Source organism: Streptosporangium amethystogenes, assembly GCF_000721075.1.
Taxonomy (GTDB): Bacteria; Actinomycetota; Actinomycetes; order Streptosporangiales; family Streptosporangiaceae; genus Streptosporangium; species Streptosporangium amethystogenes.
Genome location: NZ_JOEQ01000023.1, coordinates 1 through 57,671, shown reverse-complemented (window position 1 = coordinate 57,671; position 57,671 = coordinate 1). Strand labels below are relative to the sequence as shown.

The following is a 57,671-nucleotide window of genomic DNA, read 5'->3' as shown; positions in this document are numbered from 1 at the left end:
TCGTGCATGACCTCGCGGATGAAGTCCGGGCCGAGCCCCACGTGGTCGATCCCGCCGACACTCACCACGTGCTCGATGTGGTCGACCAGCCGGTCCACCGTGTACTCGGTGACGTCCTCCGTCAGGAAGGCGGGCAGGAAGTTGACGCAGACCACGCCGCCGCCGGCGGCGACGGCGCGGATCTGCTCGTCGGTCAGGTTGCGGTGGTGGTCGCGCAGCGCACGGGCCGAGGAGTGGGTCGCCAGCACCGGCCTCCTCGCCAGCTCCAGCACGTGCTCCACCCCCGAGGCGCCCAGGTGGGAGATGTCGAAGATCATGCCGAGCCGTTCCATCTCACCGACCGTCTCCACCCCCGCCGCGGTGAGCCTGCTGCCGGTGGCGTCCTCGCCGCTGCCGTCGGCCAGCGCGGTACGGCCCCAGTGCGCGATCGAGGCGACCCGCACGCCCAGCCGGTGCAGCGTGGGCACCAGCTCGACGGCCGAGTCCAGCCCTGGCATGCTCTCCAGCGCCAGGACCAGGGCGATCCTGCCCTGGGCGAGCGCCTCGTCGATCTGCGTGCCGTCCAGGCAGAGCCGTACGGCGTCGGCGTTGCCCTCGGCCAGCACGTGGGCGCACTCGATCATGCGCAGCGTCTGCCGGAGCGCGCCCTCGGGGCGGTACTGGTCGTCAACGAAGACCGGCAGCACCTGGAGGTTCACCCCGCCCTCGCGCAGCTGCGGCAGCCAGCGCTCGCGGAAGAACGACGCCCACCGCCGAGGGGGTCTGGCGGTGACGGCCATCAGCAGGTCGTTGTGGGTATCGGCGACCACGGAGTCGCGGTGGAGGTCGGCGGACACGGCGGGCCCTTCTACGCGTACGGCTCTCATTCGCCACGACGGTATCGGCACTTCGCCCTCCGCGCCTCGTGGGAGACCGCGGGTCAGTGCGAGAACTGGAAGGCATCCGGGCGTGGGGCCCTGGTGATGCGGCGGTAGGCGGTCGTCGTGCCCGGCCAGTTGTTGGTCACCCGGCCGGCCGCGTTCTTGTACCAGCTCGTGCAGCCCGCCTGCCAGACCATGCGTCCCATGGCCGCCTCCAGGTTCCGCCGCCAGGTGGCCATCGTCTCCGGCCTGACCTCCATCGGCCCGCGCGCGGCCAGCTGCGGCAGGCAGCCCATGATGTACCGGACCTGACATTCGATCATGAAGACGATCGAGCTGTGGCCGAGGTTGGTGTTGGGGCCGTACAGCAGGAACAGGTTGGGGAAGTGCGGCACGGCGATGCCCAGGTACGCCTCCGCGCCGTCCTTCCACTCCTCGGCCAGGTGCCGGCCGCCGCGCCCGGTGACCTGGATGGAGGCCAGGAAGTCGGAGGTCTGGAAGCCGGTCGCGTAGACGATCGCGTCCGCCTCGCGGAGTCCGGCGGCGGTCTCCACCCCGCCGGGGACGATCCGGGTGATCCGGTCGGTGACGACGTCCACCTTGGGGCGGGTCAGTGCGGGATAGAACTTGCTATCGGCGACGACCCGCTTGCAGCCGATCGGGTAGTCCGGGGTCAGCTTGGCCCGCAGCAGCGGGTCGGGGACCTGGTCGTGCAGGTGGTCCAGGGCGCGCTTACAGAGCGGGCCGGAGCTCCAGCCTCCGGCCAGGGCCGGGTAGAGGGTGCTCTCCACGTACCGGTAGATCCACTCGCGGTAGGCACGCTGCAGGAACGGCACGTGACGGAAGGCGGCCCTGGCGCCGGCGCCGAAGACGGCGTCCGCCTTGGGGATCACCCAGTTGGGGGTCCGCTGAAAGACGTCCAGGTGGTCGGCCACCTCGGCGACCTTCGGGATCAACTGCGCCGCCGAGGACCCGCTGCCGATCACGGCCACCCGCTTGCCGGTCAGATCGAAGGAGTGGTCCCAGCGGGCGGAGTGGAAAGCCGTGCCATTAAACGTTGACATTCCCGGAATGTCGGGCAGCTGGGGGCGATTGAGCTGTCCCACCGCCGACACCACCACGTCGAACAGCTCGTCCCTGGCCGCGGTGCGGACCCGCCACTTCCCCAGCGACTCCTCGAAGGTGGCGGCGACGACCGCGGTGTTCAGCCGGAGGCGGGGGCGCACACCGTACTTGTCGGCGCACTTTTCCAGGTAGCCCAGGATCTCCGGCTGCTCGGGAAAGCGGCGCGTCCAGCTGGAGTACTTCTCGAAGGAGAAGGAGTACAGGTGCGAGGGGATGTCGCAGCCCGCCCCCGGATAGGTGTTGTCACGCCAGGTGCCCCCGACGTTGTCCCCCTTCTCGAAGATCGTGTACGAGCGGATGCCGGCCTTCTCCAGCTGGATGGCCATGCACAGCCCGCCGAATCCGGCACCGATGATCGCGATGGTCGGTCTCACGCGCACGCCCCCCGGGTGGTGTCGTCACGGCAGCGGTTCCCGATGCCGGCAGGGATCAGGCGCCGGTAGACGTCCTCAAACTCCGGCTGCCGCCTGCGTCCACGTCTCCCCAACTCCACATCCCTTCATACGCCGGGAGCGCTGCGAAAAATACTGGAATCCACCGCTCCCCGATGGGTCAGTATCCACTTACATTAGGTGATCCGTTCGCGCCGGGGAATAGGCCGATAGTCTGCGCGGGTGCCTACGCTTGCCGACATCGTCACAGAGCTGGAAACCCGCTACGACCCACGCTGGGCGGAGTCGTGGGACGCGGTCGGACTCGTCTGCGGAGACCCCGCCGCGGAGGTACGCAGGATCCTGTTCGCGGTCGACCCGGTGGCCGCCGTCGCCGACGAGGCCCTCGAATGGGGCGCCGACCTCATCGTCACCCACCACCCGCTCTACCTGCGCGGCACCACCAGCGTCGCGGCCACCACCTTCAAGGGCCGCCTGATCCACACACTGATCAAGAACGACATCGCGCTCTTCACCGCCCACACCAACGCCGACGTCGCCGATCCCGGCGTCTCCGACGCGCTCGCCCGCGCCGTCGGCCTGACCGGCCCGCTCGTCCCGCTCATGCCCGCGGCCGACGACCCCGGGCGCGGCCTGGGCCGGATCGGCTCGCTGCCCGCCCCCGTCCCCCTCGCCGAGTTCGCCCGGCAGGCCGCGCGCGGGCTCCCCGCCACGGCGGGCGGCCTGCGGGTCGCCGGGGACCCCGGCCGCCCCGTCCAGCGGATCGCGGTCAGCGGGGGATCCGGAGACTCCCTGCTCGGGGTGGCCCGTGCCGCCGGGGTCGACGTCTTCCTCACCGCGGACCTGCGCCACCACCCGGCGAGCGAGTTCATGGAGGCCGACGGCCCCGCGCTGATCGACGCCGCCCACTGGGCCACCGAGTGGCCATGGCTCGCCGACGCGGCGCACCATCTGACGTCCGCATTGGCCGCCAGGGGGATTACTGTTGAGACGCGCGTTTCCGAGACGGTCACGGACGCCTGGAAAACAACAGCAAAGTGCGAGGATTTCACGTGAAAGCAGCCCCTGCGGCCCAGAAGCGTCTGCTTGACCTGGCCGAACTCGACTCCGCCCTCGACCGGCTGGCCCACCGCCGCCGCACCCTGCCCGAGCTGGCCCAGATCGACGAGCTCTCCGCTCGCGTCGCCCGCATCGCGCCCCAGGTGATCGCCGCCGAGACCGAGTCCGGCGACCTCGCCCGCGAGCAGACCAAGGCCGAGGCCGACGTCGACTCGGTCCGCATCCGCGCCGAACGCGACCAGAAGCGCCTCGACTCCGGCCAGGTCTCCTCGCCGAAGGACCTGGCCAGCCTCCAGTCGGAGATCGCCTCCCTGACGCGCAGGCAGGGCGACCTGGAGGAGGTGGTGCTGGAGATCATGGAGCGCCGTGAGGCGGTGGACGCGCAGGCCGCCAAGCTGGTGGCCGAGCGCGACGAGCTAGCGGGTACCCGCAGTGTCGCCGAGGACCGCAGGGACGCGGCCTTCGCCGAGCTCGACAAGGAGAAAGACGAGGTCCAGAGCAAGCGGGCCGGGGTCGAAAAGGACATACCGGCCGATCTGCTCGCCCTCTACGGCAAGCTCAGGGAGCAGTTCGGGGTGGGTGCCGCGATGCTCCAGGGCGGCCGCTGCCTCGGCTGCCGCACCAGCCTGTCCATCGCCGAGATCAACCGCATCAAGGCCGCCTCCCACGACGAGGTCATCCGTTGCGAGGAGTGCCGCCGGATCCTGGTCCGCACTGCGGAGTCCGGCCTGTGACCTCGTACGTCATAGAGGCAGACGGCGGCTCGCGGGGCAACCCCGGGCCGGCCGGCTACGGCGCCGTCGTCAAGGACGCCGCCGACGGCCAGATACTGGCCGAGACCGCCGAGTCGATCGGCACCCAGACCAACAACGTCGCCGAGTACCGCGGGCTCATCGCCGGTTTGACCTCGCTGCTGGCCCTCGCCGGGGACGGTGCGAAGGTCGAGGTCCGGATGGACTCCAAGCTGGTCATCGAGCAGATGGCCGGCCGGTGGAAGGTCAAGAACGAGGGCCTGCGCCCGCTCGCCCTACAGGCCGCGGCCCTCGCCAGGCGGTTGAAGGTGACCTGGCGCTGGATCCCGCGCGAGAAGAACAAGGACGCCGACCGCCTGGCCAACGAGGCCATGGACGCCGCGGCCAAGGGCCGCACCTGGCGCTCCTCAGGTTCCTCCTCTCCCGTCGAGGAAGCGACCGGCGGCCGCACCTCCGGCGGTGCTGCCTCCGGGAGCAGCGCTTCGGGGAGTGCCGTCTCCGAGATCCGTACCTCCGGCAGCGGGGCCCCCGCCACCCTCACCGGTGGCGGGCCCGCAGAGGACCTTCTCCTTTTCGACACCGATGACTTCGACACTGACGATCTCGGCGCCGGTGTCGTCACCCAGGAGCCGGCGAAGCAGGCGGAACGGACGACCATGCCCACCGGGCGCGGCACCGGCTGGCGTCCGCCCACCTCGGTCGCGACCTCGCTGTACCTGCTCCGGCACGGTGAGACGCCGTTCTCCGTCGAGCGCAGGTTCTCCGGGCTCGGCGATCCCGAACTCACGCCCAACGGCATAGCCCAGGGCGAGGCCGCCGCCGCCAAGCTGGCCGGGGAGCCGTACGGCATCCAGGTGATCGTCAGCTCACCGCTGAAGCGCGCCCGTGCCACCGCGGAGATCATCGCGGCCAGGACCGGTCTTGAGGTCGTCGTCGAGGAGGGGCTCAGGGAGGCCGACTTCGGTGACTGGGAGGGCCACACGTTCACCGAGATCCAGCGTCGCTGGCCGGACGAGCTCGCCGCGTGGCTGGCGGACCCGTCCGCCGCGCCGCCGGGTGGGGAGAGTTTCGGGGAGGCGGCGCGGCGGGTCCAGGCGACCGGGGACCTGCTGATCGAGCGCTACGAGGGCAAGACGATCCTCGCCGTCTCGCACGTCACGCCGATCAAGATGCTGCTGCGATTCGCGCTGCTCGCTCCCCTCAGCGCGCTGTACCGCATGCATCTCGACCTGTCAGCCCTGTCCCTGATCGAGTACTACGCCGACGGTCCGGCGGTGGTGAAGGCGTTCAACGACACCTCCCACCTGCGCTGAACCGTCGGTCTCGCGTCCGAAGGATCTCGGCGCGAAGGGCGGTACGGTGCCGGGCCTCCGGCCGCCGATCGGGCCCGATACGGGAGACAGCCGACACTCGCCTCCCGTATCGGTGCGCGCGTCCACACCCTGTGTGACGGCCGTATCCCATCACACCGGTGCGGATCCCGGCAGCGCGCGGGACCGGCCATCCTTGCTCTCATCGCTTTCCCCTGATGCTCGTCTGTCCCGTCCCGCTTGATTCATATTTCAGCGCAGATGACTTGCCGTTCGGTTGGAGCCCACTTGGGACCCGTTAGGCTTGGAACACGGCGGACGAGCCGGCCGGGCGGCCGCGTCGGGTCTCTTGCGAGATCCGCCGAGGAAGGTCCGGGCTCCACAGGGCAGGGTGGTCGGTAACGCCGACCCGGGGTGACCCGCGGGACAGTGCCACAGAGAACAGACCGCCTCCTCGCAAGAGGGGGTAAGGGTGAAACGGTGGTGTAAGAGACCACCAGCGCCCACGGTGACGTGGGCGGCTTGGTAAACCCCACCCGGAGCAAGGTCAAGAAGGGGCGCTCTCCGGAGCGTCCCGCGCGCGACGTTTGAGGGCTGCCCGCCCGAGCCGCGCGGGTAGACCGCTTGAGGCCGCCGGCAACGACGGCCCTAGATGGATGGTCGCCTCTTCACGCAAGTGAAGAACAAAACCCGGCCTACAGGCCGACTCGTCCGCCTTTCCCGCCCCTGACCTGCGGCGGAACCCTCGCTCAGGAAGATCGAATCCTTGAGGGGGCACATCGGGGGCACATTACGCGGACCCGAGGGCCGAGGCGAAGGCATTGTCCAGCGCCGTCCGCGCCCGCTTAGATGCCTCCGGGACCAGATGCCCGTACAGGTCCACGGTCGTGGTGATGGACTCGTGCCCGAGCCACCGCGACACCTCGGAGATCGGCACGCCTTCGGCGAGCGCCGTACTGGCGAAAGTGTGCCGAAGATCGTGGGTGCGCCGTGAGGCGCTGTGAGTTGAGTGGAGGTGAAAGACCTTCACCGCTGCCCTTGTCGCAGCAGGGAGGCGGAGCTGAGGGCAGCCTGATCCGGGTGGTGCCGGGGAGGGCGGGAGCAGCCCTGACAACGCCGGGACGGGCCAGTACTACCAGATGGTCCGGGTCCGGCTAGCGAGACGGAAAGGAGTACGCGAGGAACCGGCGTGTGACACCCCCTTGATCAGGCGCCAGCTCGAACCTGGTGGATATGGGCTGGAAGCGGTGCGCACCCCGCCCCTCATCACGGGCGGGGAACTCTTATGGCGGTATGTATGAGCCGCTGGGGAGGCTGTGAGGAAGGTCTGCGGCGTACTCACAGCGATGCCGCAGGGGCATAGTCGGGCTCCTCCTCCGTCGAGTGACTCACAGTGAACACGGGAACCGTTCCGGGTCTCGCCAGGTCCTCCGCCTCCAGCGGGGTGGCCGGGCTGAGCGCATCGACCGCTGATCGGTCCGGGGCGGGGCGGAGCCGCCGTAGTACTCCGAGCCGGGGAGAGCCCGTGCACATGGGGAAGGGCGGCAGCGGTTTCGAGAAGGACTGGAGACTGTAATGCCGAAAGACGCGCCCTCGAACGGGGACGCCTGGCCGGAGCAGATCCCCGACAGCGAGATGGGGCCGCGCCGGAAGGTATCGGAGATGCAGACCAAGCTTCACCGTTGGGCGCTGGCCGACCCCGGCCGCCGGTTCGATGACTTGTTCAACCTCGTGCACGATCCGGCGACGCTGTTGGTGGCGTTCGACCGGGTCGCGGGCAACCGGGGAGCCAACACTCCCGGCGTGGACGGCCTGACGGTCGCACGCGTTGAGGAGGAAGTCGGCGTCCCAGGGTTTCTGGACGACCTGCGGGCCCAGCTCAAGACGGGCATCTTCCGGCCGCTCCCGGTGCGGGAACGCAGGATCCCCAAGCCGGGCGGATCGGGCAGGGTTCGCGCGCTGGGCATACCCCGGATCGCGGACCGGGTCGTCCAGGCGGCGCTCAAACTGGTGCTGGAACCCCTCTTCGAGGCCGACTTCCTGCCGGTCTCTTACGGGTTTCGGCCTCGGCGGCGGCCCCACGACGCGATCGCGGAGATTCACCACTTCGGCACCCGCGGCTATCGCTGGGTGCTGGATGCGGACATCGAAGCGGCCTTCGACCACGTTTCGCACACGGCGATCATGGATCGGGTGCGGCTACGGGTGAAGGACAAGCGCGTCTTGGCGCTGGTCAAGGCGTTCCTCAAAGCCGGGATCCTCACCGAACTCGGCGAACACCGGAACTCCTACACCGGTACGCCGCAGGGCGGCATCCTGTCTCCGCTGATCTTCAACGTGGTGCTGAGCGTGCTCGATGAGCATGTGATGGCTCCGTGGAAGAACGATGGGCTGATGTCGACCTCAGGCAAATGCGCCTATCGGCGCTCGCGGGGACGGCCTGCCTGGCGGATCGTGCGTTACTGCGATGACTTCGTCATCTTGGTGCACGGCTCGCAGGCCGATACCCAGGCGTTGCGCGAGGACGTCGCCAGCGTGCTGGAACCTCTTGGGTTACGGCTGTCACCAGCCAAAACCCAGGTGGTTCACATGGGCGGCGGGTTCGATTTTCTCGGCTTCCGCATCCGGTGGAAACGCAAGAGGGGCTCGAACAAGTGGTACGTCTACACCTTCATCGCCGACCGGGCCAAACGGTTGGTGAGGGCGAAGATCCGCACTCTGACCCACAAGACATCGCAGCAGGACTTCGCCTCCGTGCTGAAACGACTCGCTTCGATCATGCGCGGATCTAGTCGTGACCGTCACCCCGAACGGGTACCAGCATCAGATCGTGATCCGCGAGCGGCCCGGCAAACGTCTCAAGCTGCCCGTCCTGATCGACCCACCCTCCGGCATGAGCCTGGGCAAATCATCGAACGGCAAACCTGCGGCTCTCGCCGCCGGCAAGGAAGTCGCCGACCTGTCGGCGCTACCGCTCTTGGACGCCAAGGAGATCGTCGCATTCGGCACCGGCAAGGCGGGCACGGCGACCACGGCACTGACCGGAAGCGGAGACGACGCCGCGCTCGTCGTCACTCCCGACGCCGCGTTTCTGGCCGACCCCGCGACGACCTATCCGGTGACGGTGGCCACCGCCAATCCGACCCCCTGGCACAGGGCCGGCGCTCCCGCCGACACCTTCATCGCCAACAGCGGCAGCTACGTCAACGGCAGCTATTCGGCGAACTCCAACGCGCTGTTCGCCGGGCGCCGGGACGGCTACAACTATCGTTCCTACCTGAAGTTCAATCTCACCGGGGCACCGTTCATCGGGCGGAGATCCTGGATGCGAACATCATTCTGTGGAACTACCTCTCCAGCGCGTGCGGCAACGTCGGTGACATCTCCATGCACCGCATCTCCGGCGACTGGACTCCCACCTCTCTGACTTGGTCCAACCAGCCCCTTGCCGTGGCGGACGGCTACGTGGTCAATCCGTACGGCAAGGACCAGAGCTGCTCCGACTGGATGGCCGAGGGCGAACTCTGGTACTCCATCGAGCAGATCACCCAGGCCTGGTCGAACGGATCACCCAACCACGGCGTCATGGTCCGTGCCGTAGCCGAATCGGGTTCGAACAACTGGCGGCAGTACCTGTCCGGCAACTACCCGGAGACGGCCCCGGACGGCAGCCACCACCCCTACTTCTTCGTCGAGTACGACGCTCCCGCACCCACCAAGACCGAGTGGGTGCAGTTCGAGATGGACGACGTCGCCGGGGCGTTCCCCACGTACGACCAGGCCAAGGCCAACGTCGTTCAGCCGTGGGACACCACCGCGAGTTGGGCGGTGGACAACGCGGAGGCCGACGCGATCGAGAAGCTCGGCATCGGCGTCGCCGCCGAGGTCACGTCCAGCAAACTACAGCCGTTGGGGGGCGACGCCGAGACCAATCCGTCCGAGCTCGATCCGGACGAGATCCCGGCGGGTACCCCGATCGACCAAACGCCGCCCACGATCACGGAAACCCAGCCAGAAGGTTCCAGCGTCCCGGTCAACACCGCGATCACCGCTACCTTCAGCGAACCAGTCTGGGGAGCGAACCTCGCCCTCAAGGACTCGGCCGGGACAGCGGTCCAAGGGACGGCGGCCCTGGACGCCGCCAAGAAGGTGCTCACCTTCACCCCAGCTCAAGCGCTACGGCACGCGACCACCTGCAACGTGGAAGTGACCGGCGCCACGGATCTGGACGGCCTGGAGGTCGCTCCACGTCTCTGGCAGTTCACCACGGAGGCGGATGTCACCCCGCCCACCGTGACATCCACGGAGCCTTCTGCTGATGCTGTCAACGTGCCGCTCCAAACCGCGGTGAAGGTGACCTTCAGCGAACTGGTCACTGACACGGTGATCGGGGTCAAGGACGGCAGCGGCGCGGATGTGCCGGGCATCGTCTCCACCGATGGCGACAAGCTGTGGACGTTCACGCCGTCCGCTCCGCTGGCGTGGAACGGCACCTACACGGTGCAGGTGTCCGGCGCGAAGGACGCATCAGGGAACACGATGGCTCCGCACTCCTGGTCGTTCGCGACGGTCACGGACACCGCCGCGCCCACGGTGGCGCAGGTCAGTCCGGCGAGCGGCGCCACGGGTGTCTCGGTGAAAACCAAGGTCGTCGTGACGTTCTCCGAGGCTGTGTCGGACGCTCAGATCACCGCTGCCGACGCGGCGGGAGCGCCGGTTCTCGGTGACGTCGCTGTGGACGCTGCGAACACGACGTGGACCTTGACCTTCGGCGGTCCCCTGAACGCCGAGACCGTCCACACCGTCAGTGTCTCGGGGGCGAAGGATCCCGCCGGAAACGTGATGGCACCGCATTCCTGGTCCTTCACCACCGCCCAGCCGGATACCGTCGCGCCGACGGTCACCGCGTCAAGCCCTGAACCCGACGCCGTCGATGTGGCTCTCGGCGGCCCGATCAAGGCCACCTTCAGTGAGCCGGTGTCCGAGGGCCAGATCGTGGTCAAGGATCCGGCGGGCGGCCTCGTGGCCGGCACGCTCGCGGCGGACTCCACGACCGTCCTGTCCTTCACGCCCGCTCAGCCACTGGCCGAGCTCACCAAGTACACGGTTGAGGTGGCCGGCGCCAAGGACGACGCGGGCAACGTGATGGCGTCGCACACCTGGTCGTTCACCACGAAGGAACTCCCACCGCCGCCGAACTCACCGACGGTGGCCAGCGAGTACGTGCGGCCGGCCAACACCGCGGGAGCGGTCACCACGCTCACCCCCGAGTTCCGGGCCGAGGTCACCGACCCCTTGGGCCGGTCCATGACGCTGACGGTTCAGGTCGAACACGATCCCAGCATGCCTGGTCAGGGCGTCGGAGCCATCTGGACCGGAACCAGCACCACGCCCACCCCTTCGGGTAACTACACCGGTATCTTCATGCCCAGCGGCAAACTCACCAACGGGTGGAAGGTCCGCTGGCGCGCCCGTGCCACCGCCGCCGGTGTCAACGGCGCATGGACCACCTGGCACACCCTGAGCGTGGCCACTTCCACGCCCGCCCGATCCACGGCGAAAGCCGCTCCGGCCGGAGTGGCAGCCGCGTCACCGGACACGAACACCAGCGGTCCGTTCGACTACCAGCGCATGAGCCCCGCGGACTGCAACGCGGAGCGTCTCAAGTCACCGCGCCCCTGGCACGGATTCGGCTGGACTGTCCTGCGGCCCTATACCGGTTGCTACAGCCGAATCGCAGGATGGGGCGACCGGGAGGCCGACCTCTACACCGGGGCACCGAAGTCGCCGTGCCCGAAGTCCCAAGGCGTCAGGATGACTGTCAACGTCATCATGTACACCAACCTCGGCACCACCAAGGACGGGCCGGTCGTCCACGGGCAGAACAACCCTGAGCTGAAGGCCAGAGACATCAGTATCTGGATCAACATCAGCGAACTCATCGTCGTGGGCGCCGACTGCGTTCAGACAAACGCGCTCGACGGGCGCAACATCACGGTCAGGGTGGAGGCCGCAGGGTCCGACAACTCCGACTGCGACATGATCGCCGGCCCTGAAGACGGAAAGAGAGTCGCCACGATCGGCAACTTCAAGCAGAACGGCCAGACCGCATTCGTCTTCCGGTCCCAGGGCTCCAAGTGGGGCAACTGCACACTGCGCCCCAAGCTCTACCCGGGGGTCAGCATCGACTTCCTCGATCCGGATCCGTTCAAGCTGTGGCACCACCTCGGGACCGAGCAAATCCCCAACCGGCCGAAAGGCGATTTTCCCTTCGTCGCCCGCTGCGACAGCATTCGACTCAGTTATCCGGCGCGCAGGTCCAATGGCGAATTCTATTGGCCCGGCCACACCGGCGGATGCAGAATTCTCGGCGCCGACCGTGTCTACACCATGTACACGGAGGATCTCTTCCGTGGAGAGGTGGCGAGACACAACAGGGACGCCTTCCAAAACCCGCAGGCGACCGATCCGAAGCTGGATCGGTAAGGCCAGCCCATCACCAAGAACTTCCCCGGCAACTACGACGTGATACCCAGGCCCCCCTTGACCAGGCGGGCGAACAGCGAGCTCGCCCCCGACGGCGTGCTGCTGAACGGGAAGAACCGCACCCAGATGACCTGGTACTGCCCGAACCTCAGCGGGAACGGCCCGGGCAAGCAGTGCGATGAGTATCTGTTCCGCTCCACCTTCCAAGCGCTCGGCGTCGAGGGCAAAATGGTCAACAATGTCTGGACGCCTACGTTCAACGCCTCACTTCGCATGGTGAGCGAGGCGCACAACGGAGCCGCCGGTTTCGATCTGGGAGCTTTCTACTCCCGTTATCGCGTCTTCACTTCGAGCTCCCGTGAAGGCGGCGCGGGCAACTGGCCGTCCAATGCCTTCTGGGTCAGAATCCGCGCGGGCGCGCCACCGTCATAACTCCACAGTCAGGAGGGGGCGTCTCCAGGATGCCCCTCCTGGCGCACCTACAATCGAGAGGTGATCATGCGGTCGCCGACGTACCTGCACGACCTTCTGGTCTCGACTCTCTTCAACGATGAACTCGATCACGACATGGATCTGTGGTCGCTGGGATTCAGCGCCCTTTGGATCAAGGGAGCGGATCTCGACACCCTCGCTCAGGCCTTCTCCTTGGACCTTTCCACCCGCGTCCCGAGCCACTTGAGCGAAATCCTCGACCACAACGGCGACGACGGTTCTCTCTGGGTAGCCGAGGCCGGAGGTTGGACGGGCATCCTGCCGGCACGTTCAGACGATGCTTTCCTGCTGTCGCTGACCGAAGGAGGCCATCACGCCCTCCGCTTCAGCATGGACATCAACGGCCATGACCGCTTCAAGTACATCCGGGACGGGGACACCATCGTCTCTTTCCGACCCACCTGGCCCGACTCCAAGCACGGCAGCGACCCGCACGCGCTCGATCACCTGATGGATGGGCTGCGCTTCCAGGTCAGTGAAGAGGACAACCCCGTGGAAGAGGACGAGAGCATCAGCTCGGCCCTGGCGTTGATCGGCCGCATAACGGAAACAGACATGGCCGCTGACTGGCTTGAGGCGGTGCACTCTCGCATTGGACTGACCCGAAGGTAACGGGGTTAGGGCTTGCAGAGGAATAACTCGTAGCCTTCAGGGATATCGTGACTTTTCTGTCCGCTGATCAAGAGTTCCACGTGACCGCTGTCAACGGTGAAGGTCCGCGACGCCTCCCAGCGCAACGCCACTTCGCTCTCGTCATAGGGGTAGACCACTGCCCGCATTCGCTGATCTGCGCTGGATGGCAGAATGAAGCGCGACGTACGGCCCAGGGGAGTGGAACACGTGACAATGCTCTATTCCCCAGTTTCGGATTTCTGTACCGTGTTCACCACCCACGACGACATCGGGACTGTCGCGTCGCTGATCGGTGCAGTCCCTCTGACGGTGGACTACCGTACCGAAAAGGCTTACAACGAGAGCACCGTCACCATCATGCGCTGGGGTGATGGGATCCTGGTCACACATCCCTACTACAGCCCCCTAGGTGCCCGCCAGGAGGTCATGAGGGCCCTGTCCCGCGATGGCCACCTGGCCGTCTGCTTGACGTGGGGACTCTCGATCGCCCCGTGGTCGAAAACCCACTCCAGGATGGATCCGTGGCGCTCAGCGGGGGCATTATTCGCGTACTTCGCCTACGCCTCCAACGGGAGACTGGAGGTCGGGTTCGACCCTGACGACTTCGACAAGGCCGACCCGGCCGCCCGGTGCGGCTGGAATACCGGGGCGGTCGACGCCTACCTGCATGACCTGGACTTCAGCCCGCTCATGGTCGAGACGCAGCAGCCGTCCGAGAGGGGTTCGGGACAGAGTCGGGGCGCCGTTTCCCGGCACGAGGACGCCTGCATCACCATGCTGGAGCGCATCGCCAGCGCTGTCTTTCCGGCCGATCACAAGCGGCCGGACGGGCCTCATGTCGGCTTCACCATCGCCAGGCCGCTCCCGGCCATGAGTGACGCCGAGTTCGCCCACTTCATGGGTCCAGCGCTGAGTTGAGGCTCGCGTCGTCGGCTTCATGCAACCGATGAAGGCGGCGACGCCTCTCTTAGTAATGCGGTGTCAGCTTACGGCTGAGACCCCTTAGCTGGGCAGGGCCCCGGCGTTCTCGGGTTCTGATGCGGTATGGCGACGTTGAGCGTTTGGCCAGGTGGAAGGCGAAAGAGCGCGACTTCTGCTGATCTTTCAGGTCTCTAATCCTAAGATCGCCGCAGGAGTCGCGCTCGTGTCCCCATCTTCCCTGACCGGCTCTCCTTCCGCGGCCGCTCTTGACCAGCTCGCTGACCTGGCGTTGCGGGAAGCCGAACTGACGGCCGATCCGGTCGCGATGGAATCGGCGTTGATGCGCTGGTTGGCGACGGTGCCCGATCAGCGCTCGGGCTGCGGGCTGCGGCATCGACTGACGGCCATCTTGACGTTGACCGCGTGCGCGACGCTCGTCGTCGGTGGTGACAGCGTCGCGGCGATCCGGCAGTGGGCCGCCCGGACCTCCCAACAGGTACTGCAGCGGCTGGGCGCCCACCGCGATCCGTTCACCGGCCGGTTCATCGTGCCCAGCGAGCCGACCTTCCGCCGGGTCCTGGCCGGCCTGGACGCCGACGCACTGGACACCGCGATCAGCGGCTATGTGGCCGACGTACTAAGTCAGGCGGCCTCGGTGCCGCAGATCCCCGACATCCCCGGGCCCATCGAGCGTGAGCAGCGCCGCGCAGCCCGACGCCAACTCACCCATCCCGCCCCGGACGGGCTGCCGGCCGGTGCCGTCCTCGACGGCAAGGCCAGCCGAGGAGCCCGGACCGCCAACGGCGGGCGCGTCTTCCTCATCGGGGCGATCAGCCACGAGCACGGCGTGATCCTGGGCCAGGGCCAGGTCACCGACAAACGCGGGGAGGGAACCGCCACCCGCGCCCTGCTGACCCGGCTGGACGTGGCCGAGATGGTGCTGACTTTGGACGCCCTGCGCACCACCAAGGCCACCGCCCGCCTGATCACCCAGCAGTTGAACGCCCACTACATCCTCATTTTGAAGAGCAACCAGCCGCTGGCCCGCGCCGCGGCCCAAGCCCTGCTGAGTGGCCCGGACTCCGAATGGAGCGCGACCACCGCCGTCGAGTGCGATCGTGGGCACGGCCGCACCGAACGCCGCACCATCCGCACCACCGAAGCAGACGACACCCTGTTCCCCGGCGCCCGCCAGGCCTTCCGGCTTCGCCGTGGTGTCGGCGATCTGGACGGTGTCTGGACCAGCAAGGAGATCGTGTACGGCATCACCAGCCTGCCCGCCACCCTGGCCCCACCCGACCACCTCAACCATTACGAACGGGCGCACCGGGGAGTGGAAAACCGTCTCCATTGGGTCAGGGACGTTACCTGCCGGGAGGATAACTCCCAGGTCAGGACGGGAACTGCGCCCAGAGCGCTCGCCGGTTTCAGAAATCTGGCGATCAGCACCGCCCGGCTGGCCGGCCGCGCCAACATCGCCCACGCCCACCGCGACCTCCTCAACCACGATGACGCCTTCGCCGTCTATGCCATCTGATCAACCCGAAGAAGCGCGACATAGCGAATCAACGCCGGGGCCCTGCGTTGACCGGGGAACGACAGAGGGTTCTCATCGGCTTGTCGGCCGGTTCTTCTCATCGATCTGTCACCTCCTTCGACGCACAGCGCGGGACTGTACAGCGTGTGCTGCTTTGTGATCAGCGGTGGGTATCGTGCCGATGGTGACCAATGCGGGCGGTGAACTTATCGGCGGGCGGTACCGGCTTCTCGAGCCGGTCGGGGCCGGTGGGATGGGCCGGGTCTGGCGGGGCCGCGATGAGTTGCTGGATCGCGAGGTGGCGGTCAAGGAGATCGTGTTTCCGCACGGTATGGACGCCAGCGAGCGGGAGGTGTTCGGTAAGCGGGCGATGCGTGAGGCGCGTTCGGCGGCCCGGCTGAATCACCCGGGCATCATCACCGTCTACGACGTGATTACCCGCGACGACGTCCCGGTGATCGTGATGGAGTTCATCCGCGGTCTGTCCCTGCATCAGCAGATAGCCCAGCAGGGGCGGCTGGCCCCAGTCGAGGTGGCGCGGCTCGGCGCGATGATGGTGGAGGCGTTGGGTGAGGCGCACGCGGCGGGGATCGTGCATCGTGATCTGAAGCCGGCCAATGTGCTGCTGATGGGGAACCGGGTAGTCATCACCGACTTCGGGATCGCCAGCTTGGCCGGTGACGTCACGTTGACCGCCTCGGGGATGCTGATCGGCACGCCGGCGTTCATGGCGCCGGAGCAGGCACATGGTCTACCGGTGACCGGGGCGTGTGATCTGTGGTCGCTGGGGGCGACGTTGTATGCCGCGGTCGAGGGCCGCCCGCCGTATGCCGGGACCAATGTGATGGTGATCTTGTCGGCGCTGCTGAGTCAGGAGCCCGCGCCGCCGGTGTATGCCGGCCCGCTGGCGCCGGTGCTGGCCGGGCTGCTGCGCAAGGATCCGGCCCAGCGCCTCAGCGCCGACCAGGCCGCCCGGGCGCTCACCGCCCTCACCCACCAACCACCCCCATCCCCATCCCCGCGCTCGAACCAGGGCCCGAACCCCGTCACTCGGCCATGGCCTTCCGCCGCGAAAGATCCCGGCGCGGGCTCCGCCGAGCGGTGCCGAGGTGGCGAGACCAAAGGCCTGGACGGCAGTCAGGTGCCCGCTCTTGATCCCACCACCGCTGCGGCAGCGCGGACCGCCGGGGAGGCGGAGTGGCGGCGGATACGAAGCCGTTTCCTACTCCTGGTCCTGGTGCCCATAATCGGCCTAGCGGTGCTGATCTGGTGGTCGTAGTGATGGCGGCTGGGATCACGTTTGAGAAAAAGATCAAGAAATTCTTGATCGGTTGTAGATTCTCAGGACTTACAGCGCTTTGAGCTCGGGTGGACTCGGCTGGTTCTCATCAAGTCGACGTCCAGTTGTTTCCACGTCGGCGATATCTCCCTACCCAGTCCACGGCGCTCCGGGACATGCTTCCCGCCAGCGCTACTCGATGTCTGAGGTGCCTCAAGCCTTCCGGGCAGGCGTCGGCGTCTACAGCTATGAAATGCAGGTCTTCCTGAGTGCTTACACCATAGCGATCACCTTGCATGAGAGCCCGACTGAGGGCACATCGGGGGCACATTGCATCTGCAGGTGGTAGCAGGCAACGTCAAACGACGAAAGCGTTCCTACAGTTCAGGAGCTTGATCGCGAATCCCGTCGCAGGTTGCAGGCAGGCGGAATTAGAACCCGGCCTATAGGCCGACTCGCCCGCCCTTAAACCTCTGACCTGGTGTGGAGCAGAGTGCCTCGCCGCTGCTCCACGATGTGCTCTTCTCGGCGGTCAATCCGGGTGGTCGGTCGGTTCCAGCATGGGCACGAGGAACTGCCGGGCCACCGCGGCCAGTTGCTCGTCGTCGTCGAGGTCGATGATCTGACTGGGGATCGCCAGGAAGGAGGCGGAGATCCGGACCATCAGTTCGGCCACGACGTCGGCGTCCAGGTCCCTTGACACGTTGCCCGCGCGTTGCTCGTGGCGGAGCTGGCCCGCGACGAACTGCCGCACGGTGGCGAGGGTCCGGCCCCCGTCGCTGATCATGGAGGGTACGACCAGATCCGGCTCCGAGGTGATCAGGCCGCCGATCAACGGGTTACGCCGGATGGCGCGCAATGAGCTCACAAAGCCGAGAACCGCCCGATCGGCGGCGGTGTGAGCTTGTTCGATGTCGACGAGGAACTGGTCGAAATACCGGCGGAACTCCCGACGCACCACGTGTTCGACCAGCGCGTCCTTCGTGGCGAACCGCCGGTAGACCGTGATCCGCGAAACCCCGGTCCTGCGGGCCACGTCCTCCATGGTCGACCGCCGGATACCCATGCGGCAGAACTGCTCATACGCCGCATCGAGTATGCGCGAACGGGTCTCGTCCGTGTCGTCAACCTGTTCGACGGCATCAATGTACGCGCGCTCCAACAGTGACTCCGAGTCCGACGGCGCCATGAGCCCGGACAGTGCAGATTCCACGATCACCTCCTGCGCTTGATTCTGCCTCAATCCCTGACAATCGCTGTCACGGTCTTGTGATGTCCGACACCGTGTGCTGTATTGGTGATACTCAGACTCAACTTATGTTTCATCGTATCAGCAATGCTCTCGACCTCACGAGGAGAAGGGACGAAGGCATGGACAAACTCAGCAGGCGCGACATGCTCCGGGCGGGCGGGACGTTGGGCGCATTCGGTGCGCTGAGCATCGCGACCCCCGCGGAGGCGCGCGTGTGGACGTGGTCGCCCAGTGGCTCGGTGGTGGGCACAGGGGCAGGCCTCGATCCGCGATGGGTGTGGGACCCGGAGGCCGACACGCTGGTCGCCTCGCTGATCGACCGGGGTGAGGTGCCCAGGGTCAACACTCTGCTGCGGACCTGGACCAAGAACGGTCAGCCGTTGCCGGCCGGACTGCCGGCGGACCTCAAGGCCTTCATGGAGAAGGCCCGTCAACTGCCGGCCTGGGCCGACCGGGGCAAGATCGCCGCCGCGGCCGACTTCAACGACAGGCGGGGACTCTACACCGGCGTGCTGTACGGCTTCGCCAGCGGCATGATGAGCACGGTCATCCCCAAGGAGGCGCGGGCGGTCTACTACTCGCAGGGCGGTGCGGACATGCAGGACCGCATCTCCAAGACCGCCAAACTCGGGTATGACATCGGGACTCGGAACGCCTACGACGCCGATGGCGAAATGATCGTGACCTGCGTCAAGACCCGGCTGGCGCATGCGGCCGTGCGCCACCTGCTGCCGAAGTCCCCGCACTGGCAGGGGTCCGCCGACGAGGACATTCCGATCAGCCAGGCGGACATGATGGTCACCTGGCACAGCCTGCCCACGACCGTCATGAAGAATCTGCTCGCGTGGAAAGTGCCGATGCCCGCCGCTGACTCCGCGGCCTTCCTGCACACCTGGCAGCTGGCCGCGTACATGCTCGGCATCAAGGAGGAGTACATCCCCGCGTCGTGGGCCGAGGCCAATTCCCAGGCCAAGCAGGTCCTGGACCCCGTGCTGGCCCCGACGCCCGAGGGTATCAAGCTGGCCAACATTCTCCTGGAGCTCGGCGCCACGATCGACGCCGGCCTCCTCACCAAGCGCGTGCTCGGCTCGTTGACGCGCTTCATGCTCGGCGACAAGATCGCCGGGTGGCTGAGTATCCCCAGGTATCCGCTCTGGGACGGGCTTCTCAACACGTTCTGGGGGCCGTTCATCGCCGTCCGCGAAGGCCTGCTCAAGGTGTTCCCGGGGGCGGACAGCACCTACTGGCTCTTTGATGAGCTTCTTCGCAAGGTGCTCCTGGCCTACCTGTCCGGAGCACAGCAGATCAGCATCGAGATTCCGCTGACCAACAACCCGAACTATCCGGACTCCTGATCGGGGCCGCCTGGGCCGGACCCTCGGCCCAGAAGGCCTGGCTTGCTTTCCGCGGGCCGGAAGGCCTAGTGCGGTGTCCACGTACGTTCGCCGGGTTCGACGGCACACCGTCTCAGAGACGACTTCGGCCAGGGCCGTCCCGGACGCCCGGAAAAGGTTCGTGGTCACCGCACTGGGGCCCGGAATCCAGCGGAGTCCGGGCCCCAGGCCTTCTGCCGCGCCCGTTCGAGTTCCCGTATTGACCGGTTTCTGGGTATGCCGAATCTGGTCACGAATACCCAAAACAGGGTCCAACACGTCTGAAAGCTCGCGGCCGGTGACTAGTGCAATGAGATATTCCGATCGGCTCGTCCTCTTGTTGAGATACAAGTAAACCTGATATGTATCATCGTATCATCGGCTCGCGGAACTCAGGAGGAGTCCGGCATGGCGGAGCTGAGCAGGCGCAAGATGCTGATCTCAGGTGGAGCCCTGGGGGCGCTCGGAGCGCTGGGGGTGTCGTTCCCGGCTCGGGCGACGCCCTGGACCTGGGCGCCGGGCGGTTCGGTCGCGGGTGCCGGCGCCGGCACCGATCCGCGGTGGATATGGGACGAGGAAGCCGACCCGCTGGTCGCCTCGCTGATCGATCGCGGCGCCGTCCCCGAGGTCAACGGCCTGCTGTGGGATTGGACCCGTAACGACCAGCCCCTACCCGCAGGGCTGCCGGCGGACCTGCGGGACTTCATGGAGAGAGCACGCCAACTGCCGTCGTGGGCAAACCAGGGCAAGCTGAACACCGCCGCCGAGTTCAACAAGTCCAGAGGGCTGTACCTCAACCTGCTCAACGGTGTGGGGGGCGGCATGCTGAGCACCGCCATTCCCAAGGAGGCCCTCTCGGTCTACTACTCCAAGGGCGGCGCGGACATGGAGGATCGCGTCGCCAAGACGAGCATCCTGGGATTCGCCGTCGGCGCCCTGAACGCGTACCGGCCCGACGGCTCCTGCGTGGTCGAGGCCGTGAAGACCCGGCTGGTGCACGCGGCGGTACGACACCTACTGCGGCAATCCCCCCACTGGACCGGCGACATCCCGATCAGCCAGGAGGACATGCTGGTCACCTGGCACACCTTGCCGACCTTCGCCATGCGCAAGATGCTCGAATGGAAGGTCCCGATCAGCGCCGCCCACTCCGAGGCGTACCTGCACGTGTGGCAGGTGACCGCGCACATGCTCGGCATCAAGGACGAATACATCCCCGCCACCTGGGCCGCGGCCAACGCCCAGTCGGACCAGATCCTGCCCCGGAACATGGGGCCGACCCCCGAAGGCGTGGAACTGACCGACATCCTGCTGGGCCAGCTCGCCGAGCAGACCAGTCCCACAGGCATCAGCCGGCCGCTGTGCAACGCGCTCGCCCGGTACCTGGTCGGCGACCAGGTGTCCGACTGGGACGGCATCAAGCGCGAGCCGGTGTGGGATCTGCTGATCCCCACCCTCTGGCCGAAACTGGTGAGATTCCGCGAAGGTCTCATCCCGCTGCCACTGGTACCCGAGACCGCCTGGGTCCTCGATGAAGCCGTACGGAAGTACATTCTGTTCTATCTCACCAAGGCCCAGGAAACCAAGATCGAGATCCCCACGACCAACCGTCCGGGCCTGAGCTGAATGATGACGGGATCACATGATGGCGGGCTGAACGAGGCCATCGGGCGGCGCCGGTTCCTTGGGTACGTGGTGGCGGCCCCGACCCTGGTGGTCGCCGCCGAACTCGGCCTGACGCCGGCGCCCGATGTCCGGCTGCCTACGCCGGAACTCACGGAACTGCTCGACCTCAACGACATGATGACCGCTGCGGCGCTGCCGACCTCGGGCCTGATCTCGGTCGAGGTCAACCGGGACGGCACGGTGTCGTTCGCGTTGCCGCGGGCCGAGGTGGGGCAGGGCATCACCACCTCGACGGCCATGTTGATCGCCGAGGAAATGGCCGTGCCGCTGGAACGGGTGCGTGTCACGCTGGCCAACGCCCGGCCGGAGCTGGTGTTCAACCAGCTCACCGGCGGGTCGAACACCACCATCGCCACCTATGTCCCGATCCGGGTCGCCGCCGCCATCGCCCGGCTCCGGTTGCTGGCGGCCGCGGCGACCGAACTCGGTTCCGCGGTCACCGATCTGACGCTGAAGGCCGGGGTGATCGCCAATCGCTCCGGTGGCAGCGTCGACATCGGTGCGCTCGCCGAGAAGGCCGCGAGCACGCGCACCCAGCAGGTGTCGGTGGAGCTCACCGCACGCGAGAACTTCACCGTCATCGGCAGACCACACAACCGGATCGACGCGCGGGACGCGGTGACCGGGCGCAAGAAGTTCGCGATGGACCTCGACGTCCCGGACGCGAAGCCGACGATGGTGTGCCGTCCGCCGACCATCAACGGCAAAGTCGGCTCGGTGGCCAACCTCGCCGAGGTCCGCGCCATGCCGGGCGTCACCGATGTCGTGACGATCTCCACCGGGGTGGCAGTGCGCGCCGAGACCTTCGGCCAGTGCATCGACGCCGTACGCGCCCTGCGAGTCTCCTGGAAAGCCGGTACCGCGGAAGGAAAATCCGACGAGACCGTACTCCGGAAACTGGAGGCCGCGGAGCTGCCGCTCGGGCTCAAGCCGCTGACTCCGACCGTCGAAGGCAAGTTCACCTTCTACTTCCGCAGCAACAGCGCGCTGGAACCCAACTGTGCGATCGCCGACGTGCGGGCCGGTCGCGCCGAGATCTGGTCGGCGTTGAAATCGCCGCTCGTCGCCAAGCAGGCCATCGCCGCCAAACTGGGGCTGCCGGTCGGCAGTGTCACCGTGCACGTCACCGAAGGCGGTGGTTCCTTCGGGCGCAAGCTGTTCTTCGACGCCGCGCTGGAAGCCGCCGAGGTGTCCCAGCGGATCGGCAAACCCGTCAAGCTCATGTGGCACCGCGCCGACGACTCCCGCCAGGGCCGCACCCACCCGATGGCCACCTCGCGGGTACGCGCCGCCTACCTCGGCAACACCGTGCTGAGCTACAAGCAGCGGCACACCAGCGTCTCCACGGACCTCGGCCACGGACTCGGTGAGATCATCACCGCCATGGCCGCGAGGCTTCCGGTGGGCGACATCGGCTTCTCCCAGACGTTCTTCCACCTCAGTCAGGCGATGTCCTACAACTTCGGCGCCGGCAGCCAGTTGCTCAGCGAAACCGACAAGAGCTTCAACACCGGCAGCATGCGCAACGTCTACTCACCCGACGTCACCTGTGCCCGGGAGCTCATCGTCGACCAGCTCGCCGCGAGGATGGGCAAGGACCCCTACCGGTTCCGGCACGACTTTCTCCGCGATGACCGCTCCCGGGCGGTGCTGGCGAAGGTGGCCGAGGTCGGCGCCTGGGGGCGGTCGATGCCGGCCGGCACCGCACAGGGCATCGCGTTCCACGCCGAGTACAAGGCCGTCAGCGCCGTACTGGTGGAGATCGACTGCCGGCCCGGAACCGTCAACCGTCCCATCCGCGACGGCGTGGCCGGACCGCGCGTCACCAAGGTGGTGATCGCGGTGGACGTCGGCCTTGCGGTCAACCCGCGAGGTCTGGAAGCACAGATGATGGGCTGCGCCATGGACGGCATCGCGCTGGCCCTGACCTCCAGCCTGCACCTGCGCGACGGGTACTTCCTCGAAGCGAGCTGGGACAACTACTTCTACACCCGGCAGTGGAACACCCCGCCCGAACTCCAGATCGTCGTCATGCCCAGCACCTCGGAGGAGCCCGGCGGCGCCGGGGAGCTGGGCGTCGCCGCGTCGATGGCCGCGGTCGCCTGTGCGTACGGCCGCGCGACCGGGACGATGCCCACCAGCTTCCCGATCAACCACGGCACGCTCTCCTTCACCCCCAAACCGACCGTCCCGCCCATTCCCCCATCCCCGACCGACGGCCTGAACCACGCCCGCTGAAACAAGGAGATCTGAGTGCCTGAGCACACCTTCCGCGTCAACGGCGAGCAGGTCACCGTCAACGTCGCCGGCGACGTGCGCCTGCTGTGGGTCCTGCGCGACATTCTTGGCATCACCGGCCCGAAATACGGTTGCGGCATCAATGTCTGCAAAGCGTGTACCAGCCATATCAACGGCAAAGCAGTCAACCCCTGTGCGATCCCCGTCGCGGATCTCCAGCCGACCGACGAAGTCACCACCATCGAAGGACTTCCGGCCACGGTCGGCAAGGACCTGCACCCCATGCAGCAGGCGTGGCTCGACCACGACGTCGCCCAGTGCGGCTACTGCCAGCCCGGCCAGATCATGGCCGCCGTGGCGCTGGTCCGCCGCGCCGCCGCCGAAGGCCGCGGAATCACCGACGCCGACCTCGACGGCCTCCGCAACATCTGCCGCTGCGGCACCTACTCCCGTATCCGCGAAGCCATCAAAGCCGGCGCCGAGAACATGTGAGGCACACGTGTGCCCGGGGACCCCGGGCACGGCTGTATGTCATGGTAGGTCCTCCCCCTTGAATGGGTCCTGATGAGAGTTGACGGCACTGGCCGCACTGTGCGTGGTGGAGATGCCGAAGGACTGCTGGCCAGACGGCAGTCCACACCCGCGCGCTGATTAGGGTTCCCTCCGCGGGACGGATGACCATAGAGATCCATGGTGGTGGTGATTGACAACCTGATTGGCCGGACGGCGGCGAGGACGAAGGGCTTCGCATTCGACCTCGCCGAGGCCAAACTCGCCCAGCTCTCCGAGCGGATCCGCCGACCGCCACCATCGCCCTCGGCATGCCGGCCTTCGACGAGATCGCCGGCCGCACCGCTACGTCTCTCAGAGCTCCGGCCTGAAAGGCGAACGGCTACGCGAACGCGACGACGGCATATCTCTCGTCCTGGATGGTTCGTCCCCACAGGGTGGGATCAGGCAGTGGCTCGACGCGAGCGGTCTTGACCAGTGGCCGCAGCGCCGCCAGGAGACGCTCCGCCTCGACTCCGCCCATCCACGGCATCGGCTCCGGCCTCCCCTCGTGGGACTCGTCCTCACCCGGTTCGGCCGAGGCCCAGCGCCCCTCGATGAGGACCAAACGCCCGCCGGCACGCAGCAGGCCGATCCACCGGCGCAATGCCTCCTGCGGATCGGGCAGGGTCCACAACAGGTGACGGGAGAGGATCACGTCGAAAGACGTCCCGGCTTGCGTGGGGGGGTTACTCGCGTCACCCACCATCATCGCGGCATCGAAGCCGGCCGCCGTGAGCTTGCGCCGGGCCTGCTCGATCATCAGCGGGGCCAGATCCACCCCGACCGGCCGGTGGCCCTGCTCGGCGAGCACCAGGGACAACGAGCCGGTGCCGCATCCCAGGTCCAAGACGTCGGCGGGCGAGGCGGGCATCCAGGAGCGCAGGCGGTTTGCCCAGGCGGTCTTGACGGCGGGGTCGCGAAGGCCGTGGTCGGCCTCCTCGTCGAAGGAGGCGGCGAAGGCATCCCAGAAAGACGCGATCGAAGCACTGTTCTCGGGCATCGACGGATCATGCCACCCGCCCCCGACGAAACCCGGGCTGTTCCAGAGGCCAGGGCCGAAGCGTTGGTGCCGGATGCGGTATCCGCCCCGCGCAGCCGCCGGGGACGCCGCTACCGGCTCGGCCCGCTGCCGGCGTTATCCCTGCTCGCTGTGCTCGGTGGAGCAACATCTCTGACAAAGATCACCCGGGTCATCGCCGGATATGACCCAGACCTGCGTGCCCGAGCTGGGTTACCCGGCTACCACGGCTGGCCGCCAGCACCTTGGGGCGGCTCCTCGCCTGCCTGGACGGCGACGCTTTCAATGCCGCCACCTGCGGCTACCTTGCTGTGCTCACGGCCGGCGCCCCACCTGCCACCACGAGCAGCCCGCCCTCACACCGGACCCCGCTCGTCGGCGGCCACTACCTGTTTGTCGTCAAGGGCAACCAGTGCGCCGCGAGGCGCTCTGACGCATCCCGCCTTCGCAGGACCGGGGCTACACATCCCGGGCGTCGAGTCCCGGTGGTCTCCATGGTCAAGGACCACGTCGACCATCGCGATGCCTCACGGAAATTCAACCGTCCAGGCCGGTCAGGAGGTCGGCGACGCGGATGGTGGCGCCGTGCTCTGGGCCGTAGAGCCTGGTGAGGTCCTCGCACAGGCTGGTGAGCGTCACTCGGCCTCTGTCCACGGCGCCGACGCTGATTTCCAGTTCGCCGATCTGGCGACGCAACTCCAGGAGCCGCGCGTCGTCCTCGGGGAAGCGGCTTCCCTCGTCCGCCAGCAGCTCACGCATGATGTGCAGCGCGAGCTCGGGGTCACCGGCGTGAACATGGCAGGTCGCCTCCTGCAGCCTGCACTGGGACACCCGTTCGTGGTCGGGCTCTGGTCGCAGGAGCAGATCGTCGGCGATCCGCCGGAACTCCTGGGCCGCGCGACGGTAGTCCTGACCCGTGAGCAGGACATCCGCGAGCTGCCCGCGCAGATCGATCACTTCGGTGTCGACGGCGCCGAGCTTCCGGCTCGCCGCCACGGCGACCCTCGCGAGCAGGCCTGCCGCATCGCCGTACCGCGAATCCCTGACCAGTGACACCGCCTGCCTGCGGGCACGCCCGATGTCACCGCGGCTGAAGTCGTCATCCACCGGGGCGTTGCTCGTGGCGGAAACCGTGGCGGGAACCGTGGGCTGTGCTCCGGCGGTGAGAGTACGGCTGACCGCGTGCGAATACATCCGGCCAGGGCTGGAACCCGGAGCGGTCATGTCACCGAGCGGTCCGGTCCCCGCGAGGTACGGCATGAGCCGATCGTGGACCTCGGCCGCCGTCGCCGGGCGGTCCTCAGGGCGCTTCTCCACCATCGCCAGGATGAGCTCGTCCAGCTCCTTCGGCACGTCTGGCCGGAGTCGCCCGACCGCCGTGGGACGTGCGTTGACATGCTGGTTCATCACGCTGTACTCGGAGGGGCCGGTGAACAGCTGCCGTCCGGTGAGCAGTTCGTGCAGCACGGCGCCCAGCGAATAGACGTCGCTTCGCTCGGTGGGCTGCTCGGTATTGACCTGCTCGGGTGACATGTACGCGGCGGTGCCGAGCTGCTGACCGGTCCTGGTCAGCTTGGTCATCCCAGGGTCCTGCATCAGGGCCAGGCCGAAATCCACCACCTGGATGGAACCGTCCCGGCGCAGCATGAGGTTGGACGGCTTCAGGTCACGGTGCAGGATGCCGAGGCCGTGTGCCGCCGCCAGGACCGCCGCCACCTGGGCGCCGATGGAGGCGACCCAACCCAGCGGGAGCGGCCCGTGCTCGGCGACGACATCGTCGACGCCTGTCCCCTCGACGAACTGCATAACCATGAACAGCCGGTCGCCCAGCATCGGATCCCGGTAGTCGCCGAAGTCGTGCAGCACCGGCGCGCCGGGGTGGGCGAGCCGCGACATGATCTTCGCCTCGTGGGTGAACCTGGCTTCGAGCTCCGGGTCGCGCACCCCGTCGGGGAACCGGATGAACTTGATCGCCACCCGGCGGCCGAGCTTCTCGTCCTGGGCGCCCCAGACCACGCCCATGCCACCCCTGCCCAGGTGGACGGGGTCAAGCCGGTAACGCTTGAGGACGAGGGTCACCCATGCCTCCAGGGGGGGATCACTCGGGACGCAGGCTTCCGTCGAAGAGACCGTCGATGCCGGCCGCCACAAGATTATCGCTGATCTCGCGGAGCGCACGGGTGGCGTCCTCGTAGGCGAGCAACTGGCGGAAGACCACGCCGTACCGGCGTTGCTCGTCGATCGGGAGTCTGGGCAGTCGCGCACGACGGGGATCGAGCCGCATCGAGGAACCGAGCCGGATGCCGGAGCCACCGGCGGCGCGTAGGCAGCCGGCCAGGAAGTGGGGGTCCAGGCGGTCGGGATCGGTGCGGATGAGGAGGAGCTGGGGGCCGAGAACGGCTCCAGACTCGGTCATGACCCGCGGGACCGAACCGCTGCCCGTGACCACCGGCGCGACGACATCGTCGCGCTCCACCCGCACCAGGCCGGGCGCGTCGGCACTGCGACCCGTGGGCGCCCGGCCGAGCAGGAGGTCCTTCGCGGTGAGGACGAGAAGATCGCCGTCGCCGGGAAGCTTGAGCGGGCCCTGAAGGACGGTGACGGCGCCCGCGCGGGCGAGCTCCCCGAGGCTGGACATCGCGGGCTCACGACCCCGGACCGCGGACAGGCGCGGCAGGATGGAGCTCAGCGACCCGGTCAGGGCCATCGCCTTCTCGCGCAGCGCGGTGAAGCTCGACGGACCCGGCTGGTCGAGGACGGCGATTCGCCGGCTGGCCGTCAGATCGACCTCCTCGTCCAGGAGATCGATGATCCGCACGGTGTCGCTGCCTTCGGGCAGGTCCCCGCCATCGCGGAAGGCCTGCCAGGCAGCTTCGGCCAGGGCGAGGTCCTCCCCGGCGTTCACCATCAGCACCTCGGACGGCGGCTGGGCGCCGGGCTCGGGCCTGCGCAGCACCCACAGGTCCGGTGCCCCGCTGGACGCCGGGGTGGCGCCCACGGAGAGTGTGATGATCGCCCGGAGCGCTCCGGTGCGCAGCAGGTTGCCCCGGACCCGGCGGCCGGCCCGGCGGCTCGCGGCGACGCCCGGCATCACGATGACCACCAGGCCGCCCGGCCGGACATGCGCCAGGCAGTGCTGCACCCAGGCCAGCTCCGACTCGCCGCGGGGCGGCAGGCCGTACTCCCAGCGCGGGTCGTTGGCCAGCTCCTCGTAACCCCAGCCGCGCTCGTTGAACGGCGGGTTGCAGACGACCACGTCGGCCTGCTCCCCGGGGAAGGCGTCCGCGCGCAGCGAGTCGCCCGTCTCGACGCGCGAGTCGTGGCCGTGCAGTCTCAACCGGATGCCGGCCAGGCGGGCGGCGCTCTCGTTCACCTCCTGGCCGAGCGTCCGTGCCCCGGCGGAGCTGAGGAGCAGGGTTCCGATCCCGCACGCGGGATCCAGTACGGCACGCCCGGCTGTGTCACCGATGCGGGCCATGAGATCGGCCACGTCCCGGGGTGTGGTCAGCAGCCGGCGGGAGTGCAGGCTCACATAGCGGTCGCAGATGCCGTCGAACGCCGCGACGGGTCCCTCGGCCCGGCCCACCTCGGCGATCGCCTCGACCAGCTCGGCGCTGACGTCCAGGCCGTCGGGAACCGTCGGGGACAGTCGTTTGAACAGCGTCTTCGCGTTGAGTTCCGGGTCCTGCCGTTGGTGCAGGAGCACGGTTCCGGCGAATCCCACGGCGTCGCCGAGCTTCAGGTCGTCGGTGGTGGCTCTCAGCCGCTGCCAGAGCCGCTCGATCGGCGACACCTCCACGTAGCGGTCGTGGCGGCGAAGCCAGGTCTCCACCTCCGCCAGGGAGAACGCCGGACTCGACGCGGTCCCGCCCATGGGCTGGGGGAAGTCGTCGAACCGCTTGCGCCAGTTGCTGACCGCGGCCCGGCCGACATCGGCGAGCCGGGCGATGTCCGCGGCGTTGACCATGACCTCGTCGTGCATCATCGCCCTTTCTCGGGCAACCAAAGATCATTACCGGTACGGCGGAGCCGCTCCCGATGGTCCTCGTGACCGGGAAGCGCCCGCTCGACGATCCGCCAGAACTCGGCACCGTGATCGGCGCGATGGAGATGCGCGAGCTCGTGCACCAGCACATAGTCAATCAAACTCGGCGGAAGCTGCATGGTCGCCCAGTGGATGTTGACCTGGCCGTCGGGTGAGCACGAACCCCACCGGTAGCCGAGCGGTCGCACCCGCAGCCCGGCCGGTTCGGCCCCCATCCGCGCCGTCCAGGGCCGGATCCGCCGGGTCAGCCATCGCGCGCCGACCCGGCGATACCAGTCGACCAGCTCCTTCGCGCCGCCACCCCGGGCCAGCTCCAGCCGCCCGCGGATCAGGCGCACCTCGCCGGAGTCGACGACGCGCAGTCGGTGGGAGCGCCCCAGATAGAGGAACCCCTCACCCGAGACGAACTCCCGCTCCGGCGGGGCCTCGCCGAGATCCCGCTTCTCGGCGAGCTTGCCGTACAGCCATGACCGTTTCGCCTCGACCAGCTTGGTGAGCTCGGCCCGGGAGACCTGCGGGGGAACGGCGGCGGTGACCGAGGCGTCCCGCTCCACGGTGAGCCGCACGCTCTTGCGGCGGTCACTCACCGAGACGGTGACATCGAGGTCACCGACCCGCAGGACTCCAGGAAAATCACTCACGGTCACCAGCATGCCAGCATCAGGCCCCCGGAATATCCGCCTGGTTGTTCCGGATCACGTCACATGCCTTGTCGGCGACCTGGTCCAGCTGGTGAAAGTCTCCCAGATTCCGGGTGACCAGAATCTCGAAGATCTCCTTCCGGAAATCTTCGACATCCGTTCTCTTCTTCCAGAAGTCACGGCGATGGATGGTCCGCGCCGCCGTCTGGTGGATCTCCCGGCAGGCATCGACGAACCGCGGGTCCTCGATGTCCTCGGCGGAGGTGGCCAGTTCGCTCAGCAGCAGGCCGTACAGGGCGCTCTCGGCCGGGCCGAAGCCGTGCGGGTTGTCCCGCCGGTCCTCGTTGATGTCGGTCATCAGTTTCTTGAACGCGAGCAGCTGCTGGTCCCAGTCGTCCTTGAGCTCGACCAGGATCCGCTCAAGCCGCTCGCTGAGCAGCTGGTAGCGGGTCGGGTCCTGGCCGCGGTGCACCTCGATGTGGTGCCGGATGGCGTTCTCCATCTCCGACGCCTTGGTGCGCGAGCCGCCGGTCATCGCCTCGACCCTGGCCGCGAAGTTGGCGGCGGTCAGCTCGATCGGCGGGAGCTGCTGCTCGATGCCGAGCGAGGTGACGTGCTCGTCGATCAGCAGCTTGATCTTCTTGCCGTAGGAGCCGGGGTCGAACTCGCCGCCGTCCACCCGGTAGCGCTTGTTCGAGGTCAGCCTGATCACCATGAACCGCTTGAGGTCCGGCAGGTACGGCTTCGCCGCCGGATCGGGCAGCACCACGTTGACCGTCCGGGCGAACACGGTGAGCTCGGCGCCGAACCGGTCGCGCAGCTGGGGATCGGCCAGCTCCAGCACGCACCCCTCCACGTCGGCCGGATCGTGGAACATCATCCGGAGCCGTTGCATCTGCGGCTCCAGCTTGGCGATCTCGGTCCGCAGGTCGCGCAGCGCCCCCGAGACGTCCCTGCCCTCCTCGTCGTCGAAGTCCTCGTCGGCGTAGACGCGCAGCGCGTCCACCAGGTTCTGCGCCACCCCGCGATAGTCGACCACGTAGCCGTACGGCTTGCCGTCCGCGGTCCGGTTGACCCTGGCCACCGCCTGGAGCAGGTCGTGCATCTCCATCCTGCGGTCCAGGTACATCACCTGCTCGATGGGCGCGTCGAAGCCGGTGAGCAGCATCGACTGGACGATCACGAAGGCGATGTCGTTCTCCCCGAAGGGCAGGGTGAAGCCGTCGATCCTGGCCTTCCGCTTCGCCTCGTCGGTCCACTCCGCGAAGCGTTCCTCGCCCTCCACGTCGCCCTTGGAGATGATCGGCACGAAGTCGATCCGCCGGAGCAGGTCGAGCTGCCCGTGCGCCTTCACCAGCTGGGCCTGGCGCGGTCTCAGCTCCTCCAGCGCGCGGTTCAGCAGGTGCGGCGGAAGGCTCAGCACGTCCCGGACGAGCTCGTCGCGGGCGGCGAGGAGTGCCTCCCGGTAGCGCAGCGTGGTCTCCCGGTCGTGCGCGACCACCTGGGCCTTGAAGCCCTCGGGCAGCACCTTGTCCACGTAGTGGCGGAGCATGTGCTTGGCCTTCACGTCGACGAGCCGCTGGGCGGTCGAGACGGTCCCCTTGGTGGCCCAGCGCTGCTGGAGCTGCTTCCGCTCCTCGACGGTGAGGTCCTCGAACTCCTCCTCGAAGAGCTCGTCCATGTCCTGGCCGTCCTGGAGCGCGCCCTTGACCTTGAAGCCCTCGTAGAGGATTGGCACGATCACGCCGTCCTCCTCGGCCTCGCGGAGCCGGTAGGTGTCGATGAACGAGCCGAACAGCTCCACGCTGGTCTTGCGCTGCCCCTTCTTCGTCATGATCGGCGTGCCGGTGAAGCCGATCCGGGCGGCGTTGGGCAGCGCCTGGCGCAGGTTCGAGCCGAGGGAGGAGGTGTGCGAGCGGTGCACCTCGTCGATCAGCACCACGATCGACTCGTCGGTGTTGACCTCGCCCAGGTCCAGGCGGTTGGCGGGGGAGCCGTTCTGGTTCTTCTGGATCATGACGAAGACCACCCCCGGGCCGCTCCGGCCGAGCAGGGTCCTGGCGCGGGCGCCGCTCTTGGCGGTGTCCACCTTCTCGCCGCTCAGCTGCATGGTCTCGCCGAGCTGGTCCTGGAGCTGGGTCCGGTCGGTGACGACCACGACCTTGTAGTGGGCCAGCTCGTCGGCCGAGCGCAGCCGGCGGATCAGGAAGGTCATGGTGAGGCTCTTGCCGGAGCCCTGGGTGTGCCAGACGATCCCGCCGCGCTCTTTCGGCCTGCCGGTCAGCAGCCGGTGGACGGTCCGCTCCACCGCGCGGAACTGCTGGTACCGAGGGGCGATCTTGACCGTCACCCCGCTGTCCAGGGTCATGAAGGTCACGTAGTTGTGCACGATGTTCAGCAGGTTGGCGCGGTCGAGTACGCCGGCGGCGAGGATCTCCTGCTTGCTGAGCTGCTCCTCGGCCTTGCCCCGTCGCGCGGCGAGCGCCGCCGTGGTGAGCGGGTGCGGGTCACGCCAGGGTACGTAGTGCTCGGGCGCGGCGGTGAACGTGCCCAGCCTGGCGTCCTCACCGCTCGTCACGACCGTCAACTGAACCGAGTGGAAGAGCCTCGGGTTCCCGGTGAGGCCGTCGCTGTAGCGGCGGATCTGGTTCACCGCGGCGCGGAGGTCGCTCCGGGTGGGCGCCTTGCACTCGATGACGACGAGCGGGACGCCGTTCACGAAGAGCACCAGGTCGGGGACGATCTGCTTGCTCCCGCCGGTGCCGGGGACGTCCACCCGGAACTGGTTGATCACGAAGAACTCGTTATTGTCGACGTTCTTCCAGTCGATGAAGTGGATCGTACAGTCCCGGCCGCCGTCCGGCCCCTCCACCGCGACACCCTTGATCAGCAGCTCGGTGACGTAGGTGTTGGCCTCCAGCAGGCCGGCGGCGGGCACCCGGGTCAGCGCGTTGAACGCCTGGCTGATCCGGGTGTCGTCCAGCCATGGCCGGCTCTGGTCGTCAAGATTGATCCGGAGGAGCGCTTCCCGCACCTGCTCCTCAAGAACCACCTCGTTGAAGGAGTCGCGCAGCGAGTCCCGCGCGATGAGAGGCAGGACCGCGCCCTCCTTGGCACCGGCCACGTGCTTCCACCCCATGGCCTTGAGCTGCTCGATAAGCGGACGTTCGACAAGTGCGTACTCGTAGTCGGCCACCGTCCGACTCCCCTCGGTAAACGAACGGACATCGTCACCCCCCGAACACACCACCGCTGTGCCGGGGCGGGGCTTCACGCCCGCCCCGGCACGCGGTCAAAGACTTTCCAGTACGGCTTCCGCCTCAGAAACCCGAACCCGTCCTGTTAGCAGGTCTTCCGTGAGACCTTGCTTGAGCAGCTCCAAGCGCTGCAGACGCGCATCCTCATCGGAAATCCGTTCCTTCCCCGCTTCTGTCATCTCTATGAGATGTCTCTGACTTTCGATCTGCGGAAGCGGGATTGGCATATTCTTCAGTTGGGTCGAGTTAATGCTGGCCAGATTTGTTGTCTGCTTCGCAATGCTGAGGAAGTAGCTCTTTCCGTAATGCGACGAGCAATATGCTGCGAGATACTCAGGAAGTAGACGATTCTTGTCGCAGCGAACGCGGAAGATATGATTCTGGCAGATGCATGGATCAATCCTGGCATCCCACACCGCGCCGCGACCAAGCTTGTCCAAGTCACCGCCCTCGGTTAGAAGCACGTCTCCTGCTTCAAGTAGGTAGCGCTTCGCGTCCGTGCGACTGACGTTTACGCTCTTCATTTCGGACGTGTCGATATATCCGTCCTGGACGTTTGCTACGCGCAGGTAAGGAAGTTCAATCGATCCACCGGTCTCTGTTCCTAGGGTCACACCGCTGGCAATGTTGGCAAGGGTTGCTAGGGGAAAGTCAGCATCAGCCGCCCGGATGATTTTCGTGAGATGGTTATCCATCATTGCTGCTGCGACAATTTTGAGCTTATTGAAAATTTCTCGTTGATTGGCGATTTGAGTATCGAGAGTGTCGAGGATCTCCGCGATCCGCCGCTGCTCAGAATTGGATGGAATGCTGACTTCAATTTTTCTGAAGTCTCTATATCTAACAGCTCCTCGTCGATCAACAGAAGCCTGCTCGTGCACTCCATATTTCGCCAGGAGATCCGGTGACTTCAGGACTCTGAACATATATGGCGGGTAAACATCGTCATGGCAGGAGAAGACCGTGTAGATCGGACTGACACAGGCGACGTCAAAGGCTTCCTGTAAGCCGATCGACCCCTCGGCAAGATGGTTGGTGGCGTAAGCGAACCAACCGCGACGGACGATTTTATAACCGGAAAGGTCGGCGCTGTAAATGGTCCGGTTTTTGAAGTATTCGTCTGACGGGACCAGGCCCTGATACTTGGTGGAAGAGAGGACAGTAATCTTCCGGCGCGTGCTTACCTTCTCAGTGCGCTCTTCGGTGACCTCCCGGAGAGCGACGCGTCTCCACCCATCTGGCAGTTCACGCATATCCCAGCTCCTTGAGATAGTTCTCCAGCCGAGCCGTAGCCGCCTCGCGTTGGGCCTCCAGGTCGCGCAAGGTCACCGCGTACTTGTCCGCCCAAGTCCGAAACGCCGCCTCGGCCAGCCTGCGAGCCGTAGCCGTACGGGACTCCAGGCGGGACGTGAGCTGTGACCGCAGGACGCCGATCACCAGGTCGCGGCGTGCGTCGGCGTCGAGGGTGCCGACGGCCATCCGGAGCCGGGGCAGGAAGTGGTTCTCCAGCGTGCCGACCTTCTTACGCGCGGCGGCCGTGCGCGCCTTGAGGTCCTTCAGTTCGGCCTCGGAGAGCTGGTCCTCGGCGGACTCGTCCGGCTCATCGGCCTCCTCGTCCTCCTCCGAGGGCTTGGCGGTGGCCGCCTTGTACTGGGCGTTCAGCTCGGCGTACGCCGCCTCGGCCGCCTCCAGCTCGGCGAGGTAGTCGGGGATCAGCGCGGGCACGACCCGGTGGTCGCGGGCCTTGCGCTTCTCGGCGGCGAGCCTCTGCTTGTCCCAGTACTCCACCTCCTCCTCGTCCAGCTCGAACACCGACTCGATGGTGGTCAGCCAGCCCTCGACCACGCCCTCGAAGCCGTTCAGCCCGAGGGTCTTGATGTCGTACTGTGCCTCGCCCCACCACGCGGCGACGATGCCGGCCAGCTCGAACCGGTCGAGCACCTTGTTCGGCAGCAGCTCGGTGACGAAGGAGTCGAGCAGCTCGGCCCGTACCTCCATGACCTTGCGGGTGTCGGGCAGCTCGACGAGCCGCTTGCTGTGCCGGGTCCACCACTCGGCGAACGCCTGGCGCAGCCGCTCCTCGGTGGGAGTCGCGAGGGCCGGGATGCGCTCGGCGGTCGCCCGCCACCCCTCGGGCAGGAAGTCGTGGTAGTCGGCGTCCCGCTCGGCGAACAGCGTGGCGGGGTCGATGCCGAACGCCTCGAACAACCCCGCCTTGGCCGCGACCTCGGCCCTGGGGACGCCGCCGTGCAGGTGGGCGCGGACGTCCTGGGGCTCGGGCGGCGGGGTGTTGTCCACGTAGCGGCGGATGTTGAGGTTGAAGTCGTTGGCCCGCAGCTCCTCGACGTCCACCACGCGGGCGAAGCCGGGGATGTCGCGATACTCCTGGTAGGCCGCGACGATCTTCTCGGCGTGCTGCGGGTCGAGATGGTTCTGCGCGCGCCCGGCGGTGAGCTCGCGGTCGGCGTTGATGAACAGCACCTTGCCGCGTCGCTCGGCGGGCCGTGGGTCGGTGCCGCGCAGCACCAGGACGCAGGCCGGGATGCCGGTGCCGTAGAAGAGGTTGGGCGCCAGGCCGATCACCGCCTCCAGGCGGTCGTCCTTGATGATGCCCTCGCGGATGTCCTTCTCCTTGCCGCCGCGGAAGAGCACGCCGTGCGGCATGACCGTGGCGCCGACACCGTCGGGGGTGAGGACGGCCAGCACGTGCTGGGCGAACATGAGGTCCGCCTTCTTGCCGGTCTCCGGCGCGTAGCCGTACTTGAAGCGCTCCGGGTGCCTCATGTCGGCGGCCGAGTAGTTCAGTGAGAAGGGCGGGTTGGTGAGCACCCGGTCGAAGCGGGCGAGCTCTCCGTCCTCCAGGTGCCGGGGGTCGGCGAGGGTGTCCTCGTTCTCCAGGTCGGCGTTGAGCACGCCGTGCAGGATCATGTTCATCTTGGAGACGGCCCAGGTGGTGCCCGCGGTCTCCTGGCCGGCCAGGGTCAGGTCGCGGGAGTCGAGGCCGTGCTCGTCGATGTACTCCTTGGCGTGGATGAGCATGCCGCCCGAGCCGGAGCACGGATCGTAGACGCGCATGCCGGGCCTCGGCTTGACCAGGCGGACCATCATCCGGACCACCCCGCGCGGGGTGTAGAACTCGCCGCCCTTCTTGCCCGCCGAGTCGGCGAACTGCGCGATCAGGTACTCATAGGCCGCGCCGAGCAGGTCGGGGAACTCGAAGTCCTCGTTGCGCAGCCGTACCCGGTGGAAGTGGTCGACGAGCTGTTGCAGCCGCTTGTCGGAGATGGTGGACTGGCCGACCTTGCGCATGAAGTCGATGTGCTCCAGCACGCCTTCGAGGGAGGTGGAGTTGTGGTTCGCCAGCCCCTCCAGCGCCTTGTTGAGCAGGTTGCCGACGTTCTTCTCCCGGGAGTGGTCCTTGATGTGCCGCCAGCTGGACTCCTGGGGGACGTAGAAGCTCTCGCCCCGGTAGAAGGCCGGTGCGGCGGCCATCCGCTCGGCTTCCTCCGGACTCCTGCCCTGGGTGAGCCACTTCTGGACGAGCTCCTCGCGGACCACGTCGAACTGGTCGGACGCCCGCTTCAGGAAGAGCATCCCGAAGATGTACTCCTTGAACTCCGAGGCGTCCATCTTGCCGCGGAGAATATCGGCCGCTCCGAACAGATGCCGCTCAAGCTGCGGCAACGTCAGCTTCGCCACGGGGGGTGGCCCTTCTGTATTGATGGGGGGGACATCCGGCTCGGGGGCACAGGCGTCTTATCGACGGATGCGCACCTATTCGACGGCGATGCCGCCGGCCGTTGACGGCAATGCTAACACCAAGAGATGGTTATATCCATACCATCAATAATCGCTGTGTGTAGAATTCACAGTCAACGATGAGGCCCCTGTGACGCATGACCGTGCTACCGGTCCTTGCCCCGGTGCTCCGTCAGGCCGAGTAGAGCATGGCTGAGCCCTTCGCCGGGGGCCCCTGTTTCAGGGGGCACGGAGAGCGGGTCACTCGTCGGAGCTGTCACGCGGGCGAACCGTCATCCCGATCGGCGGGCTCGCGCTGGACGACCTTCCTGCCCTGTTGGGGCGACGGCTCCCACGGTGACGCGAGGATGAGCAGGCACTTCCACGGGGGAATACCTGTCAACAAGCGGGTCCGCGGCTTAGCCTGGAACCGCGACATCACCAGGGAAGGGTGGGGCCCATGGACGACGGTTGCACCATCGGAAACCGGCTCAGGAAGATTCGTGACGACCGATCCTGGACACAGGAGGAGCTCGCCGAGCGGGCCGGTGTCAGCAGGGACATCATCGCGAAGCTGGAGCAGGGGCGCCGCGAGTCGGCGCGGCTCACCACCCTGATGAAGTTGGCGAACGCCCTCGACGTGGACCTGTCGGCGCTGACCGGCAAACGCGACCGGATGGGCGGCGAACGCGACGGCGCCAGCGTGCTGAAGTTGCGGGACGCCCTGCTGTCGGCGTCTCTGCTGCCCGGAGCGGACGACGGCCACGACGGTGAGCCGACATCACCGGCGGACGTGCGGGCCGCAGTGGATAACGCGTGCCGCCGCTACTGGGCCGGTGACTTCCCCGCCCTGGTCGCTCAGCTTCCCGGGTTGATCGCTGAGGCGCGGCTGTCCCACGCGGCGTACGGCGCGGCTGCCGTCTACCCGCTGGCCATGGCTTATGATCTGGCGGCCAGCGTGATGGTGCATCTCGGCCGGGACGACCTGGCGGCGATCGGCGCGGAGCGGGCCATCACCGTCGCGCACGGCGGCGATGACGAACTGCTGTGGGTGACCTTGCACGCCACGTATGCGTGGGTACTGCTGCACCAGGCCCGCACCCGGGAAGCCGAGGAACTCGCAGCCGGTATGGCGGCCCGGATCGAGCCGTCGTTCTCCGCTCCGGCCGCCCACGTGGCCGCGTGGGGCAACCTGCTGATGACCGCCCTGGCCCCGGCGGCGGCGGGCGGCCGGGAGGTGGCGGACTACATCGCGATGGCCTCCGCGGGCGCCGAACGGCTCGGTAAGCGGACGCCGATCTACAACACCGCGTTCGGCCCTGCCACGGTGGCGATGCAGGCCACCCATGCCTACGCCGTACGGCGGGAGCCGGACAAGGCGCTGAACGCGGCCAACCGCGTCCGGTTCGGCGACCTTTTGGGCATTTCCTACGGTCGTCACCTGCTCGATGTCGCCCAAGCGCATCTGGATGCCCGGCAGCGGCAGGTGGCCGTCGAGCGGTTGCAGGAGGCTCACACGCTGTCGCCGGTATGGTTCCGGCATCAAGGCGTCGCCCGTTCCCTAGTGGCTGAGATCCGGGAACAGGAGACGCGCCCGTCGCCCTCCGTCCGGTCGCTGGTGCGTTCCCTTGACTTGGGCCGGTAGGACAGAGCATCCACCCTCGGTGGCCATAGTCGGGAGCAGGAGATGCATCTGTCGCTCACGGTCCGGTCGCTGGTGCCTTCCCTCGACTTGAGCCAGTAGGACGGGGCGTCCTCCCTCGCTGGCAGAAGGACGAGGGTGTGGGACATCGCGTCCCTGGTGATCCATCCCGCGTAATCTCACTATCGGTACATGACCCATTACCGAGCGGATGAGCGGCGTGGTCTCCACGGTTTCCCCGAACCGCAGCATGCCTCCAGCACCCCCGCCCACGCGGTGCAGTTGCTTCGCCAGGCCCTCCACGGTCGCGGTGTGGCGACGCTGGACGGTGACGTCATGAGAACGGCCGGTGGCCATTACGTTCTGAGCCTCGCTCCCGGCCTGCTGATTTGGAGCGTTCCAAAAATGTTCCGCTGGTTCAACAGCGGGCGTATGGTCCTGCACCCCTCGGCCGACCCCACAGGTGCCGCCGACCTGCTGGTGGGGTTGTTCGAGCGGCAACCGTGGCTGCGGTATCGGCGGGAGTACCTGGAGGCGCTCATGGAACCCACCGAGGCATCGCCCATCTGACCCTTCAGCTCTGGCGGACTCCGCGCAGGGCGCGGCCTACGCCCCGAGACAGCCCGGCCCCCGGACGCCCGCCAGAGGCGGCCCCGGGACGATCACCGGCTTCCATCGCCGGAAGACCCCGGGGCCGCTCATCTTCTTCACCCGCTCTCACCACACGAGAGGACGTACCCCATGATTCCGCCACCGGGCACCCCGGCGAGCGACCGGCTCCGACAGGTCACGCAGTGGGGGCTCGCCATCGCGGCCCTTCAACGGCTGCGGGCCAGGCTCACCGACCACGAGATCTTCCCCGAACTCGTCCGGGAAGGCGGACAGCCCCGCCTGCTGCTGGGCGAGACACTGACCGTGTGGACCGGCTACAGCGGTGAGGTCATCTACTGGGGACCTGACCTGGGTGCTCCCGCCGCGAACGCCCCGGCCTTCGACCTGACCGACGTCGCACGCCGAATCGCCGAACTGGTCTACACCGCCCCGGCCCCCTGATCGCGTGGCGGCACGTGGAGCCGGGTCTCAGCGTGCCGCCACGACCCCTTCCGTACGCGGGGGTGCGATGTCGCGCATCCGGACCGTACGGGAGAGACGACCGGACCTCCACCCGGCGCCGTCAGGCAGGAGGTAGCCGGGCACGACCCCCGTGACCACGGGAGACGCCGACTTTCATCCCATAGGGGGGTGAAAGAGGAGGGCGGCGCTCTCGTGGTCACGGGCTCCACCGCTTCGTCCTCCACAGGAAGGAACCACGATGACACCGCACGCCCCCGAGCTCGCTCCGGTCCACTTCCTGGAGCTGGAGATCACCGGCCGCTGCCAGCTCCGATGCGGTCACTGCTACGCCGACTCCGGACCCACCGGCTCCCACGGCACCATGACGACCGGCGACTGGGAGGACCTGCTCGCCTGCGCCCCCGCCGCCGGGATCGCCACCGTGCAGTTCATCGGCGGTGAGCCGACGCGGCACCCCGACTTCGAGCGGCTGCTGACACACGCCCTCGCTCAGGCCCTGAAGGTCCAGGTGTTCTCCAACCTCTACCGGGTCACCGACCGGCTGTGGGACCTGCTCGACCACCCCGGCGTCACGCTGGCCACCTCGTACTACTCCGACGAGCACGACCACATCACCGGCCGTCGCGGCTCCCACGCCCGGACCCTCGCCAACATTCGGCAGGCCGTGCAACGCGACATCCCGCTCAAGGTCGCCATCGTCCGGCTCTCCGACAGCCAGCGCGCCGAGCAGGCGTACGCGCAGATGCAGGCCCTGGGCATCCACCGCCTCGGTCCGATCGACCGGATGCGCGGTGTCGGCCGTGGCGCCGCCGTGATCGGCACGGGCGTCCAGGAGCTGTGCGGCCAGTGCGGCAACGGCCGCGCCGCCGTCGCGTCCGACGGGGAGGTGTGGATGTGTGTCATGTCCCGGTTCCTGGGGTCCGCGGGCAACGTCAGGACCACCCCGCTCGCGGAGATCCTCACCGGACGGGCATGGCAGGACCTCCTCATCCGGGTACCGCGCCGGAACGGCGCAACCGCCTGCAACCCGAATTCGGACGGGAACGACTGCGCACCGGCGGAAACCGTCTGTGAGGGCGACGCCCTCATCCTGCCGACGCGACGGGAGCGGTCGATCCCTCTCGCCGGAATCGGTCTATGACGTCCCTGCCCCCAGAGTGGAGGAGGAGACTGACCGTTATGGACTGGGATCTTCACGCGCGGCGGCTCGCCGGCCGCGTCACCCACCCGGGGTCGCGGTGGCGCGACGCCGTCGCCTCCACCCCCCGCCACCGGTTCGTGCCTGCCTGGTGGACCTGGAGCGGCGGCCACTGGGAGCTCCGGCACGGTCCGGCCGACGAGGAGGCATGGCTGGAGGCCGCCTACCGGGATCGCACCCTCGTCACCAGGATCGGCACGCTCCACGCCGACCATGCCAAGGCTCACGACGAGCCGACCGGGCGTCCCACCTCCTCGTCCACGCTGCCGGGTCTGGTGGTGCAGATGTACCGGCACGCCCGCATCGGCGATGAGGACACCGTCCTCGATGTCGGCACCGGCTCCGGCTACGGCACCGCCCTGCTGTGCCACCGGTTCGGTGCGGACCGGGTGACCAGCATCGACGTGGACGCCTACGTGACCTCCGCCGCCTCGGAGCGGCTGGCCGCCATCGGCCACACCCCGCGCGTCTCGCCGGTGGACGCGACCGGTGAGATCCCCGGGGCGTTCGACCGGATCGTGGCGATGGTGTCGGTACGGCCCATCCCCGCCTCCTGGCTGAGCGCGCTCAACCCCGGAGGCCGCCTGACGACGACCATCGCCGGCACCTCCCTCATCGTGTCGGCCACCAAGACCGACAATGGTGGCGCCGTCGGGCAGGTGGAGCGGGACTGGGCGATGTTCATGAAGACCAGGACCGGCGCCGACTACTCACCTGGCCTGACCGACCTGATGGAGATCGCGAGCACGGCGGACGGCGAGGACGTCTCGACCGGCCGGTATCCCGTGATCGACATCGAGGAGAACGCCTGGGAGCTGCGCTCCATGCTGGAGATCATGGCTCCCGGCGTCGAACACGACTACCGCGAGAACGGCGACACCCGGACCGCGCTCATGGTGCACGAGGACGGATCCTGGGTGCGCGCCGAGCAGACCGGCCACGAACCCCCGACCGTGCATCAGGGCGGACCGCGACGTCTGTGGGACGTGCTCGACGAGGCCCGAGACCACTGGCTGTGGGAGGGGTCGCTACCGCTGTACGGCGCGGCCGTCCGCATCAGCCCCGACGGAACGATCCACCTGCGGCGCGGCCGATGGAAGGCCACCATCGCCTGACGGCGAGCCGTCGCGCTACCAGGGTTCACGACCGCACCAAGCCCCACCACTACCGCAGGCACGGCCGGGCGGACATCGGCTGGCCGGCCACCTAGGAGAGACCGTGGACTTCGGTACCTGGCCTGAGCTGCTCGTCGTCGATGTGGAGGGCAACGGCGCCACCCCACCGGACCTGGTGGAGGTCGCCGCCGTCCGCATCGCAGATGGTCGGCCGGTGCCGACGCTGTGCACGCTGGTGCGGCCGCCGCGGCCGATCACGTCCTTCGCCACCCGCGTGCATCGCATCACCAACCACGACGTGGCCGACGCTCCCCGCTGGGAGCAGGTCGCCCCGGCGATCCAGGCGCCCCTGCAGGGAGCCTGGATCGCCGCCCACAACGCGCACGTGGACTACACGGTGCTGAGCCGCCACCTGCCCGGCTGGGAGCCCGCCGGGGTCATCGACACTCTGCGTTTGGCCCGCGCCACCTACCTGGACGCGCCCGGCTACGGCCTCGATGCGCTCCTGACCCACACCGCTATCCCCCTGGATGGCATTCCCGGCTGCCGGCACCGGGCTGGGTTCGACGCCCACGCCACCGCGCTGCTCCTGCTCGATCTCGCCGGCCATTACTCCACCTGGCAGGTTCTCGCCGCAGCGGGCGTCCCCCCGGGCATGCCCGGCGCCGCCGTCCCCGACCACGAGGAACAGACCCTATGGTGACCTTCCCCGTCCACCTTGGTATCGCCGGAGCCCACGGCACCGACACCACCCGGCTGACCCGCCGCATCGAGATGGAGCTGCGCGCGACCGGCCTGACCGTGACCCGCGTCGGTGGCCTGGCCAAACGAGCCGCCGACCTCGGGTTCCCCAAGATGACCCGGCACACCCCCACCTCCACCGAATGGATTATCGCGTTCGGGACCGCCGCCGCCCTGGAGGCGGAACTGACCTCGGACGTCGTCATCGCTGACGGCACCGCGCACACCGCCCTGGCCTACTACCTGGCCGCCGCCGAGCATCGAGGTCAGCGACCTGCGCTCGCCGACCTCGACCGCCTGACCGCCCTGACAGAGCTGCACACCAGCCGCCAGGCACTGATCCTGGCGACCGTCCTCGACCCCGCCGCCCCGTTCGACATCCCCGCCGACAAGGACCCCGACTACTCCGACACGGCATTCCGGGTCCGCGTCGACCGGCACCTGCACAAGATCCTCACCGAGCAGCGGCCCGGCTACCTGCCCGTCCCCCACGCTGAGCACGCCGCCGCGGTGCAAGCCGCCGTGACCACAGTCATCGGCACGCTGGAGGCGCCGTGACCACCCTCCCGCCTGGCGGCGTCATCACCATCGCCGGCAAACGTGTCTCCCGGCTGGGCCTGGCACCATGTGCCTGACCGGCCACGGCACTTGAGGGCCGCCGACATCGCCGCATGCACGGTTCCACCGCGCCTCCCAGGCGGCGGCCATCGCCGCCGTGCAGAACTGTCTCAACCTCGATAAACCCGGCGATTGGGACGTGCTCGACGAGGTCCGCGACCACTGGCTGTGGGAGGGGTCGCTCGCTGTACGGCGCGGCCATCCGTATCAGCCCTGATGGGACGATCCACCTGCGGCGCGGCCGATGGAAGGCCACCATCGCCTGACCTCGGAAAGCACAAACCGCCCCGCCCCTTTTCAGAGGGGCGGGGCGGTTCCGTATGGGCCCGGGGTGACATTCCGGCACCGATGGCGGGGGACATCCGGCCCGGACGTACAGACGTCTTAACGACGGTGTGCGCCTGCTCCAAGGGCTACCACCAGTTGTTGACAGTTAATCTGGCGTCAAGGCATGGTTAAACTCAAAACTACAGTAACTTCTGTGTTTGATGTTCACAGTTAATGATGGGACTCCCTCATGACGGATGACCTGCGATACCGGCCCTCGCTCCAGGATTTCGACTGGTTGGCCGATCTTCCCCTCGCGACCTGTCTCATCATCGGTGACGTCTCCGGCAAGGACCGTGACGTCTTCCGGAGGCTCGCCCCGGAGGTCCGCCAGGTGGTGAGCGCCGACCCCGTCATAGGCCACCATCTTCACCAGGGGATCTACGCGATGGAGGAGGAGGGATCCTGGCACGGGATGATCGTCCTGGCGGCCCAGCCCCCGGTCGCGGCGGAGGCCGCGGAGCACCGGTTCACCTTGGAAGGCCACCTCGCTCTCGCTCGGATGTTCCGTGGGACCACATGGAACAAAGCCCAGCCCTTCGCCGGGAACGCCCGCTTCCAGATGAGGGACATGGTGCGGCCCAAGGGCGGATCACTCGTCGGGACCGTGACGGGGGTGAGCCCGCAGGGCGCCGGCTACCTGTATGAGGTCGACCTCCGAGGCGAGACGCACACCTACACGGAAGCCTCGCTCATCCGGGTGCAGGGCGACCCGAGCAAGCCTGGGTTCTGGCTCGGCCAGCCCCCCGTGAGCGCCGCCGAGCTGTCGCTCACGCTCACCTGGACCAAGCTGACCCATCCGCTGACCGACACCCTGTACTCCTTCGCGTCGAGCAAGACGGTCTTCCGCGCCTACCAGTTCAAGCCGGTGCTGAAGATGCTCACCGGCTCCTCCGGGCGCATCCTGATCGCGGACGAGGTCGGCCTGGGCAAGACGATCGAGGCCGGGTTGATCTGGAGCGAGCTCGAACAACGCCGCAGGCTCGACCGGGTCCTCGTCGTGGTCCCCTCGGTGCTCAAGTACAAGTGGCAGGCCGAGATGCGCCGGAGGTTCGACCGGACGCTCGACCTGATCAAGGCGGGTGACCTGGCGGAGTTCGCGGAGGCGATGGAGAAGGGGGAAGACAGATCACTCCGCGCGGTGATCTCGATCGAGTCGCTGCGCGCCGCGCAGGATGTGCTGGAGAAGCTGACCGAGCTCAAGCCTCGCTTCGACCTCGTCATCATCGACGAGGCCCACAACATGCGGAACCGGGGGCGCAAGTCCCACCTGCTGGGCGAACTGCTCGCCAGCTGGAGCGACCACCTCGTGCTGCTGTCGGCCACCCCGCTCAACCTGGGCAACGAGGACCTGTTCACCCTCATGAACCTGCTCGACGCGGGGAGCTTCAACGACCGCGACACCTTCGAACGCCAGATGCAGCCCAATGCCGTCCTCAACGACGTGGCACGGACCCTGGTTGACAACCGGAGTCCTCGGGAGCTGCTCACCACCCTTGACCGGCTTGATGGGCTGAGGTTCGGGGGGAGTGTCACCGATCGGCCCGACTACGAGATCCTGCGCGGGGTGCTCGACGTGGACCGCCCGCTCACCGCGGAGGAGAAGGCGCGGGTTCGCAGGCTGCTGGCGGACCTGAACGTGCTGAGCGGCCATCTCACCCGCACCCGTAAGGCCGACGTGCCCGAGCACAAGGCCGTACGGGAGCCGCGGAACATCGACGTCGAGTGGACCGAGGAGGAGCGCGCCTACTACGACGCGGTCTACACGTGGGCCCTCGCCCGTGCACGGCACAAGGGGGTTCCGCCGGGGTTCATCATGCAGATGCCGTTGCGGCAGGCGGCGAGCTGCATTCCCGCGTCTCAGGAGGCGATGCGCGACAGGGAGGCGGCGCTCTCCGAGAAGGAGGTCGACGACCCCGACGGCGACATCGAAGAGCTGGACGCCGACGACCTCAATGACCTGCTCTCCCAGGAGTTCGGCCGGGTCCAGAAGGACACCAAGTATGACCGGCTCCAGGAGGAGCTGCTCAGGCTCCGCGAGCTCGGGGTCCGCCAGATGATGGTCTTCTCCTACTTCCGCCGGACCCTGTCGTATCTGGCCGACCGCCTCGGCGTCCACTTCACCTACCGGGTGATGCACGGCGGCGTCGAGCAGCTCGACCGTCAGCGGATCATGCAGGAGTTTCGTGACGGCGCCTTCGAGATCCTCCTGCTGAGCGAGGTCGGCTCGGAGGGCCTCGACTTCGAGTTCTGCAACGTGCTGGTCAACTACGACCTGCCGTGGAACCCGATGCGGGTCGAGCAGCGGATCGGTCGGCTCGACCGCTTCGGCCAGGAGCACGAGAAGATCCTCATCTACAACATGCGGGTGCCCGGCACCATCGAGACCGACATCTTCCAGCGCCTGTACGACCGGATCGGCATCTTCCAGAACTCGGTCGGGGAGTTGGAGCCCATTCTGCGCGACTACTTCACCGAACTGATCGGGTTGCGGCTCGACCCGACCGAGCTCGGCCGGAAGATCGACAATTTGGCGATCGCGGTGGAGCAGCGCAGCCAGGACACCGACGATCTGCAGGCGTCGCGGGCGATCCTGTCCGGCCTGGACGGGCTGCTCGTGGAGGGGTTCACCGAGCACGGTCCCGGAAACGGCCGGTTCATCGGTTCCTCCGAAGTCCAGCGGATCATCGACAGGCTCTTCGCGCTGTACGGTGCCCGGCGCGGCGAACCGGACGACAGGGGAATCCTGGAGATCGTCGGCACCTCTGATCTCGCCGCCCGGTTCCGGGCCATGCCCGACCAGTCCGGCAGCACGCTCCCACCGGGAAAGCTCGCCTGGTTGCTGCAGATCGGCGAGCCGCTGAAGTGCACCTTCGATCCGGAGACCGCCAGCAGGTACGACACCGAGCTGCTCTCGGCCAGGCACCCGCTCGTCCGGCTGGCGATCAGTGTGCTGGAGGAGGAGCGGCTTGCGCTCCCGAGGTTCGGGACACTCGGGATCCCGGGGGTGCCCGAGGGACGTACGTACCTGATGGCCATCCACCTCGCGGAGACCACCGGCCTGCGCCCCACACTGGAACTCTGGGTGACCGCCGTCGACCTGGAAACCGGAGAGGTCATCGATGGCCTCGGAGACGTCCTGCTCACGGCCCTCGCCGACGGCTCGCTGACCGACGGCGAGGTGGCGGCGCCGCGTGATGCGGCCGGGCTCTGGCGTGTGGCGGAGCAGCACGTAGGCGCGCGTCTGGTGGGGACCGAGCGAGTTCGCCAGCAGGAGAACGAGGCCCTCGTCGAGGCGCGGATCCAGGCCAGGGAACACACCCTCGACCTGCAGATCCGCAAGAACCGGGAGGTGCTCGAAGGCATCCGGGAGGCGCGGGTGCAGCGGATGCGGAAAAGCCACCTGGCCAAGCTCATCCAGGCGCGGCGGACCGTGCGGGAGGAGCTGAGCCCGCAGAAGGAGCTCAGCGTGTCCATGCAGCCCGTGGCTGCCGCGCTGGTCAGCGCTTCGGTGGCGCCCAGTCCTTCTGGCCGTACCCCCAGTCGTCCTCGCGGGAGGGGGGCGGAGGAGCGGTGAGCCGCTGCAGTTCCAGCGTCGCGAAGTCACCTCCCCGCATCACCGGCCAGCGGTCCACCCGGAAACTCTGCAGGTAACCGGACGCGTTGGTGAGGGAGATCAGGCCGTTCGGATGCATCCGGAAGCACATGTCCTCGCCGAGCTGGAACGGCAGAGTGTCCACCGTCCGGCCGGTGCCCGCGATCTTGATCTTGACGGTTTCGCCGTACAACGACCGGACCCGAAGTCGGCCCATGCCCCGGCGCGGGCAGATGAAGTCACGCCCACGCCGCTCGTAGTAGACGCTCGCCTTGGACCAGAGCTCCCAGCCCTCGTACAGCGGGGTGTGCGCGCGGTAGAGCAGCTGCTCGCCGCCGTCCCACTCCAGGATGAAATCGGCGCTGGGCCGGTGGAGGTTGAGCCGCTCGTACTCGGCGGTGTTGGCCAGCCCGGCCACAATGGCCTGCTCGGGGCCGACGCCCACCTCGTGGGCGATCTCCGCGTGCGGGAAGAGCGCGCCGATCCGCTCGCCGACGTGGGGAATGCGGCTCATACCTCCAGCGAAAAGGACATAGCCAATCTCTCCGGTCAGATCGGACCCTCCCTTGCTCCGCAGGACGTCGGGGGAGTGCGTGGTGTATCCGCCCGAACCGCCCTGCCGGGGGACTATCTCGGTCAGTTTCGCGGCGCGGAGGGCGGCCTGGACGTACTCCACGGCCTGGGTCATCTGCGGGGTGAACGCCTCGACCAGCTGCTCACGCAGGTAGCGGGTCGATGGAAGATCACCCAGCGCCCGGAAGACGACCGGGAAGGAGACGCGGGTGGACAGGGCCTCCTTCGCCTGGCGCGCCACACTGAGCAGCTTCGCCTGGACGTTCCCTCTGTCAGGGAAGTCGTCCAGGAGGCTGCCGAGCTCATCGGTGAACTGCCGCGCGATGGCCCCGTCCAGGGTATCGCCGGCGAGGTTGATGCCAAGAGCGGACAGAACCGTGATCTCGGGGTAGTCCTTGCCCGCGATGTTCAACACCGCGATGTCGAGGGTGCCACCACCCATGTCGAAGACCAGGAGCTTCCCCTGTGGACGGGGGCCTGACCGGGAGAAGCGGTGAGCGGCCCAGGCGACACCGGCCGCGATGGGCTCATCGATGAGACTGGCGGTACTGACCGGGATGTCCGCTTCCGCGGCGAGAGCGAGTAGGCGTTCCCGCTGGTCACCGGTCCACATCGCGGGGCAGCCGAGCCGGATCTCGTGGGCGTCCGAGAGGGAGAGTCCGGCGGCCTTGGTGCGCTTCGCGATTTCACCGAGAAGCGCGATGATCACCGAGTCTGCGTCCAGTTCGACGTTACCCGCGCGGAGTGTCTTCCTGTTCTCCGTGATAGCTCGCTTCGCCGACCTGATGACCTGGCCGGCCGGCAGGAGTTCGGCCTCCTCGCCGATCAGGAGGGAGCCGTCCCGGAGCCCGGCGACCGAGGGGAGCCACGGCGTACCGCGACGTCCCAGCGGCGTGATCTCCACCGACGTCCTGCCGACCTGCTCGGCTACCAACGAGGTCGAGGTTCCGAAATCAACACCGATCACACGCCGCCCGGCCACCCGGTTACCTCCGTCGTCCGTCCGTGGAAACCACGGTCAAACTACGGCATAATGCCGATATTTTCTAATATTTATTCTTTTGGGTCGACAAGGGCTCGTTGGAGTACCAGCTCATTCCATATGTAACCCGGACGAATCACAAGAACCGGGACTTCGGGCTCTGGAGTGCCGTAGATGGGTTCGTGAAGTTCGGGGTCGAAAATCGCGTCGTCGTTCGCGTTTCCGATCGGCCTTAGCGAATGCGTGGCCGCCAAACCGCGAACCCGCTCCACGAGAATTTCCGGTGCAGCCTTCGCGGCGGTGAGTTCCTCGACCTCCGCGGCCAGGTCGGCGAGCGCTCGGATGACGTCTATTTTGATCTGGCGTTCCTGAGCGGTCCGGATCGTGACCTCGGTGCCCTGTAGATCACGCAGTTGCTCCTCCAACCGCTGGAGCCGGTCGGCGAGCTCACGGCGACGTTCTTCGGCCGCCTCGGCGCGTTCGGCCGCCGCTGCGGCCTCCTCCCGCGCTCGCCGCGCGTCCTCCCTGAGCGCGTCCAGCCGGTCCTGCTCACTCAGAGCGTCAACCCAGGAGGCGGCGAGAGGGTCCCGCCGCCCGACCCTCGCGAACGCCTCGGCGACCGCGGGGACCGGCAAAAGCTCGGCGTACTGTGAAGGCATTCCCAGGAAGAGGCTGAGACGCGCACGGGTCGTTGCCCCGGCGAGCTCACGTTCCAGCAGCGGCCGAATGATCGCCTCGACCACCTCCGGTGAACGCGTCAGCCGCCCGAACCTCCCCCCGGCGCAATCGACGAGGTCCTGCACCGTCATCCCGGCCCACCATCGCTTGTCCAAAACGTCCGCCGGCCATCTCTCTCCGACCGCGACCGTCAGCTTGGTCCGGCCGCCCTCGGGAGTGAACGGCAGTTGTTCGGCGATTCTGACCAGGCCATGGTGCGTAGCGGGCAGCGTCCTGCTGATCGCGCCCGCTCCGGCTTCCAACGCTTTCAGCTCCGCTTTCTGCGGGTCCTGGGTCAGCAGGAGCGCCAGCTGAACGAACGGCTCGACCGCCCCGGGGGGTAACGTCGTGTCCGCTACTTTCCGCAGCAGCCACGCCACGGCGGGCCGCAGGGCCGGAGACGGTTCTGCCCGAAACTCGGCCGCCGCGGCGATGAGCACGTCACGATAGATCTCCGTCGGCAGCGGGTCACCTGGGGCTCTCCCCGGTACGGCGAGCAGCATGACCGAGAAAGCCCGGCGATCGGCCTCCTCCAGCTCGGACAGCAGCTCGTCGATCGCGGTGTGGTTCAGTCGGCCCAGGAGGACACCCGTACGGAGAGGTGTGGCGAGAAAGTCCTGGACGGTCCGGGGGGCGGCGGCGTCGAGGAGTTCGCTCAGCCGGGTCGCGAACGGTTCGCTCGGCTGCTTTCTCGGTTGTTTCCCGGAATCGGGAGGTGACGGAGACTCGTCAGACTCGGGTGCTTTCCTGGAAGGTTTCCATGTGTAGACGTTCGAGTGGAACTTGACGTCATCCCGACCGGTGAGCTGAGGCTGGAGGATCTTCCACTTCTTGTCGACGGTCGTCTTTTCGAGGCCGAACTCCACCAGCGTCGATTTGATCTCCGTTCCTTTGAATCCTCTGGTGTGCTCGCGCAGCAATTGAATGACGACTCCCATCGGATCGTCCGCGAAGCGCCTCTGCAACTCTGCCGAATCGACCAGGGACAGGTGGCGCACGCTTCCTTCCACGGCCAGCAGATTTTGGCTGCCGAGCCGTACGTTCTCCTCGATGAAGCCGTCATCGTGCCATTGAACGGTGGCGGCCGTCCCCTTGCGGGCGAGGACCTTTCCCACGCGCGGCGGTTCACCGGCTTGCCGTGGCCTTCGCACGACGACCTCAGTTCGATCCACGAGGGTCACTGTAGGGGGTTCGCGGCGTTCTACGGCGAAGTAGTTGATGTTCTTGCCCTCCAGGCGGCTTCACTGTGAACACCTCTCCGACAAAAGAGTTGCATACTCAGTTCACAGTAATTACTCTCAATGTACTTGCCACAGAGAGAAGTGAGTGGGGCGGGCTATGAGATCCCTGCGTGACGGACGGTCGATCCACCTTCTGGACATCGAGAACCTGACGGCGTCCTCCTCGCCGACGACGGCTGAGGTGAGGCAGACGATGAACGAGTATCGGGAGCGCGTCCCGATCGGCTCCATGGATCAGTTCATCGTCGCGGTGAACCCTCGCTCCATGGTGAGTGTGGGAATCGCGCTCCGTGGGGTGCAGCTGCTGATCCGCCCGGGCATCGACGGAGCCGACAGCGCCCTCGCCGAAGCGGCCGTGAGCGGCAGGATCGACCTGCGGTTCGAGCGAGTCGTCATCGGTTCGGGAGACGGGTACTTCGCTGACCTGGCTGCCTGGCTGGCGGCAGCGGGACCGCACGTGACCGTGGTCAGCCGCCCCGCTTCGCTGAACTGGCGCCTTTACACCGCCACCAGCGACATCACCTATCTGCCTCCGACGCTGGCTCTGGCTGCCTGACATCCATCGTGCCGACCTGCACCAAGCAATAGCTGGCCCGATGTGCTCCAACCCGCGTACCAAACTGTCCGGACTACCGGGGAGCCTCAATGAGGTCCCTCCCCGCAGTCCGAACCCGATCCTATGCCAGGGCCTGATCACCTCGATCGGCTTCGTACGCCCGCTCGTACCTGGCTCCATATACCTTCACCGGTACGCCGCACATATCGACGCAGAAAACCTTTTACATGGTGGAGGGGAGGGCCGACACCCTCTCGGGGTGGTTGAGAGCAGGAACGTCGGCGGGCGCGCACAGCTTCCACCGGGGTGCGCCGCCGGCCTACTACGACGACGAGACAGGCCGTACCCTCTCGCCGCCCTGGAGGGCCGCCCACCGTCGTGAAGGCGGCCGTACGGATCACGCTCGCCGCCGCTGGGGCACGGCGACGGCGAGTGGGCTCCGGCGGCTCACGTGGTACGGGGAGTCGGACCTTGAACGCGTTGTGATCAGACGCGCTTCCACCGTTGGTTGGCGGCGCCGTTGCACGACCAGATCTGGGTCTTGGCGCCGTTGGCCGTGGAGTTGTTGACGACGTCCAGGCACTTGTTCGCGCCGACGGCGGTGATGCTCCCGTCGGTGTTGAAGCGCCACTTCTGGTTGTTCTGGCCGTTGCAGTCCCAGATGAGGACGCCGGTTCCGTCGGCGGTGCCGTTGTTGTTGACGTCCAGGCACTTGTTGCCGTAGACCCGCAGCTCACCGGCGGATGTGGAGGTCCACTGCTGGTTGTTCTGGCCGTTGCAGTCCCAGATCACCACCTGGGTGCCGTTGGCCTGGGAGGCGCCGGTCACGTCCAGGCATCGGCCCGACCCCACGCCCTGGATGCGAGACGTGGACGGGGAAGGCGAGGGCGTGGGATTGGGCGTGCCGCCACTGACCCGGAACACGACGGTGCCGTGGGACGGGACACTCGCCGAGATGGCGCCGGTGGTCGTGGTGACGGTGTTCGTCCAGGCGTCACGCAGGCTGAAGGAGTTACCGGACAGGCCGATGGCGGAGGCGGTGGTGCTGATCGTGGTCGTGCTGCCGCCCTGGTTGAACAGCGCGACCGCGACGTCGCCGTTGCTCAGCCGCTTCGCCAGTACGCGCCGGGTTCCGTCGTTGCTGATCTGGGTCGCCTGGAGGCCGAGCGTGTCCTGGTTGATGGCGATCAGCTGCTGGTTCTTCATGATCGTTGCGGTCGCGTTGTCCATGTTGCGGACGTCGTTCCCGGCGATCAGGGGCGCGGCCATGATGGCCCAGAGGGCGAAGTGGCTGCGCATCTCGGTGTCGTTCATGCCGCCCCGGCCGACCACCATCATGTCCGGGTCGTTGAACTGCCCCGGCCCGGCGTTGCCCGCCAGGGGGACGTTGACGTTGACGATGTTCTGGATGCCCATCGGATAGCCGTTGGTCTGACCCGTGTTCCAGGCGTTGGTGATGTCCTCGGTCGTGCGCCAGATGTTGGCGACGTCGCCCCAGTTACGCTGCGGCCCGGTCTTCGAGTGGATGCTGTTGGAGTTGATGCTGTAGAGGATCGGCCGTCCGGTCGCCGCCAGCGCGTCCCGCATCTTGGCGAAGGTGCGCACCTGGTCGTCGATGGTGCCGGTGGGCGAGCACCAGTCGTACTTCAGATAGTCGACGCCCCAGGCGGCGAACTGCCGGGCGTCCTGGACCTCGTGGTTGAGGCTGCCGGTCGCGCCCGGGTAGGAGCCGAAGTACTGCGCGCAGGTCCGGTCCAGCGGCACCTGGTAGAGGCCGAACTTCAGCCCCCTGGCGTGCAGGTAGTCACCGAGTGCCTTCATCCCGCTCGGGAACCGCGACGGGTTGGCCTGGAGGTTCCCGGCCGAGTCGCGGTTGGGGTCGAACCAGCAGTCGTCGACGACGACGTACTGGTATCCCAGATCGCGCATGCCGTTGCTGACCAGGGCATCGGCCGTCTGCCGGATCAGCGTCTCGTTGATGTTGCAGCCGAACGTGTTCCAGGTGTTCCACCCCATCGGCGGGGTGCGGCCCACGCCGTTATTCAACGCCTGCGCCGGGGTGGCCGAGGTGACCGCCGTCAGGGTCAGCATCACGGTGACGGCGGAAGTCAGCAACGCGCGTATTTGTTTTCTTTTCATTGACAACTCTCCTCGGTAGATAGGGGATCGACGATCGGGCCCCCGGCGTGGGCTGACGCCCCGCACCGGGAGCCCGATCGCTACTCGGTCGAATGCGCGCCGCGGTCACGGGCCGGCGCAGGTGGCCGCCGGGGCGGCCGGTGTGCCGTTGCTGAGGAAGCCGAAGGTCGTGCTCGCGTTGGCGCCCAGCGAGCCGTTCCATGTCTCGTTGCGTACCGTCACGTTCGAGCCGGAGCCGGAGCGGACGCCTCCCCAGACCTGGGTGATGGCCTGCGAGCCGGGCCAGTTCCAGTTGACGGTCCAGCCGTTGATCGCGGAGTTGCCCGCGCGCACGGTGACCTCACCCTGGAAGCCGCCCTGCCACGAATTGGTCACCCGGATGGTCGCGGCGCACGCCCCCGTGACCGGTCCCGACGGAGTCGGAGTGGGGGTCGGAGTCGGAGTGGGGGTCGGAGTAGGGGTGGACTGGAACTGGGTGAAGAACCTCCACGTCTCTTCCGGCAGCCATGTTCTGGAACCGCTGTCGCCGGGCGCCCCGTCCTGTGGGGCGGCGATGTGGCCCTCGTCGAAGGCGGCCCAGACGACCGGACGGCCGGCCGCGCAGCCCGAGTACGTGGTGCTCCGGTGTGTCAGGCTGCCCTGGCCGGGCTCGGGCGGGTTCTGGGCGGTGCAGCCGTTGTTCCGGACGAACCTGTCTCGCATCGACCGCCCGCCGGAGATGTTCAGCACGCTGTCCCGCAGGCCGTGCGCCGCGAAGTAGGCGATCGGCTGGGTGCCGCCGCCGCATCCGCTGAGCTGTCCACCGGAGTAGACCGCGACGGCACGGAAGACGTCGGCCCTCGCACAGGCGAGCGCGAAGCTCATGGCGCCGCCGTAGCTGAAGCCAAGGGCGAAACGCTGTGTCGTCTCGACGCAGAGGTCGGCCTCGATCCGCCGGATCATGTCGTCGACGAAGGTCACGTCTTCGCCGCCGCTGTTGGCCCAGCCGTTGTTGAGGCCCTGTGGCGCGACGAAGATCGTGCTTTCGCCGGCCAGTCGTTGGAGCCCGTAGTAGGACCAGACGTCGCGCTGCACGGTCTGGCCGGTGGCGACGTCGGTGGCGGTGCCGCCCAGCCAGTGGAGACCGAAGATCAGCCGGTACGGCCGCTGGTTGTCGTAGTTGGCGGGGATTCTCAGGATGTAGCTGCGGTTCTTGCCGCTGCTCTGGATCGTGTTGGTGCCGTTCTGGAGGGTCGGTGTCCTGCCACATCCAGCGGTCGCCGCGAGGGCGCTGCTCGACGTGCTCGCGCTCGCACTGTGGCTTATCGCCGCGACACCCATGCAGAGGACGAGAAGCGCCGCGACCGTGATGGCGGTGAGCAGGGGTCCGTGTCTGGACATGGGGTGACTCCTTTCTGTCTGGTCATTGGAAGGAGGCGTCGTCGATGTAGAGGCCGTCGGTTCCCGCGGCCGTCTCGACGTAGAAGGAGGCGTTGGTCAGCGTGCCGGTCCACGACACGGTCGCGGTGCCGGTCAGCTGGGTCCAGCCGTTCGTGTTCACCGTTTGTGCCGGGGTGAGCTGGACGTAGTTCGTCGTGCCGTCGGCGGTGAACGTCAGGGTCGCCTTCGCGCTGGGGGTGCCGCTCTGCGACCGTACCCAGACGCTGGTGGTGTAGCTCTTGCCGTTGGTCAGGCTCGACGTCACGTTCTGGTGGGGGCCCTGCCAGGCTGACGTACGGCCGGAGTTGAGCAGGGACCGGCTGCCGCCGTGAGCCACATCGGTGGCGGAGGACAGGGTGCCGCCGGAGCTGGTCCAGCCCGTCGTGCCGTCCTCCATCGTGCCGTTGGTCAGCAGGTTCCCGCCGCTGCCGCCGCCCGGGGTGAACTGCCACCAGTTGAGGTTGAGCAGGTAGCCGCTGCCGCCGGCGAACCGGAGATACAGGTCGCGGGTTCCGGTGGCCCCGCTCACCGGGCAGGTGACGGTGGTCCAGTTCTGCCAGCCGCCGGTGCCGGGGACGGTGCAGGTGCCCACGAGGGTGCCGGTGGCACTGCCGAGCCGGACCTCGATCTGGCCGCCGCTGGTGCCCGAGGCCACCCGGGCGGTGAAGGAGGAGGCTCCGCTGCCGAAGCCGACGCCCTTGACCTTGATGTTGTCGCCGTTCTCGATGAAGCCGACGTTCATGCCGCCTTCGCTGGACGGCTCGGTCTCGACTCCGGTCCCCCAGGCGATGGTCTCGGCCTCCTGGCGGACGTACGGGTTCAGCGTCCCCACCTGCGGAGGGCCGGCGGTGGTCATGTTGATGGTCGGGATGGTGCCGTCGGCGTTGTAGCTGAACCTCTCCACGGCCACCGACCTGGTGTAACCGCCCCCGCCGGGGAGGGCGCCGTTGTGGTAGAAGAAGTACGAGTTCCCGGCGAAGTCGATGATCCCGGGGTGGTTGGTGAAGCTCGACCCCTGCTTCGGCATGACCGTCCCGCGGTAGGTCCACGGCCCGGTGGCGCTGGGGGCCGTGGAGTAGCCGATGAACTCCGAGCAGCATTCGGCGGCGAACACGTTGTAGTAGAGGCCGTTGCGCTTGAAGACCCACGGTCCCTCCTCGTAGAGGGTGGGACGGCTGGCGTTGCCGTTTCGCGTGCCGAACCCCGCCGTGGTGAGCGGAATCTGGGTCGGGCTGCCGGAGTAGGAGATCATGTCGGTGTTCAGCCGGACGTACCACAGGCGGGGGTTTCCCCAGTAGAGGTAGGCCTGGCCGTCGTCGTCGATGAGGACGTTGGGGTCGATCTCGCCGTTCTCGACCAGCGGGCGGCCCAGTGCGTCCCGGAAGGGCCCGGTGGGGCTGTCGCCGACCGCGACCCCGATGGCCATGCCGCCGGTCGCCCGGTTCCGCACCGGGACGTACCAGTAGAACTTCCCGTTGCGGTAGGCGACGTGGCCGGCCCAGGCGTTGGCGTCGGCCCAGGCGAAGGTGGCCAGGCTCATCGGTGAGCCGTGGTCGGTCCAGTTGGCCATGTCCGTGGTGGAGTACACCCGCCAGTCACGCATGGTGAAGTACGTCGAGCCGTCCTCGTCGTGGCCGGTGTAGAGGTAGAGGCGGCCGTTGTGGACGAGCGGCGCCGGGTCGGCGGTGTAGATGGTCTGCACGATCGGGTTGTCGGCCCTGGCCGGGGACGGCAACAACGTGGTCAGCAGGAACAGGCTCACGGTCCAGAGAACCAGGTGGCGAGATCTCCTCCTGGCCCCGCTAAGTACGGGTCTCACCTGTCGTCTCCCTCGGGCGGATGTTTGACGGGGGGTGCTGGTGGCCCCGGACGTGGCGGGACGGAGTGTTCGCCACGTCCGGGGCGGTTCAGGGGGATCAGCGATTACGCTCACCCGACGGGGTGTACGTCTTCGCGGTGAACGTCAGGAACGCTTGAGCCGGACCTGTGTCACGCCGTCAGCGCTGCAGTGTCAGCACACCCGGCCGGTAGGGCAGGAGGCCGTAGTCGCCGCCGGAGCTGGGGCTGCGTCCCTGGTAGAGCAGCTGCAGGTTGCAGGGGTCGACGGTCATGGTCTGATCGGCGTTGGTGCGGATCAACTCGCCGTGGCTGATGTCGTTGGTCCAGGTGGCGCCGCTGTTGGCCTTGCCGGCGAAGGGGTTGCCCTCGGTCGCGGCCTGCGGGGTCCAGGTGCCGTTCAGGCTGGTGGCCGTGAACGAGCGGAAGTAGCGGCCCTGCGAGCCGATCGCCTCGACGATCATGAGGTACTGGTTCTGGTTCTGGAGCTTGTAGACCTGAACGGCTTCGAACAGGTTGTTCGTCGTGTCGCTCATGATCACGGTCGACGTGGTGCCGAAATTGCCGGGGAAGTTGCCGATGGGCATACTGGCCCGGTAGATCTTGCCGTTGTCGCCGGCGAAGAACAGGTACATGTTCGTGCTGTCACCGATGAGCGTCTGGTCGATGGGTCCAGTTCCGGAGCCGGAGATGCTTCCGGAGAAGAGCGTCTGCTGCGATGACCAGCCGTTCGGATTGGTGGGGTCGGTGGAGGTCCGGTAGGAGAAGGCGGTCCCGCCCCACTGGTAGGCGAGCACCCAGATGTTCTTCGGGGCGAAGTAGAAGAGCGTGGGCGCGACAGCGGCCGAGGACATCGCGTTCTGGCTGGCCGAGGCCATCTCGGACCAGTTGCTGAAGAGGCCGAAGTTCATCGAACCCCAGCTCGTGCCGTTGTCGTGCGTCGTCGCGTAGACGAGGTGCCTGCCGTTGTAGGGGGCGACGGTGAAGTCCTTGAGCGAGACCCACCCGGACCTCGGGTTCCTGGTTGTTGCCGCCCCAGTCGTCGTACTGGACGATGTTGGCGCCGTCGGCGGTGGAGGCGCCCTGGACCTCCAGGGCCTTGTTGCTGTGGCGGCTGATGAAGCGGACGTAGCCGCCGGAGGAGTCGGCCAGGCGCCACTGCTGGTTGGTGCCGTTGCCGTCGGCCCACTGGACGATCGAGCCGCCGTTGGCGGTCGAGAAGTTGTAGACGTCGAGGACCTTGCCGGAGTGG

Annotated in this window: 39 protein-coding genes, 1 other RNA gene and 3 pseudogenes (1 of these 43 running past the window's edge); 25 read left to right on the top strand and 18 right to left on the bottom strand. The window is 67.4% G+C overall.

Translation table 11 applies throughout. The features are described from left to right. Together IG98_RS0128165 and IG98_RS0128160 are read right to left on the bottom strand one after the other, a co-directional pair. On the bottom strand, nucleotides 1-836 hold the 5' portion of the coding sequence (locus IG98_RS0128165; RefSeq protein WP_030918598.1) for a dipeptidase. It extends 202 nt beyond the left edge of the window; only the first 836 of its 1,038 coding nucleotides appear in the window; it begins with the start codon at nucleotides 834-836; its stop codon lies beyond the left edge, outside the window. Between the two features lie 83 nt (nucleotides 837-919). Further along, nucleotides 920-2,359 (bottom strand): flavin-containing monooxygenase, encoded by a 1,440-nt coding sequence (locus IG98_RS0128160; protein ID WP_030918596.1) that lies wholly within the window; start codon nucleotides 2,357-2,359, stop codon nucleotides 920-922. Between the two features lie 240 nt (nucleotides 2,360-2,599). Between IG98_RS0128160 and IG98_RS0128155 the strand changes: the two genes are divergently transcribed. The 4 genes from IG98_RS0128155 (at nucleotide 2,600) to rnpB (ending at nucleotide 6,212) form a co-directional block, all read left to right on the top strand. After that, the gene (locus IG98_RS0128155) at nucleotides 2,600-3,433 is read left to right on the top strand and encodes a Nif3-like dinuclear metal center hexameric protein (RefSeq protein ID WP_030918594.1); all 834 of its coding nucleotides are present in this window, start codon (nucleotides 2,600-2,602) and stop codon (nucleotides 3,431-3,433) included. Next, entirely contained in the window at nucleotides 3,430-4,170 is a 741-nt protein-coding gene (locus IG98_RS0128150) for a zinc ribbon domain-containing protein (RefSeq protein WP_030918592.1), read from the top strand. Before IG98_RS0128155 ends, IG98_RS0128150 begins: the two co-directional genes overlap by 4 nt. Continuing rightward, a complete protein-coding gene (locus IG98_RS0128145) occupies nucleotides 4,167-5,501 on the top strand; it encodes a bifunctional RNase H/acid phosphatase (protein ID WP_030918588.1) in 1,335 nt (444 codons plus the stop codon). The genes IG98_RS0128150 and IG98_RS0128145 overlap by 4 nt, the downstream gene beginning before the upstream one ends. Before the next feature lie 316 nt (nucleotides 5,502-5,817). Beyond that, nucleotides 5,818-6,212: RNase P RNA component class A (rnpB, locus tag IG98_RS47445), an RNA gene on the top strand. 76 nt (nucleotides 6,213-6,288) lie between these two features. Here the strand turns inward: rnpB and IG98_RS49145 are convergent. After that, nucleotides 6,289-6,528: a tyrosine-type recombinase/integrase gene (locus IG98_RS49145; RefSeq protein WP_211264127.1), complete on the bottom strand. Its 240-nt coding sequence runs from the start codon at nucleotides 6,526-6,528 to the stop codon at nucleotides 6,289-6,291. A 545-nt stretch (nucleotides 6,529-7,073) separates the two neighbouring features. Here IG98_RS49145 and IG98_RS54920 point away from each other — a divergent pair. From IG98_RS54920 to IG98_RS45410, 8 genes and pseudogenes are all read left to right on the top strand, one after another. Continuing rightward, nucleotides 7,074-8,228 (top strand): annotated as a pseudogene (locus IG98_RS54920) (reverse transcriptase domain-containing protein); the annotation flags it as partial. A 64-nt stretch (nucleotides 8,229-8,292) separates the two neighbouring features. After that, nucleotides 8,293-8,925, top strand: coding sequence for a hypothetical protein (locus IG98_RS53580; RefSeq protein WP_030918581.1), 633 nt, complete (start codon nucleotides 8,293-8,295; stop codon nucleotides 8,923-8,925). Next, nucleotides 8,817-11,984, top strand: coding sequence for an Ig-like domain-containing protein (locus tag IG98_RS49140; RefSeq protein WP_245651754.1), 3,168 nt, complete (start codon nucleotides 8,817-8,819; stop codon nucleotides 11,982-11,984). Before IG98_RS53580 ends, IG98_RS49140 begins: the two co-directional genes overlap by 109 nt. A 57-nt stretch (nucleotides 11,985-12,041) precedes the next feature. Further along, nucleotides 12,042-12,416 (top strand): NucA/NucB deoxyribonuclease domain-containing protein, encoded by a 375-nt coding sequence (locus IG98_RS0128110; protein WP_030918576.1) that lies wholly within the window; start codon nucleotides 12,042-12,044, stop codon nucleotides 12,414-12,416. Nucleotides 12,417-12,482: 66 nt separating this feature from the next. Continuing rightward, a complete protein-coding gene (locus IG98_RS0128105; protein ID WP_245651753.1) occupies nucleotides 12,483-13,088 on the top strand; it encodes a DUF6461 domain-containing protein in 606 nt (201 codons plus the stop codon). A 192-nt stretch (nucleotides 13,089-13,280) separates the two neighbouring features. Then, nucleotides 13,281-14,027 (top strand): hypothetical protein, encoded by a 747-nt coding sequence (locus IG98_RS0128095; RefSeq protein WP_157594563.1) that lies wholly within the window; start codon nucleotides 13,281-13,283, stop codon nucleotides 14,025-14,027. A gap of 226 nt (nucleotides 14,028-14,253) precedes the next feature. Continuing rightward, a complete protein-coding gene (locus IG98_RS0128090) occupies nucleotides 14,254-15,567 on the top strand; it encodes an ISAs1 family transposase (protein WP_157594562.1) in 1,314 nt (437 codons plus the stop codon). Between the two features lie 181 nt (nucleotides 15,568-15,748). Beyond that, nucleotides 15,749-16,846 carry a serine/threonine-protein kinase gene (locus IG98_RS45410; protein ID WP_245651752.1) on the top strand — a complete coding sequence of 366 codons (1,098 nt, stop codon included), beginning with the start codon at nucleotides 15,749-15,751 and terminating at the stop codon, nucleotides 16,844-16,846. A gap of 532 nt (nucleotides 16,847-17,378) precedes the next feature. Here the strand turns inward: IG98_RS45410 and IG98_RS0128080 are convergent. Next, complete coding sequence (locus tag IG98_RS0128080) at nucleotides 17,379-18,035, bottom strand: TetR/AcrR family transcriptional regulator (protein ID WP_084195709.1); 657 nt, start codon at nucleotides 18,033-18,035, stop codon at nucleotides 17,379-17,381. A gap of 182 nt (nucleotides 18,036-18,217) precedes the next feature. On the opposite strand from IG98_RS0128080, the gene IG98_RS0128075 reads away from it, so the two are divergent. The 4 genes from IG98_RS0128075 (at nucleotide 18,218) to IG98_RS0128060 (ending at nucleotide 23,887) form a co-directional block, all read left to right on the top strand. Continuing rightward, complete coding sequence (locus IG98_RS0128075; RefSeq protein WP_030918559.1) at nucleotides 18,218-19,453, top strand: oxygenase MpaB family protein; 1,236 nt, start codon at nucleotides 18,218-18,220, stop codon at nucleotides 19,451-19,453. Nucleotides 19,454-19,879: 426 nt separating this feature from the next. Further along, nucleotides 19,880-21,097 carry an oxygenase MpaB family protein gene (locus IG98_RS0128070; protein ID WP_030918556.1) on the top strand — a complete coding sequence of 406 codons (1,218 nt, stop codon included), beginning with the start codon at nucleotides 19,880-19,882 and terminating at the stop codon, nucleotides 21,095-21,097. After that, nucleotides 21,098-23,395, top strand: a complete 2,298-nt coding sequence (locus IG98_RS0128065) for a molybdopterin cofactor-binding domain-containing protein (RefSeq protein ID WP_157594560.1) — start codon at nucleotides 21,098-21,100, stop codon at nucleotides 23,393-23,395. 15 nt (nucleotides 23,396-23,410) lie between these two features. Further along, nucleotides 23,411-23,887, top strand: coding sequence for a (2Fe-2S)-binding protein (locus IG98_RS0128060; RefSeq protein ID WP_030918551.1), 477 nt, complete (start codon nucleotides 23,411-23,413; stop codon nucleotides 23,885-23,887). 400 nt (nucleotides 23,888-24,287) lie between these two features. Here the strand turns inward: IG98_RS0128060 and IG98_RS0128055 are convergent, their stop codons facing one another. The 7 genes from IG98_RS0128055 to IG98_RS0128030 form a co-directional block, all read right to left on the bottom strand. Then, nucleotides 24,288-24,947: a class I SAM-dependent methyltransferase gene (locus tag IG98_RS0128055; RefSeq protein ID WP_030918548.1), complete on the bottom strand. Its 660-nt coding sequence runs from the start codon at nucleotides 24,945-24,947 to the stop codon at nucleotides 24,288-24,290. 555 nt (nucleotides 24,948-25,502) lie between these two features. Beyond that, nucleotides 25,503-27,044, bottom strand: coding sequence for a serine/threonine-protein kinase (locus IG98_RS0128050; RefSeq protein WP_030918545.1), 1,542 nt, complete (start codon nucleotides 27,042-27,044; stop codon nucleotides 25,503-25,505). A gap of 19 nt (nucleotides 27,045-27,063) precedes the next feature. Then, on the bottom strand, nucleotides 27,064-28,950 hold the full coding sequence (locus IG98_RS0128045) for an N-6 DNA methylase (protein ID WP_245651744.1): 1,887 nt from the start codon (nucleotides 28,948-28,950) through the stop codon (nucleotides 27,064-27,066). Continuing rightward, complete coding sequence (locus tag IG98_RS0128040; protein WP_211264124.1) at nucleotides 28,947-29,651, bottom strand: M48 family metallopeptidase; 705 nt, start codon at nucleotides 29,649-29,651, stop codon at nucleotides 28,947-28,949. Before IG98_RS0128040 ends, IG98_RS0128045 begins: the two co-directional genes overlap by 4 nt. Nucleotides 29,652-29,670: 19 nt before the next feature. After that, nucleotides 29,671-32,847 carry a type I restriction endonuclease subunit R gene (locus tag IG98_RS0128035; protein WP_030918534.1) on the bottom strand — a complete coding sequence of 1,059 codons (3,177 nt, stop codon included), beginning with the start codon at nucleotides 32,845-32,847 and terminating at the stop codon, nucleotides 29,671-29,673. A 96-nt stretch (nucleotides 32,848-32,943) separates the two neighbouring features. After that, nucleotides 32,944-34,161: a restriction endonuclease subunit S gene (locus IG98_RS49135; protein WP_084195708.1), complete on the bottom strand. Its 1,218-nt coding sequence runs from the start codon at nucleotides 34,159-34,161 to the stop codon at nucleotides 32,944-32,946. Then, nucleotides 34,154-36,607, bottom strand: a complete 2,454-nt coding sequence (locus IG98_RS0128030; protein WP_030918530.1) for a type I restriction-modification system subunit M — start codon at nucleotides 36,605-36,607, stop codon at nucleotides 34,154-34,156. The genes IG98_RS49135 and IG98_RS0128030 overlap by 8 nt, the downstream gene beginning before the upstream one ends. Nucleotides 36,608-37,106: 499 nt before the next feature. On the opposite strand from IG98_RS0128030, the gene IG98_RS0128025 reads away from it, so the two are divergent. The 8 genes from IG98_RS0128025 (at nucleotide 37,107) to IG98_RS0127990 (ending at nucleotide 46,938) form a co-directional block, all read left to right on the top strand. Beyond that, nucleotides 37,107-38,291: a helix-turn-helix domain-containing protein gene (locus IG98_RS0128025; protein ID WP_030918528.1), complete on the top strand. Its 1,185-nt coding sequence runs from the start codon at nucleotides 37,107-37,109 to the stop codon at nucleotides 38,289-38,291. A 189-nt stretch (nucleotides 38,292-38,480) separates the two neighbouring features. Next, nucleotides 38,481-38,858, top strand: coding sequence for a hypothetical protein (locus IG98_RS0128020; protein WP_030918526.1), 378 nt, complete (start codon nucleotides 38,481-38,483; stop codon nucleotides 38,856-38,858). Nucleotides 38,859-39,029: 171 nt separating this feature from the next. Then, nucleotides 39,030-39,341 carry a hypothetical protein gene (locus tag IG98_RS0128015; RefSeq protein ID WP_030918524.1) on the top strand — a complete coding sequence of 104 codons (312 nt, stop codon included), beginning with the start codon at nucleotides 39,030-39,032 and terminating at the stop codon, nucleotides 39,339-39,341. 259 nt (nucleotides 39,342-39,600) lie between these two features. Further along, on the top strand, nucleotides 39,601-40,503 hold the full coding sequence (locus tag IG98_RS0128010) for a radical SAM/SPASM domain-containing protein (RefSeq protein WP_051753052.1): 903 nt from the start codon (nucleotides 39,601-39,603) through the stop codon (nucleotides 40,501-40,503). 38 nt (nucleotides 40,504-40,541) lie between these two features. Continuing rightward, on the top strand, nucleotides 40,542-41,675 hold the full coding sequence (locus tag IG98_RS0128005; RefSeq protein WP_030918517.1) for a methyltransferase domain-containing protein: 1,134 nt from the start codon (nucleotides 40,542-40,544) through the stop codon (nucleotides 41,673-41,675). A 103-nt stretch (nucleotides 41,676-41,778) separates the two neighbouring features. Beyond that, on the top strand, nucleotides 41,779-42,378 hold the full coding sequence (locus IG98_RS0128000; RefSeq protein ID WP_030918514.1) for a 3'-5' exonuclease: 600 nt from the start codon (nucleotides 41,779-41,781) through the stop codon (nucleotides 42,376-42,378). Then, the gene (locus IG98_RS47415) at nucleotides 42,372-42,974 is read left to right on the top strand and encodes a hypothetical protein (protein WP_030918511.1); all 603 of its coding nucleotides are present in this window, start codon (nucleotides 42,372-42,374) and stop codon (nucleotides 42,972-42,974) included. The genes IG98_RS0128000 and IG98_RS47415 overlap by 7 nt, the downstream gene beginning before the upstream one ends. 577 nt (nucleotides 42,975-43,551) lie before the next feature. Continuing rightward, nucleotides 43,552-46,938, top strand: a complete 3,387-nt coding sequence (locus IG98_RS0127990) for a DEAD/DEAH box helicase (protein WP_030918508.1) — start codon at nucleotides 43,552-43,554, stop codon at nucleotides 46,936-46,938. Here IG98_RS0127990 and IG98_RS0127985 read toward each other — a convergent pair. Both IG98_RS0127985 and IG98_RS0127980 read right to left on the bottom strand, forming a co-directional pair. Continuing rightward, entirely contained in the window at nucleotides 46,862-48,496 is a 1,635-nt protein-coding gene (locus IG98_RS0127985) for an Hsp70 family protein (RefSeq protein WP_157594559.1), read from the bottom strand. The two genes, IG98_RS0127990 and IG98_RS0127985, sit on opposite strands and share 77 nt — an antisense overlap. Before the next feature lie 86 nt (nucleotides 48,497-48,582). Beyond that, nucleotides 48,583-50,409 (bottom strand): hypothetical protein, encoded by a 1,827-nt coding sequence (locus IG98_RS0127980; RefSeq protein WP_157594558.1) that lies wholly within the window; start codon nucleotides 50,407-50,409, stop codon nucleotides 48,583-48,585. Nucleotides 50,410-50,566: 157 nt separating this feature from the next. Between IG98_RS0127980 and IG98_RS47410 the strand changes: the two genes are divergently transcribed. Next, complete coding sequence (locus tag IG98_RS47410) at nucleotides 50,567-51,025, top strand: hypothetical protein (protein WP_051753050.1); 459 nt, start codon at nucleotides 50,567-50,569, stop codon at nucleotides 51,023-51,025. 486 nt (nucleotides 51,026-51,511) lie between these two features. On the opposite strand, the gene IG98_RS0127965 is transcribed toward IG98_RS47410, so the two are convergent. The 5 genes and pseudogenes from IG98_RS0127965 to IG98_RS53570 all read right to left on the bottom strand — a co-directional run. Further along, complete coding sequence (locus IG98_RS0127965; RefSeq protein ID WP_030918491.1) at nucleotides 51,512-53,164, bottom strand: glycoside hydrolase family 27 protein; 1,653 nt, start codon at nucleotides 53,162-53,164, stop codon at nucleotides 51,512-51,514. Nucleotides 53,165-53,269: 105 nt separating this feature from the next. After that, complete coding sequence (locus IG98_RS53575; protein ID WP_030918487.1) at nucleotides 53,270-54,544, bottom strand: CE1 family esterase; 1,275 nt, start codon at nucleotides 54,542-54,544, stop codon at nucleotides 53,270-53,272. Nucleotides 54,545-54,566: 22 nt separating this feature from the next. After that, entirely contained in the window at nucleotides 54,567-56,402 is a 1,836-nt protein-coding gene (locus IG98_RS45400; protein WP_037971501.1) for a family 43 glycosylhydrolase, read from the bottom strand. Nucleotides 56,403-56,580: 178 nt separating this feature from the next. Beyond that, a pseudogene (locus IG98_RS45395) lies at nucleotides 56,581-57,417 on the bottom strand (glycoside hydrolase family 62 protein); the annotation flags it as partial. Between the two features lie 106 nt (nucleotides 57,418-57,523). Next, nucleotides 57,524-57,616, bottom strand: a pseudogene (locus tag IG98_RS53570) (RICIN domain-containing protein); the annotation flags it as partial. Between the last annotated feature and the right edge of the window lie 55 nt (nucleotides 57,617-57,671).

Coding starts and splice junctions, on each gene's coding strand:
- IG98_RS53575 (WP_030918487.1), bottom strand. CDS start 54,544: ATGTCCAGACACGGACCCCTGCTCACCGCCATCACGGTCGCGGCGCTT.
- IG98_RS0128080 (WP_084195709.1), bottom strand. CDS start 18,035: ATGGCGCCGTCGGACTCGGAGTCACTGTTGGAGCGCGCGTACATTGAT.
- IG98_RS0128070 (WP_030918556.1), top strand. CDS start 19,880: ATGGCGGAGCTGAGCAGGCGCAAGATGCTGATCTCAGGTGGAGCCCTG.
- IG98_RS47415 (WP_030918511.1), top strand. CDS start 42,372: ATGGTGACCTTCCCCGTCCACCTTGGTATCGCCGGAGCCCACGGCACC.
- IG98_RS49135 (WP_084195708.1), bottom strand. CDS start 34,161: ATGCGTGAACTGCCAGATGGGTGGAGACGCGTCGCTCTCCGGGAGGTC.
- IG98_RS45410 (WP_245651752.1), top strand. CDS start 15,749: ATGGTGACCAATGCGGGCGGTGAACTTATCGGCGGGCGGTACCGGCTT.
- IG98_RS0128095 (WP_157594563.1), top strand. CDS start 13,281: ATGAAGCGCGACGTACGGCCCAGGGGAGTGGAACACGTGACAATGCTC.
- IG98_RS0128010 (WP_051753052.1), top strand. CDS start 39,601: ATGACACCGCACGCCCCCGAGCTCGCTCCGGTCCACTTCCTGGAGCTG.
- IG98_RS0127965 (WP_030918491.1), bottom strand. CDS start 53,164: ATGAAAAGAAAACAAATACGCGCGTTGCTGACTTCCGCCGTCACCGTG.
- IG98_RS0128105 (WP_245651753.1), top strand. CDS start 12,483: ATGCGGTCGCCGACGTACCTGCACGACCTTCTGGTCTCGACTCTCTTC.
- IG98_RS0127990 (WP_030918508.1), top strand. CDS start 43,552: ATGACGGATGACCTGCGATACCGGCCCTCGCTCCAGGATTTCGACTGG.
- IG98_RS0128005 (WP_030918517.1), top strand. CDS start 40,542: ATGGACTGGGATCTTCACGCGCGGCGGCTCGCCGGCCGCGTCACCCAC.
- IG98_RS0128020 (WP_030918526.1), top strand. CDS start 38,481: ATGACCCATTACCGAGCGGATGAGCGGCGTGGTCTCCACGGTTTCCCC.
- IG98_RS0128065 (WP_157594560.1), top strand. CDS start 21,098: ATGATGACGGGATCACATGATGGCGGGCTGAACGAGGCCATCGGGCGG.
- IG98_RS47410 (WP_051753050.1), top strand. CDS start 50,567: ATGAGATCCCTGCGTGACGGACGGTCGATCCACCTTCTGGACATCGAG.
- IG98_RS0128025 (WP_030918528.1), top strand. CDS start 37,107: ATGGACGACGGTTGCACCATCGGAAACCGGCTCAGGAAGATTCGTGAC.
- IG98_RS0128075 (WP_030918559.1), top strand. CDS start 18,218: ATGGACAAACTCAGCAGGCGCGACATGCTCCGGGCGGGCGGGACGTTG.
- IG98_RS0128015 (WP_030918524.1), top strand. CDS start 39,030: ATGATTCCGCCACCGGGCACCCCGGCGAGCGACCGGCTCCGACAGGTC.
- IG98_RS0128055 (WP_030918548.1), bottom strand. CDS start 24,947: ATGCCCGAGAACAGTGCTTCGATCGCGTCTTTCTGGGATGCCTTCGCC.
- IG98_RS0128045 (WP_245651744.1), bottom strand. CDS start 28,950: ATGATGCACGACGAGGTCATGGTCAACGCCGCGGACATCGCCCGGCTC.